Here is a 56995-nt window from a genome sequence, read left to right on the forward strand (position 1 = left end):
GGGGTATGGCCGGGGGTGGGCAGGAGGAGCAGCGTGCCGTCGTCGTGGATGTCGTGGGCGGTGGCGAAGGGGGCGAGCAGCGGATCATCCGTGGGGGTGAACGACACCGGGGTGAACGCGGCGGTGGGCGGGGCCACGTGGTCGGGCAGGATGCCGTGCAGCTGCGGGCGCTTCTCGTCGAGCAGGGCCAGCTCGTCCGCAGCCACCAGAACCGGCGTGGAACCCAGCTGCGGCACACCGCCGGCATGATCCTGGTGCAGGTGCGACAGAGCGGCGTAGGCGAGCGACGAGACCGGATGCCCGATCTCGGCCAGCTGCGTCGTCAAATCGTGCTCGGGGCTCACCTCGAAGCGCGCCTGCCGGCGGTACACCCAGCCGAGCGGGCCCCGCGAGTAGAAGTCGGGGTCGGTCACGGAGGCGAGCGGCTGGCCCGTGTCGAACAGCACCGTGCCGCGCTCGTGCTCGACGACGAAGACGTGCACGGGCAGCCATTCGCTCCACGTGCGGGCGGTGAGCGTCCACCACAGCATGGGAGTTCCCGTGCCGGCGATGTTCTTCGGCCGCACCTGCACGCGGCCGACCGTGAGGGCGTGCACGGCGCCGACCGGGCCGGAGGAGGGTGCGGGGGCGACCGCGCGGGCAGGAGCTGACATGGGGTCAGTATTGCACCGAGGTCACCCGGCTCGGCTCAGAAGGGCGTGAGGTGAGGCAGGACGAGGCGGACAGCTCGCACCGCCTCCTGAGCGACGGTGATCGCATCCGTCGCGTCATCCGCCGTCGCGGACGGGGTGTCAACAGACGGGTACTCGTTGTCGTTGCGTGCACGACGGATGCGGTCCACCTGACGGCCGATCCGATTCGGCGGGTCGAGCTGGGCAGAGACCGCCTCCGTGACGGCGATGTGGCCACCCGAGCGGGTGGGCCGGATGCCCTGCGCGAGCAGGAGCGAGGTGAGCGCCTTGCGTGCCGCGTCGTAGGCAAGTGCCAGCGCGCCGACGGGGTCTTCCTCCACGATCGACCTGGCTGCCGTGACGTGGGTGTCGCACAGCTCCAGGGAGCGCTCAGCGAATTCAGGTTGCGCGGCGACCCTCTCGAGTTCACCGCGGTGCAGAAGCTGCTCGATCGTCGCCCGGCCCTGCTCCCATGTCATGCGCTTACTCCGGTGTCGACGTCAAGGTCGACCCATGGTCGCGCACGCACCGTCGCGACGAAAGGATCATCCACAGTCGCCCATCGCTCCGGGGTGATCGTCGTGGCGTTGACCTCCCGACGCAGCCGACCCTCTGCTCGCCGCAGAGCGTCGTACAGCTCATCGCGATCAGGTCGCCCGACTACGAGCAGATCGATGTCACCGGGCGGCGGGCCGGGCTCTCCACGGCGTCGCGCGGCCCACGAGCCGAAGAGCACCGCCTGCACGATGCCCGGCACCGACGACAATTCGCGGGCGACGACGGGCTGCGGCCCGTGCGCGAACATCGCGATCTCCCGCACCGCCTCGGCAAGAGGGTGGCGCACGTTGAGTCGGTAGACCGCTCGACGCCCCACCGGAGTCGCCTCGATGATGCCCGCGTCGTGCAGGCGGGCAAGCTCGCGCGTCACCGTGGGCAGGCTCGCGTCGACGTGCCGCGCCAAGTCGGCCGCCGTCTCCCCTCGATGGCTGAGCTCGAGGGTGGCCAGGATCTGCCCCTGCGCGTCGGATCGCAGAAGAGGGAAGATCGCCGGTGCCTCTACTTTCATAAACAAGATGCTAGCATTTGTTTATTGAAAGTTTATAGGGATCTGTGGCGAGCCCGTTGCCCAAGCCCGTCAGTCTGGCACCGCCACCGCCGCTGCGGCTGGGGATTCGGCCTCGGCCCGCACGTGACGCGGGCCCACGATCGCCGCGACCACCGCGGTGACGACGAGCACGGCGGCCGCGACGAGCAATGCCGTCGTCGTGCCGTCGAGGAACGCCTGGCGCGCCGCCGCGATGACCGGCTCGGCTGCGGCACCCCATTGCGCGACCATCGGCGACTGCGTGAACGCGATCGAGCCCTCCACCGCCTCCGCCGCCGGCCCGGACAGGCCCACCGCGACGTCGGCGACACCGGTGCGGTAGACGTCCGCGAGCACGCTGCCGAGCACGGCGATGCCGAGCGCGCTGCCGAACTCGCGCGAGAGGTCGTTGACCGCCGAAGCGACGCCCTGCTTCTCGTGCGGCAGCGCTTGCGTGATGACCGTCGTCGACGGCGTGCCCGCGAGTGCCATTCCCGCGGCGAACACGACGAGCCCGAGCGCGAACACCCAGTAGAGGAAGTCCACCTCGAGGAAGGACATGATCGCGAAGCGGCCCGCCATGAGCACGAGCCCGAGCGGCACGACGCGGCGGTAGCCGAACCGCTCGGCGATGCGCGGGGCGTTGCGGGCCAGCGGGATCATCACGAACGGCAGCGGCAGCAGGCACACCGCCGCCATGAGCGGGCTCAGCTCCACCACGAACTGCAGGTACTGCAACGCGGTGAAGAAAAACCCGAACGCGGCGAAGAACTGCACCGTCAGCACGAGACTGCCCGCCCCGAGCCCGCGCACCAGGAACAGACGCGGGTCGAGCAGAGCATCCCGCCGCCGCAGCTCCCACAGCACGAACGCGACCGCCGCCGCGAGACCCACCGCGAGCGCGACCTTCGGGCCCGGCTCCTCGGCGTCCGTCGCCGCGATCTCGATGATGCCGAACACGATGCCGCCCACCGCCACCAACGAGAGCAGGGCGGCCGGGGTGTCGAAGCGCGGAGGGTGAGCATCCCGACTCGGGGGAATCACCGCCGCCGACAGGATGAGCCCCGTCACCGCGAGCGTCACGTTCAGCCAGAAGAAGGAGTGCCAGTCGAAGAACTCCAGCAGCAGGCCCGAGCCGAACAGGCCCAGCACCGCTCCGCTGCCCGCCACGCCGACCCAGACGCCGACGGCCTTGCCGCGCTCGGCGGGCGGGAAGCTCGTCGTGATGACCGAGAGCGTCGTCGGCATGATCGCCGCCGCGCCGATGCCCATGACGGCGCGCAAGACGATGAGGGTGCCCGGGTCGGCTGCGAACGCCGCGCCCACCGCCGCCGCTCCGAACAGGGCGAGGCCCACCATGAGGATGCCCTTGCGGCCCAGCCGGTCGCCGATCGCGCCGGCCGCGAGCAGCAGGCCCGCGAAGACGACCGTGTAGGCGTCGACGATCCAGGTGAGCTCGGTCTGCGTCGCGCCCAGGTCGCGCGCGAGGCTCGGCAGGGCCACGTTGAGGCCGCTCACCGCGGAGACGACCGTCATGAGCGAGAGGGCGACGGTGAGGAGGATGAGGCGGCGGCGGCGCGGGGTGAGGGCAGGTGCCGGGGTGGCTGTCGGTGCCGTGGTGGGCCTCATGAATTCCTCCTGAGGAATTAATTCCTCATGTGATGAAATCACTAGGGATGCGCGGCGCGGGCCGCAAGAAGGGCGCGCGGTTGTGGCTGATAGAGGTGCGGGGGCCGGGCGTCGGGCGGGGCGGCGGCCGGGCGCGTCGAGCGCCGCCGAGAGCCGCGAGACCATCGAGCGGGTCGCGCGCGAGCAGTTCGCCGAGCTCGGGTACGAGAAGGTGAGCGTGCGCGGCATCGCCCGTGCGGCCGACGTCGACCCGAAGCTCGTGCACCACTACTACGGAGGCAAGGAGGCGCTCTTCGCCGCGATCGTGCAGCTGCCGCTCGCCCCCGCCGACATCGTGGCCGAGCTCGGCACGCCGAGCGACGACTCCCCCGGCACGCGCCTCGCCCGCATCATCCTCGACCTGCAGGCGAACCCGATCGCGCGCATGACGATGATGAGCATCGTCCGCGCGGCCGCGAACGAGCGGCACGCGGCCGAGCGCATCCGGTCGATCCTCACGCAGCGGCTCTTCGAACCCCTCGCCCGGCAACTGGGGGTGGATCGGCCGCAGCTGCGAGCATCCCTCGCCGGGTCTCAAGTCGTGGGGCTCATGATGGCGCGCCACGTCGTCCAGCTGCCCGCGCTCGTCGCGGCCTCCGATGCCGAGCTTGCGGAGCTGCTCGGCGCCACGATCGATGCGGCGCTCGGGGTCGGTGGGGCTGGGGTGTACGGGGCTGGGGCGCCGGGGGCTTGGGGGGCGTCTGGGACGTCGGGGGCACAGTAGACCTGCACCGATCCTCCCCACCTTCCCCTCGCGTGACGTATCCCCAGCCCGAGATCGACGCACTCCACCGTCGGTGGTCGAATGTATGTTCGAATCACGAACCAGCACACGGCACCGCGGAGGGAGGCGACCATGACCATCACGACGACGCTCGCGCCGCCGATGCCCGCGGTGCCCGCCGCCGCGTTACCGCGCCACCCCAGCCGGGGCGCGACGGACGACACCATCAGTGAGGTGAGCGGCGTCGTCGAGGTGGCGGGCGCACTCACTGCTGCTCGGGATGCCCTTGCCGCCGTCCCGCGCGAGGTGCAGGCGTTTCGCGCTCTGGACGACGCCGAGCTGCTCGACCTCACCCGCCTCGCGGCCGACGAGGTGCGCCTGGCGCAACTGCACGTGTCGCTTCTCGCCGGGGAGATCGCCCGACGGTCCGCCCCCGAGCTCGGCCACTCCGGTCTCGCGCAACGCACCGGGCACCGCACCCCCGAGGAGATGGTGCGCGTGACGACGGGAACCCGCGTCGCCGACGCCCGCACCGCCGTGCGCGTCGGCACATCGGTGGGCGGCGAGACGCCGACGCCGCTGGGCGACGCCGTGCTGGCCGGGACGGTGAGTGTCGCCGTCGCCGACGCCGTACGCACGGGGCTCGGCCGGCCGACCAGCACGATGAGCGAGACCGACCTCGAGGCCGCCGCCGAACGGCTTCTGCCCCGACTGGACGGGCTCGACGCCGACCGCGCCGCCCGCGAGGCCCGCGCCGTGCGCGACGCACTCGACCTCGCCGGCATCGCCGACCGCGAAGAGGCCCGCAGGCAGCAGCGCTCCTTCCGACTCGGCCGCCGCGCCGACGGCATGGGCTACGCCCACTGGGTCCTCGACCCGGAAACCTTCGCCCTCGTCAGCGACGTCTACGACCGCATCACCTCACCCCGACGCCACGAGCCGCGATTCCAGAGCGACACCGAGCGAGAGCACGATGCCCCAGAAGCCGCGCATCCCGCCCTCGACGACGACCGCACCCCCGAGCAGCGCGCCAGCGACACGATCGCCGAACTCCTGCGCCAGGGCGCCGCCGCCGACACCAGCCAGCTGCTCGGAGACGAGCCGGTCGGCGTGCGCATGATCGTCGCCGCCCGCACCCTCGAGAAGCGCCGCGGCCAAGGCTGGATCGACGGACACCCCGACGCCGTCTCCGTCGCCACCATCGAGCGCCGCGCGTGCACCGCCGGCACCATCACCCTCACCGTCGACGGCGACCCCGACAATGCCGGCCAACCCCTCAACCTCGGCCGCGAACGCCGCCTGTTCACCCGCGCCCAAAGACTCGCCCTCACCGCCCGCGACGGCGGATGCCGCTGGCCCGGCTGCGAACGACCACCCTCCTGGTGCGAAGCCCACCACATCCACCACTGGCACCGCGACCACGGCACCACCGACATCGCCGACGGAATCCTCCTGTGCCGCCACCACCACCTCCTGGCCCACAACAACGGATGGGAAATCCACCGCGCCGGCCCCAGCTACCAACTCATCCCACCACCAAGCCCACCCCCATCACGGCACGGCCCCCAAGCGAATGCCCGGCCCGGCACCCATCGCGGAGACCCGCCTGCCGAGCACGGCAACCCGCCCGCTGAGCCGATCGACATGCCCAGCCGCAGCCCCGCACTACGCGACGCGCTCCGTGCGTGAACGGGAGCGCGCCCGACAGCACCCCAACTACTCTGGGAGCATGAGCGCGCGCAGCAGGAGCATTGGCAGGCGCATCATGTTCATCGCCGGCATCCTCGTCTTCCTGGTCGGCGTCGCCATCACGATCATCACCCCCGACGCCATCGCCCTCGGGCTCGCGCTGCTCATTGTCGGCGTCGTCCTCGTCTCCCTCTCGGGCGCGCGACGGCAGGGCGCAGAACCATACGGTCCTGACCAGCGCCACGCAGACCAGCGCGACGCGGACGGCCCCGCGGCCGACACCCACGAACGGACCAGCTGATGCACCTCCCCACCGTTCTCGTCACCGGCTTCGAGCCCTTCGACGGCGCCGACGTCAACCCCAGCGGCGAGATCGCCCGCCGACTGGGCGAGCTCGGGCACCCCGACTGCCACCTCGTCGCCGAGGTGCTGCCCGTCTCCTTCGCACGCGCCCCGCAGCTGCTCGCCGCCGCACTCGACGCGCACCGGCCCGACATACTCCTCATGCTCGGCCTCGCCGAGAACCGGCACGCCCTCACGCCCGAACGCGTCGCGCTCAACCTCGCCGACGCGGCCATCCCCGACAACGACGGCGACCAGCCCACGGATGCTCCGCTCGAGCCCCACGGACCCCCCGCGCGCTTCACCGACCACCCGGTCAAGCACATCGCCGCCGCCATCGACGCCGCCGGCATCCCCGCGCAGGTGTCGCTCACCGCCGGCAGCTACGTGTGCAACGCCGTGCTGTACACCGCCCTCGGCATCGCCGAGCAGCGCGGCGATGCTCGAAAGCACAGTGCCGAGCAGCGCGGCGAGCACGGCAAGCACAGCGCCGACGCGAGCACCGCCCCGACCGACACCACTGCCGGCACCACCGCCGAGCACGGTGAGCACAGCGAGCACGGTGAGCACGCTCGGCACCCTCGCCTGAGTGCGGGGTTCATCCACGTTCCGGCGACGCCGCAGCTCGGCGGCGACCCGCGCTTCACGCTCGACGAGCTCGAGCGGGGCATCCGCATCGCCATCACGACGATCCTCGACGAGCCCGCGTGACGGACGCGGCAGTCATCCGGGTCTCGGCCGTGCTCGCCGTCGACGACGCCGGCCGACTGCTGCTCGTGCGCAAGCGCGGCACGAGCGTGTGGATGCAGCCCGGCGGCAAGCCCGAACCCGGTGAGACCGCCGCCGAAACCCTCGCGCGCGAACTGCACGAAGAGCTCGGCGCGCGCGTCGACCCCGCCGCCCTCGAACCGCTCGGCACGTTCACGACTGCCGCCGCCAACGAAGCTGGCACGACCCTCATCGCCGACGTCTTCCGCACCGAGCTTCCCGGCCCGCTCGCCGCCGCCGCCGAAATCGACGCCGTCACCTGGATGCACCCCCGCGAGTTCCCGCAGCATCGACTCGCCCCGCTCATCACCGAGCACATGCTCGCGTTCCTGTCCGCGCCCGCCCGGCGCGGAACAGACGGCGACAACCCCGCCAGCGCACCCTGACCCTCGCCGCGGTCTGCATGCACTGCAGGCGCCGCGAAACCCGCCCGCAACGTGCCCTTGCTAGCGTGAGGTCATGGAGCTCGAGCTCGACACCTTCGGCACGACGGCCCTCATCCTCGTGCTCGCCGCCGCGATCGCTGTCCTCGCCCACCGCGCCCGGCAGCCGCTCATCATCGCCTTCATCGTCGTCGGGATCATCGCCGGGCCGAGCGTCTTCGACTGGGTGCACGAAGCCGAAGCCCTGGAGCTGTTCGCCGAAATCGGCATCGCCATCCTGCTGTTCCTCGTCGGCCTGAAGCTCGACGTGAACCTCGTGCGCTCTGTCGGGCCCGTCGCCCTCGCCACCGGGCTCGGCCAGATCGTCGTCACCGCCATCGTCGGCTTCGGCATCGCGACGCTCTTCGGCCTCGACCTGCTCGCCGCGGCCGTCGTCGGTGTCGCCATCACGTTCTCCTCCACGATCATCGTCGTCAAGCTGCTCGCCGACCAGCGCGAACTCGACGAGCTGCACGGGCGCGTCGCCCTCGGTCTGCTCATCGTGCAAGACGTCGTCGTCATCATCGTCATGATCGTGCTGACCAGCCTCGGCGAAGGCACGACCGACGTCGGCGCCGAAGCACTGCGCATCCTGCTCAGTGGCGGCGGTCTGCTGCTCGGCATCGCCATCGCCATGCGCTGGGTGCTGCCATGGCTGCTCGACCGCGTCGCCACCAGCCAAGAGCTGCTCATCGTGTGGAGCGTCGCGTGGGCGATCGGCATCGCCGCCCTCACCGACGTGCTCGGCTTCTCCATCGAGGTCGGTGCATTCCTCGCCGGCTTCGCCCTCGCCTCCACCCGCTATCGCGAGCAGGTGCACGCCTCCCTCAGCGGCCTGCGCGACTTCCTGCTGCTGTTCTTCTTCATCGTGCTCGGCGCCGAACTCGACTTCGCGGCGATCGGCGCGCAGGTGCCGCTCGCGATCGCACTCTCGATCTTCGTCCTCGTCGGCACCCCGTTCATCATGATCGCCATCATGAGCCTCATGGGCTACCCGGCGCGCGTCGGCTTCCTCGCCGGGCTCGCGATCGCGCAGATCAGCGAATTCAGCCTCATCCTCATCGCCCTCACGCGGGACGTCGGCCTCGTCGGGGACGACATCGTGGGGCTCATCACCCTCATCGCGCTCATCACGATCGGCGGCTCGAGCTACCTCATCCCCTACTCCGAACGCATCGCCACCCGCATCGAACCGTTCCTCTCTCGCCTGCAGCGCCGCAACCCGCGCGTACCCGAGCCCGCCACCGGCTCCGGATACGACGCGATCGTGTTCGGGCATGGCCGCTTCGGCACGCAGCTCATCCGCGAGCTCGTCGACGAGGGCTGTCGCGTGCTGCTCGTCGAGTGGGACCCGTTCGCGGAGGTGCGCCTCGAGGACGAGAAGATCGCCGACCGGGTCGACGTCGTCTTCGGGGATGCCCGCAGTCCCGACTTCCCCGAGACACTCCCCCTGCACGACGTGCGGTACATCATCTCCACCGTGCCCGACGTCGACACCAACCTCGTGCTGGCCGGCGCCCTGCGCCACCACGGCGCGACGTGCCCGATCGCCGTCACCGTGCACACCGACAAGCAGGCCAGCGCCTACCGCCCGGCCCTCATCGACGACACGATCTCCGTCGTGCTGCACCCCTTCCGAGACGCGGCCGACGACGCTCTCGACACTCTGCGCCGGCTGGAGAGCGCCAGGTCGGACGACGAGAGCTAGTCAGCCGACCCAGAGCGCCCCGCCCACCGTCGCCAGGTAGAGAGTGGGCAGGGCGATTCCCTCGAAGCCGATGCCCTTGCGGTCGCGCACGACCAGGCCCGCGGCGAGCACCGCGGTGATGAGGATCGTGCCGCCCAGCAGCACGAGGCTCGCCGGCCCCACGTTGGCGTAGATCGTGCCCTCCAGGTAGAACGCGTCGGCGACGGCGATCATGAGCGTGTCGAAGACATTGCCGCCGATGATGCCGCCCACGCCGAGGGTGAGCGCGCCGAGGCGCACGGCCGCGAGCAGCGTGATGAGCTCCGGCAGCGACGAGATCGCCGTCGTCACCGTGAAGCCGGTCACCGCGCTCGGCCAGCCGGTCGCCGCGATGAGCCCCAGACCGGACTGTCCGATCACCCAGCCGGTGACGCCGACGATGACGGCGAGAACGGCGAGCGTCGTCCACAGTCGGCGTGTCGACGACGTGCTGCGGTCTTCGCCGTCGTCGGTGCGGGTGTCGCGCGTCATGCGCGGCGACCACATGGGCGCTTCGCGCATCTGCCGCAGCAGCCGCAGGCCGTAGGCGTAGAAAACGGGGATGAGCAGCGTCACCGGGTGGAACCAGCCGATCGCGAGGTCGGGCGTCGCGTAGGCGACGATCGGCAGGGCGAGCAGTCCGACGAGGATGAGCGCCTGCAGCAGGTTGTCGAGCGATGCCGCCGCATGCTCGAGGTTCGCGCGGCGGTAGACGAGGTCGGCGATGGCGAGCCACACCGTTTGAATGGCGACCCCGCCGATCGGGTTGGCGAGAGCGAATTCGGCGTCGCCGCCGAGGGCTCCCGTGATGGTGGTGAGGATGCCCGGCAGGGAGGTGACCGCGCCGAGGAACAGCGCCCCGGCCACGGCCTCGCCGAGTCCCGTGCGATCGGCGAGCTCGTCGGCCGTCTTCGCCAGGCGCGTGCCGGCGAAGGCGAGCAGCACGACCGAGGCGGCGAGCCCGATGAGGCTCGGCAGCAGCGGCCAGGTGTCCGTCATCGCTCCACTCTGCCAGCGCCCGACACTCGAGGTCGAGGCCCGCCGGGGCGCTTCACGGGCTCAGTGCAGAGTCAGTCGTTCGCGGAGGGCCGGCCAGCTGGCGGCGAATCCGGGGTGCAGGGGCAGAGCATCCACGTCGTCGAGGGGCACCCAGCGCACGGCGACGCTCTCGGCGTCGGCGACGATGGGGGCGAAGAGCCGGTCGACGCGCACCGCGACCGTCGTGTACGACCAGAAGCCGATGTCGTAGACGCTCTCGAACAGGAGGCTGACCTCGTCGGGCGGCACCCCGGCCTCCTCGACGGCTTCGCGCACGGCGGCGTCCTGGGCGGACTCGCCCTGCTTGCGCGCCCCACCGGGCAGGCCCCACGTGTCGCCGTGATGCGACCACGCCGCGCGATGCTGCAGCAGGATGCCCGCCTCGACGTGCCACGCCAGCAGACCGGCCGCGCCGAAGCGACCCCAGTACTTCGTGCCGTCGGGGCCTTCGACCCACGCGTCGCCGGGATCGCGCAGGTGCGGCGGCGGCAGCGGAGGTCGATCGGTCATAGTGCCCTCAGGGTACGCCGCGCCCCTGCAAGACCGCCGCGCAGGGCCCGGCTCCACCGGCATCCACCGGTGCGGGGGCCATGATGGGGGCATGCTCGACGCACCCGCACCCGACCCCACGTCTCCCCCGCTGCCGGGTCACGCGATCATCCGCCAGCGCTGGAGCGACTTCGTGTTCCTCCACTGGCGCGTCGACCCGCTGCTCGTCGCTCCCATGCTGCTGCCCGGCACGCGGCCCGACGTGCACGATGGCAGCGCGTGGGTGGGGCTCATCCCGTTCGTGCTGAGCGACCACGCGTTCCTGCCGCTACCTCCGGTGCCCGGTGCTGGCACGTTCATCGAGATCAACGTGCGCACCTACTCGGTCGACGAGCACGGGCAGCGCGGGGTGGTGTTCCGCTCCCTCGACGCTGAGCGGCTGCCCTCCGTCCTCGCCGCGCAGGCACTGTTCGGCCTGCCGTACCGCTGGACTCAGGCCGGGATGCGCCTCACCGCCGACACTCTCGAGTACCGCGCGCGACGACGCACCGGCGCTCGACCGCGCACCCGCATTCACGCGCGACCCGGCAGCACTCCTGTCGACACGCCGCTCAGCCGCTTCCTCACCGCACGCTGGGGGTTCCACGAGCGCCACCTGGGGCGCACGATCTTCGCGCGCAACACGCACGAGCCATGGCCGCTCGTCGACGCGCAGCTGCTGCACCTCGACGACGAGCTGCTCGCCGCCGCCGGGTTCCCCGACCTCGCGGAGCGCCCGCCCGACTCGGTGCTCGCGACCCCGCTGCGGCACCCCGGCGTCACGACCGAGTTCGCCGCGCCCACGCGCGTCGCGTGACCACCTACTCGGGGCGGAACGCGCCCGCGATGGTCGGCGCCACGTCGGGCACGCTCACGACCGTGATCGGGTCGCCTGCACGCACGACGCCCTTGCGCACCACGCGCGCGTAGGCCCCGAGCCGCCGCGAGTCGGCGAAGCGCTTGACCCAGCCCCGAGCATCCTCGCCACCGACCCAGCGGGCGAACGTCTGGCACGGCGTGCGCGGCATCGTCAGCTCGAGCTCCACCGCGTCGGACCCCTCGCCGATGCGCCACCGCTCCCCCACGCGGGCGGCGTTCACGTCGACGCCCTCGACGCGCAGGTTCTCGCCGAACCAGCCGGGGTGCAGCTCGCGGCCGAGCTCGGCCTGCCAGAAGTCGGCATCGGACTGGCTGTAGAGGTAGACGGCCTTGTCGTGGCCGCCGTGGTGCTTGCGGTCGACCTGCACGTCGCCGCGCAGGCCGAACTCGCCGACCTTGACCGGCTCGGCGGTCGCGCGCTTGTCGATCGCCGTCACACCGTCGGGGCCGCCGTAGTCGGGGATGAGCTGGTGGACGACGCACACGGCGGAGACGACGGGGTGCGAGGGGGGATCAGCAACAGCAGGTGTAGCAGGGGGCATGTCGCCAGCCTACGGGTGGGGCGGGCGCACCCGTAGGCGGGCGCCGGGGAACGAACACGACACCGCGCGCGACCGAACCCGGTTGGCCGCTCGAGCTGTGTGCCTTGCGGGGCATGTGCCGTGAGAGGCACACTCGCCCAGCGGCAATCCAAGGCCCCGCCGCCGAAGCGCTCACCAACTCTCCCTAGCGCTTCCTCTTTTCTCGGACACGCATGTTCACTTGAATCGGGGTGCCCTCGAAACCCCACACCTCGCGCAGGCGCCGGGTGATGAAGCGGCGGTATTGCGGGTCGAGGAACCCGGTCGTGAAGAGCACGAACGTCGGCGGTCGCGTCGACGCCTGCGTCGCGAAGAGGATGCGCGGCTGCTTGCCCCCGCGCACCGGGTGAGGATGCTCCGCCGTGAGCTCGCTGATGAACGCGTTGAGCTTTCCGGTCGGAATACGGGTATCCCACGACTCGAGCGCAAGCTCCAGGCCGGGTACGAGCTTCTCCAGGTGCCGACCGGTGCGCGCCGACATGTTGATGCGCGGCGCCCACGCCACGTGCGCGAGATCCTGCTCGATCTCGCGCTCCAGGTAGCGGCGGCGCTCGTCGTCGAGCAGATCCCACTTGTTGAACGCGAGCACGAGGGCGCGACCCGACTCGAGGACGAGGTCGATGATGCGCACGTCCTGCTCGCTCAGCGGCTCCGTCACGTCGAGCAGCACGACCGCGACCTCCGCCTTCTCGAGCGCGGCCGCCGTGCGCAGTGACGCGTAGAAGTCGGCACCCTGCTGCAGGTGCACGCGGCGGCGGATGCCGGCCGTGTCGACGAAGCGCCAGATGCGCCCGCCGAGCTCCACCTGCTCGTCGATCGGGTCTCGGGTCGTGCCCGCGAGCTCGTTGACGACGACGCGCTCTTCGCGCGCCGCCTTGTTGAGCAGGCTCGACTTGCCCACGTTGGGGCGGCCCAGCAGCGCGACGCGGCGGGGCCCGCCGTACTCCTCCTTCGCGACCGCCGACACGCTCGGCAGCACCGTGAGGATGTGGTCGAGCAGGTCGGCGACACCGCGGCCGTGCAGGGCCGAGACGGGCCACGGCTCGCCGAGACCGAGATTCCACAGCGCGGCGGCCTCCGGCTCCTGGCGCGCATCGTCCACCTTGTTCGCGGCGAGGATGACGGGCTTGTTCGAGCGGCGCAGCATCTTCACGACGAACTCGTCGGTCGCGGTGGCACCCGTGATGGCGTCGACGACGAAGAGCACAGCATCCGCCAGATCGACCGCGACCTCGGCCTGCGCCGCGACCGACGCGTTGATGCCCGACGCGTCGGGCTCCCAACCGCCCGTGTCGACAAGGGTGAAGCGGCGCGTGTTCCACTCCGCCTTGTACGTCACGCGGTCGCGCGTGACACCCGGAGTGTCCTCCACGACAGCCTCGCGACGGCCGAGAATGCGGTTGACGAGCGCGCTCTTGCCCACGTTGGGGCGGCCCACGATCGCGAGCACCGGCAGGGCCGGCATCGTGATGATGCCGTCCTCCCCGACGGTCGCGCCCTCGAGCAGGTCGAGGTCGTCGTCGTCGAGGTCGTAGTCGGCGAGGCCTGCGCGCAGAGCCTCAGCGCGCTTCGCCGCGAGATCCTCATCGAGGTCGGCCAGGCGCGCGGCGACCTCGCCGGCCGCCTCGGGGGCGAGCTCGGGGTAGTCGTCACCCGCGGAGTCGCGGGCGTCGTCGTCACCGGGGGTGACGGGGGTGGTGTCAGTCATGGGGTCCTTGCATGCACGATGTCGAGGAGCGCCAGCACCGTCTGCTCGAAGTCGAGGTCGGTGGAGTCGAGAGTGGTGACGCCCTCAGCGGCATTCATGAAATCCACCACGCGGGAATCCTGGGCATCCCGCGAGGCCAGCTGCTGCGCGGTCGCCTCGGCCGACACGGCGCTCAGCTCCGCCGACCTTCTCGCCATTCTAGCCTCTGCACTGGCAGTCAGCAGTACGCGCACGGCGGCGTCGGGCGCGACGACCGTCGTGATGTCGCGCCCCTCGACGATCACGCCGTCCTTCGGGTTCTCCGCCATGAGCCGACGGAACAGATCGTTGAGCCCCACCCGCACCTCGGGCACGCGCGCGACGTGGCTCACGACGGCGCTCACGCGCGGCTCGCGGATGTCGCGCGTGATCTCCTCGCCGCCGACGCGCACGAAGTAGTGCTGCGGGTCCATACCGATGGAGTAGTCGAAGTCGGCGAGGCGGGCGACCACGGCATCAGCATCCTTGGTGTCGACGCCCTCGTCGAGGCAGTGCCAGGCGAGCGCACGGTAGGCGGCCCCCGTGTCGAGGTAGGCCCAGCCGAGCCGCAGCGCGGCCTCCCTGCTGACGCTGGACTTGCCGCTGCCGGCGGGGCCGTCGACGGCCACGATGATGTCGCTCATGGGGTCTCCTTGCAGGGGTTCGGGTCGGTCGGGCTCAGCTCGCGCCGGCGATGCGCCAGCCTCGAGACTCGAGCTCGGCGATGAGGCGCTCCTCGGCCTCGGGCACGATGGAGATCTCGGCGAAGCCGATCGGCGCCCCCGGCGAGTGCTCGAGCCGCAGGTCCTCCATGTTGACGCCGAGCTCGCCGATCTCGGTGAGCAGGCGCGCCAGCTGACCGGGGGTGTCGTCGACCATGACGACGAGCTGCGCGTACCGGCGGTCCTCGCCGTGCTTGCCGGGGATGCGGGCGACTCCCGCGTTGCCGGCGCCGAGCAGGTCGGCGAGCGCGCGGCGCGCTCCCGGTGCCTCCGGCTGCTGCAGGGCGGCGATCGCGGCATCGAGGTCGTCGCGCAGCTCGCTCAGGATGCCCGCCACGGGCGCTGCATTGGCCCCGAGAATCTGCACCCACAGTCCGGGGTCGCTCGAGGCGATGCGCGTCACGTCGCGCACGCCCTGCCCGGCGAGGTCGACGGCGGCGTTGCTCGCCCCGCGCAGCCGCGCCGCCATGGCGCTCGCGACGAGCTGCGGCACGTGGCTGATGAGGGCGACGGCGCGGTCGTGGTCCTCGACGCTGAGCTCGATCGGCACGGCGCCGACGTCGAGGATGAGGTCTTCGATCGCTCCCGCCGCGCGGTAGCTGATGCCCTCGTGGCCGGCGAGAACCCAGGGCCGCCCCACGAAGAGGTCGGCGCGCGCCGAGATGGGCCCGCCTCGCTCACGCCCCGCCATGGGGTGCGTACCGAGGTAGCGGCTCACGTCGGCGCCGAGGGCGCGCAGCTCGGCGAGCACGCTGGCCTTGACGCTCGCGACGTCCGTGACGAGAGCCTCGGGATGCGCTTCCAGCTCGGCGGCCACCGTCGACGCGGTGACGTCGGGCGGCACGGCGACGACGACGAGCGCGGGGCGGTCGCCGGCCGCCGCGGGGCGCCCGGCGCCGTAGTCGACGGCGAGGCGCACGGCCGTCGGCGAGAGATCGGCGAGGGCGACGTCGACGCCCTTGGCGGTGACCGCGAGCCCGATGCTCGTGCCGAGCAGGCCAGCCCCGACGATGCGCACGTCGCCCTGCAAGCGGCGATCGTGGCCACCAGGCTGGCGCGAGCGCGGCTCGGTCATCGGGGTGCTCCGGGGTTCGTGTCGAGAGTGTCGGGGTGGTCGACGGTCGCGCGAGCTTCGGCGGCGGCGGCGTCCGTCGCATCCGACCCGCCCCGCGCCGCGCGGCTCAGGGTCAGCAGAGCGCCGCGCTCCACCTTAGTGAGGTCGCGCACCTCCCCCGCGGCGAGCGTGCCGAGGTGCAGGGGGCCGAAGGAGCGGCGCACGAGCTCGACGACGGGGTGGTCGACAGCGGCGAGCATGCGGCGCACGATGCGGTTGCGGCCGGAGTGCAGCGTGAGCTCGACCATGCTGTACCCGCCCACGGGGTTGCCGAGCATCCTCGCCGCGTCGGCCGCGATGGGACCGTCGTCGAGCTCGATGCCCTCCTTGAGCTTGCGCAGCACGGGCGCCGTCACGCTGCCGCGCACCTTGGCGATGTACGTCTTCTCAACCCCGAACCGCGGGTGGGCGAGCACGTTGGCCAGCTCGCCGTCGTTCGTGAGCAGCAGCAGCCCGCTCGTCTCGGCGTCGAGACGGCCCACGTTGTAGAGGCGCTCCTCGAAGCGGTCGGTGTACCGGCGCAGGTCGGGGCGCCCGCTCTCGTCCTTCATGGTGCTCACGACGCCCGTCGGCTTGTTGAGCATGACGTAGCGCTTGGTCGTGTCGAGCTGGATCGCGACGCCGTCGAGCGCGACCTCGTCGGTAGCGGGGTCGACGCGACGCCCCGGCTCGACGACGGGCTCGCCGTTGACGGTCACCCGGCCCTGGGCGATGTAGTCCTCGCACACGCGGCGGGAGGCGACACCGGCGGCCGCCATGACCTTCTGGAGGCGCTCCCCCGCAGGCGCATCCGGAGTCGTCGCGTCTGCGCCCGTCGACTCAGCGCCGGTCGACTCAGCGGACATCGTCGAACCCCGCACTCCCGTCGTCGAGCAGCGGTGAGATCTGGGGCAGCTCGTCGAGCGAGTTGATGCCGAGCTGCGTGAGCAGCAGGTCGGTCGTCGCGAAGTGGATGGCACCCGTCTCGCTGTCGGTGAAGGCTTCCGTGATGAGCCCGCGCCCGAGGAGCGTGCGCACGACCGAGTCGACGTTGACGGCGCGGATCGACGCGATCGCTCCGCGGCTGATGGGCTGCTTGTAGGCGATGACGGCGAGCGTCTCGAGGGCGGCCTGCGAGAGCTTCGACGGGTTCTGCGTCTGCACGTAGTCGCGCACGACGTCGTCGTACTCGCCGCGCACGTAGATGCGCCAGCCTCCGCCGACCTCGCGCAGCTCGAAGCCGCGCCGCGTCCCCGGCGTGCCCTCCTCGCTCGCCTCGCCGTCGTAGTCGGCGACGAGCGCCGCGATCGCGGCCCGCACGACGCCGACGGGCCGGCCGAGGGCGCTCGCGAGGCTCACGAGGCTCTGCGGCTCGTCGACGATCATGAGGATCGCCTCGAGGGCGCGCTCCACCTCGATGTGGTCCGGGATGCCCGGGGCCGGGGTCTCCTCGGCGCCGTTCGGCGCGCTCGCGTCGGCCGTCCCGCTCGTCGTGTCGGTCTCACTGGCCATAGTCGGCCCCCAGGTTCACGAGGTTCTCGTCGCTCCAGTTCTCGGCCGTCCACCGCACGGTGAGCTCGCCGAGCGGCTCGAGCTGCTCGAAGCCGACGGCGGCGTGCCGGTACAGCTCGAGCAGGGCGAGGAAGCGCGCGACGATGACGCCCTTGCCCTCGGCGCCCGCGATGAGCTGGCGGAACGACACGGGGTCGCCGCGCCGCAGAAGGGCGACGACGTGCGCCGCCTGCTCGCGCACGGAGATGAGCGGGGCGTGCAGGTGGTCGAGGCCGACGAGGGGGATCTCGCGCGGCGTGAGGGCGAGCAGCGCGAGCGCCGCGAAGTCGTCGAGGCTGAGCGTCCACTGCAGCTCGGGCGTGCGCTGCCGGTACTGGTCCTCGAGCCGCACGGAGCGCACGTGGCGGCGGCTCTCCGCCTCGAACCGCTCGGCGAACCACGCGCTCGCCTCCTTGAAGGCGCGGTACTGCAGCAGTCGCGCGAAGAGCAGGTCGCGCGCTTCGAGCAGGGCGACGTCCTCCGCGTCGACGAGCTCGCCCTGGGGCAGGAGGCTCGCGATCTTGAGGTCGAGCAGCGTCACGGCGATGACGAGGAACTCGCTCGCCTCGTCGAGGTGGTCCTCCGCTTCGAGGGCGCGCAGGTAGGCGAGGAACTCGTCCGTCACGGCGCTGAGGCTCAGCTCGGTGATGTCGCGCTCGCGCTTGGTGATGAGGCTCAGCAGCAGGTCGAACGGACCGTCGAAGTCGTCGAGGGTGACGCGGAACCCGCGCGGAGCATCCTCGACAGAAGCCTCTGCCGCCGCGACAGCGCCCTCCGCGACGGTCGGCTCAGGCGACCTGGCCACGGGCGATCAGCTCTCGAGCCAGCTGGCGGTAGGCGGCGGCGGCCGGGTGGTCGGGGGCGAAGCTCGTGATGGGGGCGCCGGCGACGGTCGCGTCGGGGAACTTCACGGTGCGGCCGATGACCGTCTCGAGCACCTTCTCGCCGAACACTTCGACGACGCGCTCGAGCACCTCGCGGCTGTGGAGCGTGCGCGCGTCGTACATGGTGGCGAGGATGCCGTCGAGCTGCACGGCGGGGTTGAGGCGGTCGCGCACCTTGTCGATCGTCTCCACGAGCAGGGCGACGCCGCGCAGGGCGAAGTACTCGCACTCGAGCGGGATGAGCACGCCGTGCGCCGCCGTGAGCGCGTTGACCGTGAGGAGGCCGAGGCTCGGCTGGCAGTCGATGAGGATGACGTCGTAGTCGTCGACGACGGGGGCGAGCACGCGGGCGAGGATCTGCTCGCGCGCCACCTCGTTGACGAGGTGCACTTCGGCGGCGCTCAGGTCGATGTTGGCCGGGATGAGATCCAGACCCTTGGTCTTGGTCGCCTGGACGGCCTTGCGCGCGTCCTTCTCCTTGCCGAGCAGCAGGTCGTAGATGGTGACGACGTCGTGGCTCGGCATGCCGAGGCCCGCCGAGAGGGCGCCCTGCGGGTCGAAGTCGATGACGAGGGTGCGGCGGCCGTAGTCGGCGAGCGCCGCGCCGAGGCTGATGGTCGTCGTCGTCTTGCCGACGCCGCCCTTCTGGTTGCACAGGGCGATGATGCGCGCGGGGCCGTGGCCGCTGAGCGGCGGCGGCTCGGGCCATTCGCGCAGCGCGCGGCCGGTCGGGCCCTGCACCATGTCGTCGAAGCCCGGCAGTGCCGACTCGTCTGACCTCTCCCCACTCATAGCGCCCCAGTCTAGTGACCGCGGGCTGTGCCGCCGGGCGGCGCTCCGCACGCGCGTGGTTGACTGCTCGACATCGGCCGAGGAGCTCGCACAGCGCGCCGGGCAGGCAACCGGGGATGCTCAGCTCGAGGTCGAACGCACCCACCCGCGCGGCGAGCGCCGCGGCCTGCCGCCCGCGTACGAGAAGTCCTCACGCGCGCCTTCCACAACTTCGGAGTGAGGTGAGTGTCGTTCGCACCCACTCAAGATTGTGGAAGCGTGCCGCGGTCGGGTGGCCGGTGACGCGACGCCTCGGACCGCGGCTCCCCTGCGTGGTTGACTGATGGATATGGACGGGGAGCCTGGGGCAGCTGAGCGACCGCGAGCTCCAGCGGCTCGCCTACGCGCGCACGTCCACCCCTGAGCAGCAGGCACGAGCATCCGCCGCGGGCGAGGAACTCGCTCGACGCGCCGCGAGAGCCACGACCCTCGAACCCGCACCGCCCGGCGTGACCGGGGAGACGGGAACAGACGAGGGCCCTGCAACGCAGGATGGTGGGGCGAAGGACGGTGCGGTGCAGGATGGCGCGGTGCAGGTCGGCTCGGCAGAGCACCCCGACCTGCCGCCGGAGCGGGCCCACAGCCGGCGGATGCGCGCTGTCGGCCTTACGGGGTTCTCCTCGCAGCCCTCGCCCTCCCCACCATCGCGTGGGCGCTCACTCTGCCGAACCCCGACCCTCTCGCGATCTTCGACGGGCAGCAGGACCCGGCCGATATCGCGCTGCTGACCGAGCTCATCGGGCCGGACGCGATCGCGGCGATCACCTCGGGGCCGCAGCTCGTGCGGCTCGACGGCGACATCGTCGCGATCGCCTTCCGCGCCTCGACCGTGCCCGACGGCCGCAGCACCGACTGGGACGCCTACTGCCTCCTCACCACGCGCGACCCCGAATCCGAGGAGGAGAGTAGACGGATGATCGCCGGCAACTGCGTGACGCCGGAGCGTTTCGAGGCACAGGGAGTCATCGCCGCAGGCGGAACCGTCGGCGAGGAGAACCGCTCCACCGTCGACGCCGTGGTCTGGGGCCCTGAGGGCGGTCCGCGCCGCGAGCGGGACCTCGCGATCGAGACGCTGGAATGGGGCGGCAGCGTGACAGACGCCCTCGCCTACGGCGGACTCCAGTCAAGGGCCGGCGCCGCGACACCCGACATCGACGGTGTCGAGCGCCTCGTCATGGGTCCGGCCCAGATCGCGTCGTCGAGCACGCGCGACGGCCGCACTCTCAGCGTCAGCGCCTACCTCATCGACAGCGCCGTCGAGGGCACCCAGGGCCTCGCGCCGGAGTACTGCCTGCTCGTGACCGCGGACGACGAGACGTCGACCGAGTGCGCGGCGCTGCCGATCGTGGAGCGGGAGGGCGTGAGCGTGCAGTCCAGCAGCCCGCGCGAGAACTGGCTCGTCGAGGTCGGCCCCGACGGCTCCATCTGCTTCGACGGTTTCTAGGAGCGAGCCGGGTTCTCAGAGCGAGCCGGGTTCTCAGAGCAGGCCGGGTTCGCGGAGCAGGCCGGGCGCGCTACAGCGCCCGCGGGTGCGCCGTCGCCCACGCCTCGCGCACGGCATCCGCCGTCACGAGCGTGTACAGCTGCGTCGTCGCGACGGAGGCGTGCCCGAGCAGCTCCTGCACGACGCGCACGTCGGCGCCGCCCTCCAGCAGGTGGGTCGCGAAGGAGTGCCGCAGGGTGTGCGGAGACAACTCCGCGGTGAGGGATGCCCGCGCCGCAGCATCCCGGATCACCAACCACACGCTCTGCCGCGACAGCGCCGCCCCGCGCGCGCCCAGGAACAGGGCGGGCGTCGACGAGCCCTGCCGTGCGAGCAGCGGCCGCGCCCGCACGAGGTACGCCTCGAGCGCCTCGCGCGCGTAGCGACCCAGCGGCACGATGCGCTGCTTGCGCCCCTTGCCGAACAGCCGTACGGCCTCCCCCACCGCACCGTCGTCGCCGAGCACGTCGTCCACCGCGAGGTCAACGGCCTCGCTCACGCGCGCCCCCGTCGCGTACAGCAGCTCGAGCAGGGCGCGGTCGCGCAGCCGCAACGGGTCGTCGCCCGCGCACGCCTCCAGCAGACGCTCGACCTCGTCGATGCTGATCGCCTTCGGCAGGCGGCGCGGCTGCTTCGGCGGGCGCTGCTCGGCCGACACGTCACGGTCGGCGAGACCCTCCTCGACGAGGAAGCGATGCCAGCCGCGCGCGCTCGACAGCATGCGCGCCGCCGTCGACGGTGCTACCCCCGGCGACCCGTCGGCGGGCGCCCGCACCGCGGCGACGAACGCCGACACGTCGGCCTCGCCGATGTCGCCCGGCTGCTCGATGCCGCGCCAGCGCAGGTGCTCGGCGTAGCGCGCCAGGTCACGCCGGTACGCCGACACGGTGTGCGGCGAGCGCCCGCGCTCGAGCGCGACGTGCCGCACGTACCGCTCGATCGCCCGCTCGACCGCCGAGGGTGCTCGCTCATTCGGGCTCGCGGCCGTGGAACCCGGCGTTTCGCTGCTCGCGCGCGGCGTGTCGCGCTCCCCGCCCGCACGAGCGACCACCGTCACTCCCGCGTGCGGCGTGCGTGCTCGGCGAGGACCGCCGCGAGGAAGATGCCGTTGTGCACGCGCCCGGCGAGCACCGCGTCGACCGCGGCGGCGAGCGGCACCCAGCGCGGCACGATGTCGGCCTCCTCCGCCTCGCGCGCGAACACCTCGTCCGTCGCGGTCAGATCGGTCGCGCGGAACACGTGGATCACCTCGTCCGACCCGCCCGGCGAGGTGTGCAGAGTGATGAGCGGCTCCCACGAGGCGGCCACGAGATCGGCCTCCTCGGCGAGCTCGCGCTGCGCCGCCTCGAGCGGCGGCTCCCCCTCGACGTCGAGCAGCCCCGCCGGCAGCTCCCAATTGCGCATCTGGATGGGGTGCCGGTACTGCTGGATGGTGAGAACGCGGTCCGACTCGTCGATCACGAGCACGGCGACCGCTCCGGGATGCTCCATGAACTCCCGCGTGAGGGTCACGTCTCCGTACGCGAAATCCTCGCGACGGATGTCCCACACGACGCCGTCGAAGGCGACATCGCTGCGCAGCACCTCGACGCTGTGCGCCTCGTCTCGGAGCTCCCGGGCATCCTCACCCCGAGCATCCACGACCGCCGCATCGTCACCCGCAGCGTCGGCGCTCACGCGGCCGAACCCGCCTCGTCGTCGAACAGGCGCGAGGCCTTCTGGCGCGCGATCGCCGCGTCGATGAGGCCACGGAACAGCGGGTGCGCCGCTGTCGGCCGCGACCGCAGCTCGGGGTGCGCCTGGGTCGCCACGTAGAACGGATGCACCTCGCGCGGCAGCTCCACGTACTCGACGAGGGAGCCGTCGGGGCTCGTGCCCGAGAAGGTCAGACCCGCCGCCGCGATCTGCTCGCGGTAGGCGTTGTTGACCTCGTAGCGGTGGCGGTGGCGCTCGTGCGAGACGTGCGAGCCGTACAGCTCGGCGACGATCGAGCCGGGGGCGAGCGCCGCCTCGTACAGGCCGAGGCGCATCGTGCCTCCCATGTCGCCTGCCGCGATGATGTCGACCTGCTCGGCCATCGTCGCGATCACCGGGTACTCGGTGTCGGGGTCGAACTCGCTGCTGGACGCGCCCGGCAGGCCCGCGACGTTGCGCGCGTACTCGACGACCATGCACTGCAGGCCCAGGCACAGACCGAGCACGGGAATCTCGTTCTCGCGCGCGAACCGCAGGGCGCCGAGCTTGCCCTCGATGCCGCGCACGCCGAAGCCGCCGGGAACGCACATGCCGTCGAGCTCCGACAGGTGGCGGGCGGCGCCCTCGGGCGACTCGCACTCGTCGGAGGGGATCCAGCGGATCGCGACCTTCGCCTGGTGCGCGAAGCCGCCGGCCCGCAGCGCCTCGGTGACGGAGAGGTAGGCGTCGGGCAGGTCGATGTACTTGCCGACGAGGCCGATCGTGACCTCGCGCTTGGGCTCGTGCACCGCCGTGAGCAGATCCTTCCACCCGTCCCACACGACGTCGCCGGCGACGAGGTCGAGCTGGTCCATGATGTAGGCGTCGAGCCCCTGGCTGTGCAGCATCGACGGGATGTCGTAGATGGAGGGCACGTCGACGGCGTTGACGACCGCGGCCTCCTCCACGTCGCACATGAGGGCGATCTTGCGGCGGTTGCCGCTCGACACGGGCCGGTCGCTGCGCAGCACGAGCGCGTCAGGCTGGATGCCGATCGAGCGCAGCATCGCGACGGAGTGCTGCGTGGGCTTCGTCTTCTGCTCGCCGCTCGCGTTCATGAACGGCACGAGCGAGACGTGCACGAAGAAGACGTTCTTGCGGCCGAGCTCGTGGCGCACCTGGCGCGCGGACTCGATGAACGGCTGCGACTCGATGTCGCCGACCGTGCCGCCGATCTCGGTGATGATGACGTCGGGCTTCGGGTCGTCCTGCGCCTGCAGGCGCATGCGGCGCTTGATCTCGTCGGTGATGTGCGGAATGACCTGCACGGTGTCGCCGAGGTACTCGCCACGCCGCTCCTTCGCGATGACCTCCGAGTAGATCTGCCCGGTCGTGACGTTCGCCGCCTGGCTGAGGTTGAGGTCGAGGAACCGCTCGTAGTGGCCGATGTCGAGGTCGGTCTCCGCCCCGTCGTCGGTCACGAAGACCTCGCCGTGCTGGAAGGGGTTCATCGTGCCGGGGTCGACGTTGAGGTACGGGTCGAGCTTCTGCATGACGACGCGCAGGCCGCGCGCGGTGAGCAGGTTGCCGAGACTCGCGGCGGTGAGGCCCTTGCCCAGGGAGGAGACGACACCCCCGGTCACGAAGATGTGCTTGGTGACGTGCTCGAAGTCTCGCCCGTCAGAACCTGTCTCAGAAGTGTCCGCCACGGGGTTTCATCGTATCCGACTTGCGGGCCGACGGCTCCCGACGCGCGCACCGCTCCCGTCGGCACCCTCCCGGGCCCTCCCCCGGAGAGGGGATTCTGCGCTCGGGATCGGTGAGGCATCATCGAGGGTGAGTCTGGTGCTGCGGTCTCGGAGACCTGCCTGCCCTCGTCACTCGACGCACTGGCCTGACCCCAGATTTTCGGTCCGTTCGTTATGAGAGTCGTCTTGTTGCCCCGCTCGTCGGGGAGGAAGACTGGATTCATCATGACCACGAGAAGGCGCCGGCACACGCCGGAACAGATCGTTCGCAAGCTCGGCATCGCTGACCGTGTCCTGGCCGATGGCGGCGACGTTGCAGCTGCCTGCCGGGAGCTCGGCGTGTCGGAGCAGACCTACTACCGGTGGCGCAACCAATACGGCGGCCTGAAAGCAGAAGACGCGAAACGGCTCAAAGAGCTCGAGAAACAGAACGCGACCTTGAAGCGACTGCTGGCTGAGGCGGAGCTGGAGAAGGCGGCGTTGAAGGAGCTGGCAGAGGGAAACTTTTAGGCCCGGGCAGACGCCGCGCCGCGATCCGTCACTTGCTGAGCGTGTTCGACATCAGTGAGCGGATGGCGTGTCGTCTGGTCGGGCTGAGCAGATCGGCCTGGCGCCGACCCTTGGTCTCGGAGACCTGCGCCGACCCAGACGCTGCATTGCGGACGTGGCTGCGAGCGTGGGCGAAGACTCATCCTCGGCGCGGCTACCGCAACGCCCACGCCGACGCCGTCGGTGAGGGCTGGGTGGTGAACGTCAAGAAGATCCAACGGCTCTGGCGTGAGGAAGGCCTGCGGGTGATCGTGCGTCGTCGCCGCAAACGCGTCGGCGCCTCCACCGCTGAACCTATCCCGGCTGACGCGCCTAACACGGTGTGGGCGGTGGATTTCCAGTTCGATGCCACCGAGAACGGTCGCAACCTGAAGATCGCCTCGATCATCGATGAGCACACCCGCGAATGCGTCGGCGGGCTCGTGGAGCGCTCGATCACCGCCGACCGGCTCGTGGACGAACTGGAGCGCATCGTCGCCCACCGTGGCCTGCCGACTGTGTTGCGGTGCGACAACGGGCCCGAGTTCGTCTCCCAAACCCTCGCCGACTGGGCGAACGACTCGGTGGGGATCTCCTACATTCCGCCGGGCCAGCCGTGGCGCAACGGCTACGTGGAATCGTTCAACTCCCGCATTCGCGACGAGTGTTTGAACCTGAACAGTTTCTACAGCCTGCACCATGCCCGGGTCGTGATCGGCGACTGGAAAAGGGACTACAACCATGGCCGTCGCCACTCCGCGCTCGGCTACCGGACCCCGGCGGCCTATGCTCGGGACTGCACGCATCGAAACCCGTGACGACTCCCAAACGGCGTGGACCGAAACACGGGGTCAGGCCAGCACCACCAGGAGGGAGCCACGTGATGCTCGCCCACGCCACCGCGCCGCGCACCGCCCAGCGGTCGCGGCCATCCGTGCCGACCCCCGATGGTGGCTTCACGCTCATCGAGCTCCTCGTCGTCGTGATCATCGTCGGCATCCTCGCCGCCGTCGCCGTGCCGATCTTCATCGGCCAGCAGAATCAGGCGCACAATGCGGTCGCGACGAGCGACCTGGTGAACATTCGCACGGCCCTCGTCGCCTACTCGGTGGAGCACGAGGGCAGCTACACGAGCGACGCCAACGATCTCGCCGACTACGGCTTCGCCACCTCGACGACCGCCGCGCCCGTCATCACGATCGCCGCCGGTCGCTTCTGCATCGACGCGACGTCTGACTCGTCGGCGACGTTCTTCGTCACCGACGACGCCACCGTCCAGTCGGGCACGTGCGCGACGAGCGGAGACCCCGACTTCACGTCGTGATGCAGAGTGAGAGCGGGCGTACGCTGGGCGCATGATGCGCAGGCACTCGCTCACCGCCTCCGCGACACTGCTGGGGGTGCTGCTGATGGCGGGATGCGCGGGCTCGGGCGGCACGCCCACCTCCGTCGCTCTCTCCGACGAGCAGGGCATACCGTCCGACGCCCCGGTGAGCGAGCCGTGGAACGACTCCGACTGGCGCGGCGAACCGCTCGCGTGGGTCTCCGACGGCGGCGACACCCTCACGGTCGTCACCTTCGGCAGCTCGTCCTGCCCCTACATCGCCGTGCGCATCGAGATGCTCACCGCGAGGCAGCTCGCGATCGACTTCGAGAAGGGGCCAGCCGAAGCCTGCACCGACGATCTGGCGCCCCGCACGCACGTGTTCGCCGTACCGGAGGGTGTCGACGCCGCCTCGGCAGGCCTCGAGGTGGAGATCTCGCTCGCCGATACCGCATTCGGGCCGGCCGAGCCCACGGTGGTGAGTGTGCCGGTCCTGCCGCTGGGGAGCGCGGCTCCTGAGGACCAGGCCGAGGAGCCCGTCGACTCGATCGCCCTCGAGGTCATCCGCGGCACTCCCGCCGGCATCGAGCTCGACGAGGCCGACCTCGAGCGCGGTGAGCCGCTCGCGTTCTGGGGCGAGGCCCGCGAGACGATCCACGTCGTGACGTGGGGCAGTTCGGGCTGCCCGCCGATCGCCCGCAGCCTCCAGCCTGCGGAGCCGGGCATCCTCGTGCTCGACTTCGCGCCGAACCCCGCCGAGTTCTGCACGGCCGACTTCGCGCCCACGACGCACGTGCTCGCCACGCCCGAGGGAATCACCACGGACGGCATCGACACTGACGACCTCGCCCTCGCAGTCACGATCGAGGAGCGCGACGGAACGGTGGCCGAGTTCCGCGTACCGGTGCGCGGCTGAGCGCGCGCGGGCGGGGCGGCAGTAGAGCGGCAGCGGTGCCGGGCCGCGGCTAGCTGCCGACGAGCTCGCGCGCCGTCTCGAGCAGCTCGCGCGCGTGCGTGAGACCCGTCTCGCTGTCGGGCAGGCCGCTCAGCAGTCGCGCCATCTCGGCGACGCGCTCCTCGCCGCCGAGCTGCTGCACGCTCGACGCCGTGACGGTGCCCGCGCTGTCTTTGACGACGCGCAGGTGGTTGGTGGCGAAGGCCGCCACTTGCGCAAGGTGGGTGACGACGATGACCTGCGAGCTCTGCGCGAGGCGTGCGAGGCGCCGCCCGATCTCGATCGCGCTCGCGCCGCCGACGCCCGCGTCGACCTCGTCGAAGATGAACGTCGGCACGGGGTCGGTCGCGGCGATGACGACCTCGAGCGCGAGCATGACGCGCGACAGCTCTCCCCCGGAGGCACCGCGCCCGAGGGGTCGCGGTTCGGCTCCGGGATGCGGCTGCAGCAGGATCGCGACCTGGTCGCGCCCGCTCAGCGTGTGCTCCTCGCGCGTGGTGACGTCGACCGTGATGCGGGCTCCGCTCATCGCGAGGGCCGCGAGCTCGCCCGTCACGCGCTCGGAGAGCCGGATGCCGGCCGTGCGGCGCAGGTCGCTGAGTCGATCGGCGAGCTCGCTCACGCGCGCGCGGTCGGCGTCGACCTCGCGCCGCAGGGCGTCGATGCGATCGCTGTCCTGGTCGAGTTCGAGCAGGCGGCTGCTGCCCGAGTCGAGGTAGTCGATGACCTCGTCGAGGCTCGGCCCGTACTTGCGCATGAGGGCGGCGAGCTCGGCGCGGCGCTCCTGCACCGTCTCGAGCTCGCGCCCGCCGTCGGTGTCGAGCGAGGCGAGGTAGCTCGCGAGCTGCGTCGCGAGCTCGCCGACGACGAAGCCCGCGTTGGCGATCGACTCGGCGATGGGCTCGAGTGCCGGGTCATGCCCCGAGACGCGGTCGATCGTGCGGCGAGCCGTCTCGAGCAGGGCGACGGCGTCTCGTGCCTCGTCGAGGCTCTCGGAGGAGATGAGCTCGTGCGCCTGCGCAGCGGCGAGTCGCAGGTCCTCCACGTTGGTGAGGCGCTCGGCGCGAGCGGTGAGCTCGTCGTCCTCGCCGCGGCGCGGCGCAGCCTCCTCGATCTCCGTCATCGCGGCGCGCAGATCCTCCGCCTCACGAGCGCGGCGGTCGCGGTCGGCGACGAGCACGTCGAGCTCGGACTGCGCGTCCATCCAACGGCGGAAGACCTCCTGGTAGTCGCCGAGCACGTGCGCGAGCTCGGGCCCGGCGAAGCGGTCGAGAGCCTCGCGCTGCGCCGTCGACGACTTGAGCCGCACCTGGTCGCTCTGCCCGTGCACGACGACGAGCTGCTGCCCGATCTCGTTGAGCACGCCCACGGGGGTCGAGCGCCCGCCGACCACGGCGCGCGAGCGGCCCTCCTGCGAGATCGAGCGGCTGAGGATGAGCGCACCCTCGTCGAGGTCTCCCCCGGCATCCCGCACGCGGTCGGCGACAGCGCCGCGCTCGTCGATGCTCCAGTGCCCTTCGACGAGGGCCTGACCGCTGCCCGAGCGGATCGCGCCCGTGTCGGCGCGGTCGCCGAGCAGGAGGCCGAGGGCGGTGACGACCATGGTCTTGCCGGCGCCCGTCTCGCCCGTGAGCGCCGTGAAGCCGGGCCCGAGGGGAAGCCGTGCCTCGCCGATGACGCCGAGGTGGCGGATGGAGATCTCTTCGATCACGAGTCGCGGGCCTCCTCATCGATGGGGCCCCGCCAGCCGGTGGTCGGCAGGGCGAACTTGTTGACGAGCCGGTCGGTGAACGGGCCCGTGTGCAGGCGCGCGAGGCGCACCGGCGTGGGTGAGCGGCGCGAGATCACGCGCGCCCCCGTGGGCAGCTCAAAGGCGCGGCGGCCGTCGCACCACAGCACTCCCGTGCCCTGCGTGCGATCGAGCACCTCGACCGCGAGAGAGGAGTCGGGCCCCACGACGATGGGCCGCGCGAACAGCGCGTGCGCGCTGAGCGGCACGAGCAGCATCGCGTCCAGGCTCGGCCACACGATGGGGCCGCCGGCGGAGAACGCGTATGCGGTCGAGCCGGTCGGCGTCGACATGACGACGCCGTCGCAGCCGAAGCTCGAGAGCGGACGACCATCGACCTCGATGACCACCTCGAGCATCCGCTCGCGGCTCGCCTTCTCGACCGTCGCCTCGTTGAGCGCCCACGTCTCGTAGATGACCTCGCCACCGAGCTTGACGCGCACGGCGAGCGTCATGCGCTCCTCGACGAGGTAGTCGCGGTCGAGCGCGCGGTCGAGGGCGGCCGTGAGGTCGTCGCGCTCGCTCTCGGCGAGGAAGCCGACGTGCCCGAGATTGACGCCGAGGAGGGGCGCCGAGCCTCCGCGGGCGAGCTCCGCGGCGCGCAGGATCGTGCCGTCGCCGCCGAGCACGATGACGAGCTCGAGCTCGCCGACGGCGACGTCGCGCCCGAGGACGCGCACGTCGTCGACCTCGGCGGCGACCCGCAGCTCCTCCGCCGAGTCTTCGGCGACGACGGCGACGAAGCCGGCATCGCGAATGTGGTGCACGGCGCGCACGGCGGCCGCGAGCGACTCGGCGCGGCCGGTGTGGGCGACGACGAGAAGGTGGCGGTCGGCGGTCACGAGGACTCCTGGGTGCTGCGGTCTGCGGTGCTGCGGTCAGGGGTGGTGCTGCTGTCGGGGGTGGTGCTGCTCTCAGACCCCGCGGGCGTGCGCGAGAGCATCCACGTGCTCCCTCCATTGTGTCGGACTCCGACCGACAGTCGGCCGGAAGACCGCGAGAAACTCCAGATTGCCGTGCACACCCGCCAGTGGGGAGGGGGCGATCGTGTCGGCGGCGAGTCCGACGTCGTGCGCCGCCCACAGCACGCTCATGATCGCCTCCGCGCGCTCGTCGGCATCACGCACGACCCCTTCGCGGATGCCCTGCCGACCCACCTCGAACTGCGGCTTGATCAGCAGAACGAGCGGCACCGCGGTGCCGACGGTGGCGACGATCGCCGGCAGCACGAGCGTGAGGGAGATGAAGCTCAGGTCGCCCACGACGAGGTCGGGCCGCTCGGCGACCCCGCTCACCGTCGCCAGGCGCTCGGCGGTGAGGGCGCGAGCGTTCTCCCCCTCGACGACGACGACATGCGCGTCGGCACGCAGCAGCGGGTCGAGCTGACCGTGCCCCACGTCGAGCGCGATGACCTGCCGCGCGCCGCGCTCGAGCAGCACCTGCGTGAAGCCCCCGGTCGAGGCGCCGAGGTCGAGTACGAGGGCTCCCTCGATCTCGAGCGGGGCGCCTCCGCGCGCGGTCGCGTCGAGGGCGGCGACGAGCTTGTGCGCGGCGCGGCTGACGTACCCGTCGTCGGCGTCGATCGTGAGCGCAGCATCCTCCGAGACGGGATGCGCGGGCTTGACCACCGCGCGCCCGTCGACCCGCACGCGACCCGCCTCGATCGCTGCGCGGGCGGCGGTGCGGGATCGCGCGAGCCCGCGCGACACGAGTGCGACGTCGAGTCGCGTGCTCACGCCGTGCGCGTCGGCTCGACGCCCGGAGCGTCGGTCGCGTCGAGCTCCGCCCTCAGCTCGTCGTGCAGCTGGCGGAACGCCGCAGCCCGATCCGCGAGGGGTCGCTCCTCGATGAGGGCGAGTCGCGAGAGCAGGCCGTCGTCCGCCTCGGCGACCTGGCTCGACTCATCGGCTCTCGAGCCGCCAGAGGTCGGCGCCTCGACCTGCGCCGACATCATCGCCTCGCCGTCGCCGTCGCCGTCCATGGTCACGAGCGTATCGCGAGCTCGCGCAACTGCTCGTCGACGTCGAGCCCGAAGATCTGCAGGCCTGAGGCGTGGATGACGGCCGCGCCGGCGCGGAGCAGATCGAGCGGATCGCCCGCCCGGGCGACGCGCACCACGTGCTGCTTCATGCGCACGACGGCCTTGCCGACCTCGACCGTGCGCACGCCGTCCTCGACGCTCTCCCGCGCCTCCGGATACGGCTCGAAGAGCTGCCGCAGGTCGGTGAGGATGTAGTCGGGATGCTGGCCGGCGGGCGCCGCGAGCACCTGCTTGGCGCGGTCGATGCCCGTGAGCACGAGCGCGGTCGCCATGCCGGCGCGGTTGCCGCCGAGGATGTCCGTGTCGAGGCGGTCGCCCACGACGAGGGCGTTGCGAGCCCCGAACCGCTCGGCTGCGACGTCGAAGATGGGCTTCTCCGGCTTGCCGGCGAAGACGGGCAGGCGACCCACGGCGAGGTGCACGGCCGAGACGAGAGTGCCGTTTCCGGGCGCGATGCCCCGCGCGACGGGGATGGTCCAGTCGGTGTTGGTCGCCACCCACGGAATGCCGGTGTGCAGGGCGAACGACGCCTCGGCCAGGTGCTCCCAACCGACGTGCGGCGCGAACCCTTGAATGACGGCCGCGGGGTCGTCCTCCGCGGAGCGCGTCACCGTGAACCCCGCGTTCTCGACCTCGCTCACGAGGCCGTCGCCCCCGACGACGAGGATGCGCGAGCCGGGCTCCACGAGATCTGCGAGCACGCGCACCGCGGCCTGCGGGCTCGTCACCACATCGCTCGCGGCGACGGAGAGACCGAGCTCTCTCAAGTGCTCGGCGACGGCCTCGTCGGTGCGAGAGGCGTTGTTGGTGATGTAGCCGACCCGCACGCTCTCCGCAGCGCGCGTGATGCTCTCGACCGCGTGCGGGATCGCCCCCGGCCCCGTGTAGACGACGCCGTCGAGGTCGAGGAGCAGAGCATCCCGCTCGGTGAGCGGCGCGGGCCGACGCTTACCGAGCGGCATCGTCGCCCTCCGCAGCACCAGCTTCTTCCTCGACGATCTCGATGGTGTCCTCGTCGGGCGTCGCGCCGCCGGCCGCAGCAATGGCCGCGGCGGCGACGTCGGCCCGACGTGCCCACTCGTCCGCCTCCTCCTCGCGCCCGAGCTCGGCGAGGACGACAGCGTAGGAGTCGAAGAGGGCGGGACTGTAGCGGTAGGCGGTCGTCGGGTCGAGCTGCGGAATCTCGAGCTCGAGCAGTGCCTGTTCGGTCTGCCCGAGGTCGAGGCGCGCGCCCGACATCGCGATCGCGAGCTCGACCCGCGCGGCTTCCGTCAGTGTTGCGCGGTCGACCGAGCGCGCGAGCTCGAGCGCCTTCTCCGGGCGCCCGAGACCTCGCTCGCAGTCGACCATGAGCGGCAGCTGCTCGTTCGAGCCGGAGATGCGACGGTACGTGCGCAGCTCGCGCAGCGCGAGCGCGAAGTCGCCGTTCGCGTAGGCCGTGATGGCGTACGTCTCGCGTGCCACCGCGATGCGGCCTGCGCGACGCGCAGCGGCCGCCGCGTGCCGATGGGCGAGCGCGGGGTCGTCGTCGATCAGCTCGGCCGCCATGACGAGGTGCTGCGCCACGCGGTCGGCATTCTCCTTCGCGAGCGTGCGCAGCTCGTTGCGCGCGTGGCGGTCGAGCTCCTTGCCGGTGACGTGCTCGGGAACCGGCGGGTCGTCGTGCCGCGGGCGGTCGTTGTCGCCTTCCGGGCGGCCCGGGCGATCCGGTCGGGATGCGCCCGCCGGCCGCGGGCCGCGGTAGCCCGCGCCATCGCGCCGCGGCGCACCGTCGCGCTGAGGTGCCCCGCCACGTCGCGCCGCACCCTCACGGGCGGGCGCGCCGTCTCGGCGAGGGGCAGCACCGTCTCGGCGCGGGGCAGCGCCATCGCGCTTCGGAGCATCGTCGCGACGGGGTGCGCCGTCGCGCTTCGGCCGGTCGTCGCGCCGTGGACGATCGGGGCGTTCAGCCATGGGTGACTCCCTGGGTTCGAGACTCGTCAACCACGCGGTGAGGTCGACGAGCGTGCTGGTGCGTTAACGCAAAATGGCCACCCATCACTGGGTGGCCATCTCACAAAGAAGTCCGGCGGTGTCCTACTCTCCCACGAGGTCCCCCTCGCAGTACCATCGGCGCAGAAGGTCTTAGCTTCCGGGTTCGGAATGTAACCGGGCGTTTCCCCTTCGCTATGGCCGCCGAAACACTATTGATTTATCAATCGTTTACGGACAGACATGCAGAGCACTGTTCTCACAGCGATCCTGTCTGAGCGTAGTTCTCGACCGTAAATCGAGAACCACAAAGTGGACGCGAGCAGCAAACTCATTCCCCTCACAAGGAGGGAGGTTGTTGTCAAGTTATCGGCTTATTAGTACGGGTCAGCTGCGAGGGTCTTTAGTCCCCTCTTCCACATCCCGCCTATCAACCCAGTCGTCTGGCTGGGAGCCTCTCACCATAAATGGTATGGAAGTCTCATCTTGAGGCCGGCTTCCCGCTTAGATGCTTTCAGCGGTTATCCATCCCGAACGTAGCTAATCAGCGGTGCTCCTGGCGGAACAACTGACACACCAGAGGTTCGTCCAACCCGGTCCTCTCGTACTAGGGTCAGATCCTCTCAAACTTCCTGCGCGCGCAGCGGATAGGGACCGAACTGTCTCACGACGTTCTAAACCCAGCTCGCGTACCGCTTTAATGGGCGAACAGCCCAACCCTTGGGACCTACTCCAGCCCCAGGATGCGACGAGCCGACATCGAGGTGCCAAACCATGCCGTCGATATGGACTCTTGGGCAAGATCAGCCTGTTATCCCCGAGGTACCTTTTATCCGTTGAGCGACAGCGCTTCCACAAGCCACTGCCGGATCACTAGTCCCGACTTTCGTCCCTGCTCGACCTGTCAGTCTCACAGTCAAGCTCCCTTGTGCACTTACACTCGACACCTGATTGCCAACCAGGTTGAGGGAACCTTTGGGCGCCTCCGTTACTTTTTGGGAGGCAACCGCCCCAGTTAAACTACCCACCAGGCACTGTCCCTGAACCGGATTACGGTTCGAAGTTAGATATCCAGAGTGACCAGAGTGGTATTTCAACAATGACTCCACGAACACTAGCGTGCCCGCTTCACAGTCTCCCACCTATCCTACACAAGCCACACCGAACACCAATACCAAGCTGTAGTAAAGGTCACGGGGTCTTTCCGTCCTGCTGCGCGTAACGAGCATCTTTACTCGTAGTGCAATTTCGCCGAGTTCGCGGTTGAGACAGCTGGGAAGTCGTTACGCCATTCGTGCAGGTCGGAACTTACCCGACAAGGAATTTCGCTACCTTAGGATGGTTATAGTTACCACCGCCGTTTACTGGGGCTTAAATTCAGAGCTTCGCTTGCGCTAACCCTTCCTCTTAACCTTCCAGCACCGGGCAGGCGTCAGTCCGTATACATCGTCTTGCGACTTAGCACGGACCTGTGTTTTTAGTAAACAGTCGCTTCCCACTGGTCTCTGCGGCCTTCAACGCTCCGGGAGTAAATCCCTTCACGAATCCGGCCCCCCTTCTCCCGAAGTTACGGGGGCATTTTGCCGAGTTCCTTAACCACGATTCTCTCGATCTCCTTGGTATTCTCTACCTGACCACCTGAGTCGGTTTGGGGTACGGGTGACTAGAACCTCGCGTCGATGCTTTTCTCGGCAGCATAGGATCACTGATTTCCCCCGTGAGGGGTACGCATCGGATCTCAGGCTATGTGAACGACGGATTTGCCTATCGTTCGCCCTACATCCTTACACCGGGACAACCATCGCCCGGCTCAGCTACCTTCCTGCGTCACACCTGTTAATACGCTAGCCGCACCAGCGTAGGGTCGAGTGCTAGCCCCGGCGCTCCTCCCCGAAGGGATCGGTCACCGGTATTCGGACTCTTAGCATTACTGGATTAGCTTGGGCGGTTCTTCGTCAGTACGGGAATATCAACCCGTTGTCCATCGACTACGCCTGTCGGCCTCGCCTTAGGTCCCGACTTACCCAGGGCGGATTAACCTGGCCCTGGAACCCTTGGTCTTTCGGAGGACGGGTTTCTCACCCGTCTTTCGCTACTCATGCCTGCATTCTCACTCGTGTGGCCTCCACGGCTGGTTCACACCGCCGCTTCTCTGGCCACACGACGCTCTCCTACCGATCCGCACGGCTGGACCACGAAGGCCTACCTATTATGCGAATCCTACGACTTCGGTGGTGTGCTTGAGCCCCGTTACATTGTCGGCGCGGAATCACTTGACCAGTGAGCTATTACGCACTCTTTCAAGGGTGGCTGCTTCTAAGCCAACCTCCTGGTTGTCTATGCAACTCCACATCCTTTCCCACTTAGCACACGCTTAGGGACCTTAGTCGGTAGTCTGGGTTGTTTCCCTCTCGACAATGAAGCTTATCCCCCACTGTCTCACTGCTGCGCTCTCACTTACCGGCATTCGGAGTTTGGCTGACGTCAGTAACCTTTTGGGGCCCATCGGCCATCCAGTAGCTCTACCTCCGGCAAGAAACACGCAACGCTGCACCTAAATGCATTTCGGAGAGAACCAGCTATCACGAAGTTTGATTGGCCTTTCACCCCTATCCACAGCTCATCCCCTCAGTTTTCAACCTAAGTGGGTTCGGTCCTCCACGACGTCTTACCGTCGCTTCAACCTGGCCATGGATAGATCACTTCGCTTCGGGTCTAGGACATGCGACTGAATCGCCCTATTCAGACTCGCTTTCGCTACGGCTACCCCTCTCGGGTTAACCTCGCCACATATCGCTAACTCGCAGGCTCATTCTTCAAAAGGCACGCCGTCACAGCTACTAGGGCTGCTCCGACGGTTTGTAAGCAAACGGTTTCAGGTACTATTTCACTCCCCTCCCGGGGTACTTTTCACCTTTCCCTCACGGTACTTGTCCGCTATCGGTCATCTGGGAGTATTTAGGCTTATCAGGTGGTCCTGACAGATTCACACGGGATTTCTCGGGCCCCGTGCTACTTGGGATACTCTCCGGGCCATTACGACATTTCGACTACGGGGCTGGCACCCTCTGTGGCTGGCCTTTCAAGACCATTCGTCTATATCGCGCTGTAACCCTTACTGCTCGGCAGAGCAGCGGGAAAGTCCCACAACCCCGACCATGCAACGCCTGCCGGCTATCACACATGATCGGTTTAGCCTGATCCGCGTTCGCTCGCCACTACTGACGGAATCACTGTTGTTTTCTCTTCCTGTGGGTACTGAGATGTTTCACTTCCCCACGTTCCCTCTACCCGCCCTATATATTCAGGCGGGAGTCACTGGGTCGCACAAGTACGCCCAGCGGGGTTTCCCCATTCGGAAATCCTCGGCTCAAAGCTCGCTTATCAGCTCCCCGAGGCTTATCGCAGATTGCTACGTCCTTCTTCGGCTCCAGATGCCAAGGCATCCACCGTTTGCTCTTAGAAACTTGACTACATGAGTTTGAATCGATCGTGCATCTCGCGCCCGAAGGCGTTCGACGCAGACCAATGATCTATATCTCTTTCGAGATGTTTGATCGTAGATCCGAGGTCTTGCGACCTCAGTTCTAAGATGCTCGCGTCCACTGTGTAGTTCTCAACATACGGTCGGTACCGCTCCTGTCGACGACTCCGAAGAGTACTGTCTAGTCGATCAGATCGCGGTCCGAGGAATCGTGTCTCGAGGTCACCCTCGAGGCCCGGTCCCTCAGGACCCAACAGCGTGCATGTGGCCAGCTCCTGCCAGCTGCCGTTCCAGCACCCCGAAGGATGCGTACTGAGCTGCCGGCTCTCGCCGACCACCAAAGTCAAAGTTCCACCCATGAGCTACCGGCTGGGAACGTATGCCCCAGATCCGGCTTCTGGCTGCACTCGCCGAAGCGAGACAGCAGATGCTCCTTAGAAAGGAGGTGATCCAGCCGCACCTTCCGGTACGGCTACCTTGTTACGACTTAGTCCTAATCACCGATCCCACCTTCGACAGCTCCCTCCTTGCGGTTGGGCCACTGGCTTCGGGTGTTACCGACTTTCATGACTTGACGGGCGGTGTGTACAAGGCCCGGGAACGTATTCACCGTGGCGTTGCTGATCCACGATTACTAGCGACTCCAACTTCATGAGGTCGAGTTGCAGACCTCAATCCGAACTGAGACCGGCTTTTTGGGATTCGCTCCACCTTGCGGTATTGCAGCCCTTTGTACCGGCCATTGTAGCATGCGTGAAGCCCAAGACATAAGGGGCATGATGATTTGACGTCATCCCCACCTTCCTCCGAGTTGACCCCGGCAGTCTCCCATGAGTTCCCACCATTACGTGCTGGCAACATAGGACGAGGGTTGCGCTCGTTGCGGGACTTAACCCAACATCTCACGACACGAGCTGACGACAACCATGCACCACCTGTTTACGAGTGTCCAAAGAGTTGACTATTTCTAGCCCGTTCTCGTATATGTCAAGCCTTGGTAAGGTTCTTCGCGTTGCATCGAATTAATCCGCATGCTCCGCCGCTTGTGCGGGCCCCCGTCAATTCCTTTGAGTTTTAGTCTTGCGACCGTACTCCCCAGGCGGGGAACTTAATGCGTTAGCTGCGACACAGAAACCGTGGAATGGTCCCTACATCTAGTTCCCAACGTTTACGGCATGGACTACCAGGGTATCTAATCCTGTTCGCTCCCCATGCTTTCGCTCCTCAGCGTCAGTTACGGCCCAGAGATCTGCCTTCGCCATCGGTGTTCCTCCTGATATCTGCGCATTCCACCGCTACACCAGGAATTCCAATCTCCCCTACCGCACTCTAGTTTGCCCGTACCCACTGCAGGCGCGAGGTTGAGCCTCGCGTTTTCACAGCAGACGCGACAAACCGCCTACGAGCTCTTTACGCCCAATAATTCCGGACAACGCTTGCACCCTACGTATTACCGCGGCTGCTGGCACGTAGTTAGCCGGTGCTTTTTCTGCAGGTACCGTCACTTTCGCTTCTTCCCTGCTAAAAGAGGTTTACAACCCGAAGGCCGTCGTCCCTCACGCGGCGTTGCTGCATCAGGCTTGCGCCCATTGTGCAATATTCCCCACTGCTGCCTCCCGTAGGAGTCTGGGCCGTGTCTCAGTCCCAGTGTGGCCGGTCACCCTCTCAGGCCGGCTACCCGTCGTCGCCTTGGTGGGCCGTTACCTCACCAACTAGCTGATAGGCCGCGAGTCCATCCCAGACCGAAGTTCTTTCCAGCTACTGATCATGCGATCGCAGCTCGTATCCGGTATTAGACGTCGTTTCCAACGCTTATCCCAGAGTCTGGGGCAGGTTACTCACGTGTTACTCACCCGTTCGCCACTAATCCACCAGAGCAAGCTCCGGCTTCATCGTTCGACTTGCATGTGTTAAGCACGCCGCCAGCGTTCGTCCTGAGCCAGGATCAAACTCTCCGTAAATGTTTGATTGCCGAGCAGCTCGAAAGCCGCTGGCACATCTAGTGCTCCGGTCGCCACCGAAGTGGTGAACCGGCGCGAGTTTGTCTGACTGAAGTTCGAATATCTACTGACATTCTTGTTTCAATCCAAAGGAATCTCATTCGACTGACCGAGGTCAGCCGACGAGGTTATTTGGCATTGACTTAGTGCACGCTGTTGAGTTCTCAAGGATCGGACGCTCCAGACCTTCGGCTTCTCAGCCGTCGCAACTGGGCAACTTCCCTAACATATCCGCCCGAGAGATCCGATGCAAATCGGTGATCTCGGTGACCAGGTGTTCTGGCCGACTGAGCCCGATCGATCGAATCGATCTGTGGAGGCGGACTTCCCATCCTACTTGGCGATGAGCGCACCAGCAAGTGGCTGCTCTGTCTTGGAGGATGTGTCCCGCTTGAGGCCGACCTGCTGTTCCGCTGGCCGCACCTTTGGGGTGACAAGAGGAAACATTACGGGCGCATGACGTCCGGGACAAATCTCGGCGCATCCCGGGCGTGTCGCGCTCGTGCGACCGGGCGTTCGCGGCCCCCGCGACCCCTCAGGAGTCGCCGAAAGTCAGGCCTGCGAGGGTCTTCTTGCCCCGTCGCAGCACCGCCGCCCCGCCCGCGAGGGCGGCCCCGGCGAGAGTCTGGTCCTCCCCCGACACCTTCACGTTGTTGAGGGAGACGCCGCCCTGCGCGATCGCCCGCCGGGCCTCCCCCGCGCTCGAGCACAGGCCCGTCGCCACGAGCGCGTGCACCACGGTGTCCGACTCAGCGACACGCGCCGAGGGCAGCTCCGCGACCGCCGCGGCGAGGGTTGCGACGTCGAGCTCGGCGAGGTCACCCTGGCCGAACAAGGCCGCTGAGGCGGCAATGGCCGCGGCCGCGGCATCCTCACCGTGTACGAGCGCCGTCACCTCGAGAGCGAGCCGGCGCTGCGATTCTCGCCGGAACGGCTCGTCCGCGACCTTCGCCGCGTACTCCTCGATCTCCGCGCGCGTCAGGAACGTGAAGACCTTGAGCCGGTCGATGACGTCCGCGTCGTCGGTGTTGAGCCAGAACTGGTACATCGCGTAGGGGCTGCACATGACCGGGTCGAGCCAGATCGCGTTGCCCTCGCTCTTGCCGAACTTCGTGCCATCGCTGTTCGTGATGAGCGGCGTGCCGATCGCGTGCACGCTGCGCCCCTCCGCGCGATGGATGAGGTCGGTGCCGCTCGTCAGGTTGCCCCACTGGTCGCTGCCCCCCGTCTGCAGCACGCAGCCGTACTGGCGGTGCAGCTCGAGGTAGTCGTAGCCCTGCAGGATCTGGTAGCTGAACTCGGTGTAGCTGATGCCGGCGTCGGAATTCAGCCGTGCCGCGACCGCGTCCTTCTTGAGCATCGTGCCGACGCGGTAGTACTTGCCGACGTCGCGCAGGAAGTCGATGGCGCTCAGGCCCGCCGTCCAGTCGAGATTGTTGACCAGACGGACGCCGGTCTCACCCTCGCTCGGCAAGAACCGGCCGACCTGAGTCTGCAGGTAGCCCACCCACTCGGCGACCGTCTCCCGCGTGTTGAGCTGACGCTCGGCCGTCGGGCGCGGGTCGCCGATGAGGCCCGTCGACCCGCCCACGAGAGCCAGCGGACGGTGGCCCGCCAGCTGCAGGCGGCGCATGAGCAGCAGCTGCACGAGATTGCCCAGGTGCAGGCTCGGCGCCGTCGGGTCGAACCCGCAGTAGTAGGTGATCGGCGGGCCGGCGAGCAGCTCGCGCAGGGCATCCGCATCGGTGGAGACGTGCACGAGACCGCGCCACACGATCTCCTCCCACACCGTCTCGAAACTCGAATCGTTCTGCGGGGGCGCGAGGGTCACGGGTGCGGCGGTCACCGCGTCAGAGTATCAGCGGCGAGTCGACCGCCACCCGCGGGCGGGCGGGCATCGACGCCCGATCGCGCTCTGCGCGGCGCAGCCGGCGCCCGGCACGAATCCACCCTCTAAGGTTGATCGCGAGGAGGATCGATGCTCGTTATGATGGCCGCTCCACTCGGGCGGGCCGACCCCGCTGGAGCCACCCGCGCTCTGCTCGACCTGCGCGCCCGCTTCGACGGCGACTACCCGCTCGCACCCGACGCGACCGACAACGGCGAGCTGCGAGCCCTCACCCCGAGCCCGCGTGCGGCACTCGAGACCGTGCTGCACCTCGCCCGCGCGCGGCAGTGGCAGGTGGGCCTCGGTGCCGGCGCCGTGCGCACTCCCCTGCCCGCCAGCATGCGCGACGCCGCAGGGCCCGGTGTCATGGCCGCGCGCGACGCCCTGGATGCGGCGGCTCGGCGGGCCAGCCGCTGCGCGATCCGCGGGGACGGGACCGCGCCCGTCGAGCCGCTCGACGCGCTGCTCGATCTCATCCTGGCCCATCGCGAGCGCTGGAGCGGGCAGGGCTGGCAGCTGCACGACCTCCTCGAGGCCGGCGGCACGCAGGCCGACGCCGCGCACACGCTCGGCATCACACCGCAGGCCGTGAGCAAGCGCGCTCGAGCCGCCGGGCTGCGCGTCGACGCGGAAGCGCGCATCGCCCTCGCCGACCTGCTCAGCGCGGCCCTGCGCCCTTCCGCCTGACCGCCGCACGGTACACCGACACGGTCGACTCGCCGTCGAGCCAGAACCGCCACTGATACTCGGCACCGCCACCCGGGCCGGCCACCCCCACCCGCGGTCCGCGAGCGACGAACGCGGGCGCCGGGGCCGGCTGCAGCTCGAGGCGCGGGCCGTCGGCCGCGACGTCGTCGACGGGAGCGAGCAGTGTTCCCGAATCGGCGAGCGTGACGCCGAGCGCCTGCGCGAGCCGCGCCGGCCCCCGCGCGAGATCGCGATGCGGGATGCTGCGCTCGGGCCTCCCGCTTCGCCGGCGCTCGAGGGCCGCCTCGGCACCCGCGACGACCTCACCAGCGCGCAGCAGGAGCGCCCCCGCCCGGCCGGGGGGGCCGCACACGAGGTTGACGCACGTGTGCATGCCGTACGTGAAGTACGCGTAGACGTGCCCCGCTCCCGCGAACATGGGGCGCGTGCGCGGCGTCTCTCCGCGGAACGCGTGCGAGCCGGGGTCGTCCTCGCCGCGGTACGCCTCGACCTCCGTGAGCCGCACCGTCACCCCGCGGCAGTGCACGAGCGCTCCGAGCACGCGCGGCGCGACGTCGAGCGGGTCGCCCCGCAGGAGCTCGAGCTCGGGGCGCACGCGGGTCAGTCGGGCAGGGCGGCGAGGCGCTCGTCGAGGTGAGCTCGCTGCGCCGCGACCGCGCTCGGGGCCGTGCCGCCCGCGCCCGAGCGCGAGGCGATCGAGCCCTCCACGGTGAGCACCGCCCGCACCTCGGGCGTCAGCCGCGCATCGATCGACGCGTACTCGTCGTCGCTCGGCTCGTGCAACTCGAGGCCGTGCCGCTCGCAGTGCGCGACGAGCGCGCCGGAGACCTCGTGCGCCTCGCGGAACGGCACACCCTGCCGCACGAGCCAGTCGGCGACATCGGTGGCCAGGGAGAACCCCGCCGGGGCGAGCTCGGCCATCCGCTCGGTATCGAAGCGCAGGGTCGCGACCATGCCCGTGAAGGCCGGCAGCAGCACCTCGAGAGTCTCGACGGCGTCGAAGACAGGCTCTTTGTCCTCCTGCAGGTCGCGGTTGTAGGCGAGCGGGAGGCCCTTGAGGGTCGTGAGCAGGCCCGTGAGGTCACCGATGAGGCGCCCCGACTTGCCGCGCGCGAGCTCGGCGATGTCGGGGTTCTTCTTCTGCGGCATGATCGACGACCCCGTCGAGTAGCCGTCGTGCAGCGTCACGAATCCGACCTCGTGGGTGTTCCAGAAGATGATCTCCTCGGACAGCCGCGAGAGGTCCACCCCGAGCTGCGCTGCGATGTACAGGAATTCGGCCACGAGGTCGCGCGCCGCCGTGGCGTCGATCGAGTTCTCGGCCGGGCCGGCGAAGCCGAGGTCCGCGGCGACGAGCCCCGGGTCGAGCCCGAGCGAGGAGCCCGCGAGGGCCCCGGCGCCATAGGGCGAGCGGTTCGCGCGCTCCCACCAGTCGCGCAGCCGCTCGAGGTCGCGCACGAGAGGCCACGCATGGGCGAGCAGGTGGTGCGCGAGCAGGATCGGCTGCGCGTGCTGCAGGTGAGTGCGGCCCGGCATGACCGCATCCGGATGCGCGTCCGCCTGCCCGGCGAGCGCCTCGATGAGCGCGCGCACGTCGCGGGCGATCACGCGGCCGTGATCGCGCAGGAACATGCGGATGAGCGTCGCGATCTGGTCGTTGCGGCTGCGCCCGGCGCGCAGGGAGCCGCCGAGCTCGGGCCCGACCTCCTCGACGAGCGCGGTCTCGAGCGCACCGTGCACGTCCTCATCCTCGGGGCGGGGCTGCAGGGTGCCGTCTGCCCAGCGCTCCTCGAGGCGGTCGAGACCCGCGAGCATGCGGGTGAGCGCGTCCTCGGTCAGATACCCCGCGGCCGCGAGAGCCCGGGCATGTGCTCGTGACCCCGCGAGGTCGTAGGGGGCGAGCTGCCAGTCGAAGTGGGTCGAGCGGCTCAGGCGCACGAGCTCCGGCGAGGGGCCGTCGCTGAAGCGGCCGCCCCACAGCGATCCTTCGTTCGTCGCGCGCACCACGTCAGGCCTCCCGGCCCTGGGCGCGCTCGAGCAGCCACACGAGGAGCGCCTTCTGCGCGTGAAGGCGGTTCTCGCTCTCGTCCCAGATGACGCTCTGCGGCCCGTCGATGACGTCGGCGGTGACCTCGTATCCCCGGTCGGCGGGAAGGCAGTGCAGGAAGATCGCGTCGGGCTGCGCGAGCGCCATGAGCTCGGTGTCGACCTTGTAGGGGCTCAGGGCGGCGACGCGCGCGACCTTCTCCTCCTCCTTGCCCATGGACACCCAGGTGTCGGTGACGACGACGTCGGCGCCTGTGACGGCCTCGACCTGGTCGGTGAGGATCGCGATCGATCCGCCCGTGGCGCGCGCGATCTCGGTCGCATCGGCGACGACCTGCGCGTTCGGCAGGTAGTCGGCGGGGCAGCCGACCCGGACGTGCATGCCGGCCGTCGCTCCCGCGAGCAGGTAGGAGTGCACCATGTTGTCGGCGCCGTCGCCCAGGAAGGCGACCGTGAGCCCGGCGAGGTGGCCCTTGTGCTCGCGGATCGTGAGGAGGTCGGCGAGCAGCTGGCACGGGTGGAAGTCGTCGCTCAGCGCATTGATGACCGGCACGGTCGTGCCCTTCGCCATCTCCTCGAGCCCCGCCTGCCCGTAGGTGCGCCACGCGATCGCCGCGACCATGCGCTCGAGCACGCGCGCGGTGTCGCTCGGGGTCTCCTTGCCGCCGAGCTGGCTGTTCGCGGTCGAGATGATGAGCGGCTGACCGCCGAGGTCGGCGATGCCGACGGCGAAGGAGACGCGCGTGCGGGTCGACGACTTGTCGAAGATGACGGCGACCGTCTGCGGGCCCTCGAGCGGGCGGGTTGCCCAGCGGTGGCGCTTGAGCTCGACCGCGAGGTCGAGAATCTCGGCCTGCTCGGCGGGCGACAGGTCGTCGTCGCGCAGGAAGTGGCGCGTGAGCGGTGCGGGTGCGGTCATGGGCGGGCGGCCTCCAGGCTCGCGGCGAAGACGGTAAGGAACCGGTCGATCTCAGCATCGCCGATGATGAGCGGCGGTGCGAGGCGCACCGTCGTCGGGCCCGTCGCGTTGACGATGAGCCCGCGCTGCAGCGCGTGGCCGACGACCGCGGGCGCGATCGGCTCCGCGAGCTCGATGCCGAGCAGCAGGCCGCGTCCGCGCACCTCCACGATGAGGTCGCTGCCGAGAGCGAGGATGCCCGACCGCAGCTGCTCGCCGCGCCTGGCGGCATTCGCCACGAGGTCGGCGCGCTCGATCTCCGCGAGCACGGCATCGGCCACGCCCGTCGCGAGCGGGTTGCCGCCGAACGTGGAGCCGTGCTGGCCGAGCGTGAAGAGCTCGCTCGCCGCGCCCGTCGTCACGAGAGCGCCGATGGGCACTCCCCCGCCGATGCCCTTGGCGAGCGCGATGGCGTCGGGCAGCACGCCCTCCGGCAGCTCGCCGGCGTGCTGGAAGGCGAACCAGTCGCCTGTGCGCCCCGCGCCGGTCTGGATCTCGTCGAGGATCAGCAGTGCGCCGTGCGCCGTGGTGAGCTCCCGGGCGGCCGCGAGGAAGCCGGGCGGAAGCGGCACGACGCCGGCCTCGCCCTTGATGGGCTCGAGGATGACGGCGGCGACATCCGGCCCCATGGCCGCCTCGAGAGCGTCGAGCTCGGTCGGCAGATGCTCGACTCCGGGCACGAGCGGCTCGAACGGCTCGCGCAGCGCGGCCTTGCCGGTGAGCGCGAGCGAGCCCATCGTGCGGCCGTGGAAGCCCGACTCGAAGGCGAGGATGCGCGACCGACCGGTGCGGCGTGCGAGCTTGATCGCGGCCTCGTTGGCCTCCGCACCCGAGTTGGCGACGTAGACACGGCCCGATTCGCCCATGCCCGTCACTCGCACGAGGCGCTCGGCGAAGGCGATCGCCTGCGGGGTCGTGAAGTAGTTGCTCACGTGGACCGCGCGGGCGGCCTGCGTGCTCACGGCCTCGACGACCGCGGGGTGCGCGTGGCCGAGGGCGTTCACGGCGATGCCGGCGAGGAAGTCGAGGTACTCGGCCCCGTCGACATCCCACACGAGGGCGCCGCGGCCGTGGTCGAGCACGGCGGAGGGCGTCGGAGAGGAGGCCATGGCGACCTGTGCGAAGCGCGCGCGCATCGCCTCGGTCTGTGTGCCCGTGATGGGAAGAGGCGCGCTGTGCGTGTCGGTCGCGCCGTCAGCGGCTCTCATGGAACCACCTCCGTGCCGATCCCCTTCTGGGTGAACATCTCGAGAAGGATCGAGTGCGGGATGCGGCCGTCGATGATCGCGGACTTCGCGACCCCGCCCTCGACCGCTTCGAGGCACGCGGCCATCTTGGGGATCATGCCGGCTTGGAGGCTCGGCAGCAGCTCACGCAGCTCGGGCACGGCGATCGTCGAGACGAGCGAGTCGCGATCAGGCCAGTCGCGGTAGAGGCCCGCGACGTCGGTGAGGATCACGAGCTTCTCGGCCTTCAGGGCCACGGCGAGCGCCGAGGCGGCCGAGTCGGCGTTGACGTTGAGCGACTGCCCGGGAGTGTCGATATCAGGAGCGATCGAGGAGACGACCGGGATGCGGTCGGCGTCGAGCTGCGCGATGACCGGCTCGGGGTTGACGCCCACGACGTCACCGACGAGACCCAGGTCGACCTCCTCGCCGTCGACCATCGCGCCGCGCTTGCGCCCGCGGAAGAGCCCGGCGTCCTCCCCCGAGATCGCGGCCGCGAGAGGCCCGTGCTCGTTGATGTGGTTGACGATGGCCGGGCTGACCTGCCCCGTGAGCACCATGCGCACAACATCCATCGCCTCGGGGCTCGTGTAGCGGTAACCGCCTCGGAAGTCGCTCTCGATCTTGAAGCGGTCGAGCATGGAGGAGATCTGGGGGCCGCCACCGTGCACGATGACGGGGCGCACGCCCGCCGTGCGCATGAAGACGATGTCTTCGGCGAAGGTGCGCTGCAGCTCGGGGGTCACCATGGCGTTGCCGCCGAACTTGATGACCACGATGCGGTCGCGGTAGGTCTGCAGCCACGGGAGCGCGTCGATGAGGGTGGCCGCCTTCTCGGCGGCGAGGGCGAAGTCGTCGGAGTCGTGTGTCGTGGTCATCAGCTGGAGTATGCGCTGTTCTCGTGGACGTAGTCGTGGGTGAGGTCGTTGGTGAGGATCATCGCGGCCGCGTCGCCGACACCGAGCTCGATGAGCACGCTCACGACCCGGTCGCTCAAGTCGACCTCCTCGCGCGGCCTATCCGGCCCGCCCGCGTGGCAGACGCGCACGCCGTTCATGGTCACGTCGACCGCGTAGGGGTCGAACTCGGCGCTCGTCGTGCCGATCGCCGCGAGCACGCGCCCCCAGTTGGGGTCGTTGCCGAAGATGGCCGCCTTGAAGAGGTTGTTGCGCGCGACGGAGCGGCCCACCTCGACGGCGTCGTCCTCGCTCGCGGCGCCGTGCACGTGGATCTGGATGTCGTGGCTCGCGCCCTCCGCATCGGCCTGCAGCTGCAGCACGAGCGAGGAGCACGCGTCGACGAGGAGGAGCGTGAACTCCTCGGTGCTGGGCGTGACGCCGGATGCTCCGCTCGCCATGAGCGTCACCTGATCGTTGGTCGACATGCAGCCGTCCGAGTCGAGGCGGTCGAAGGTCAGGCGGGTGGCCTCACGCAGCGCGCGGTCGAGCTCGGCGACCGGCAGGTCGGCGTCGGTCGTGATGACCGAGAGCATCGTCGCGAGCCCGGGGGCGAGCATCCCTGCCCCTTTCGCCATGCCGCCGATCGTGTAGCCGGGGCCTTCGACGGTGACCGTCTTGGGCACCGAGTCGGTCGTCATGATCGCGCGAGCGGCGTCCTCACCGCCGTCGGTGGTCAGCGCGCCGGCCGCCGTCGCGACGCCGGTGAGCAGCTTCTCGCGGTCGAGCTGCTCGCCGATGAGGCCCGTCGAGCACACGAGCACGTCGCCCGCGTCGACGCCGAGGTGCTCGGCGACCGCCTCGGCCGTCGCGTGGGTGGTCTGGAAGCCCTGGGCCCCGGTGAAGCAGTTGGCGCCGCCGGAGTTGAGCACAATCGCGCGCACATCGCCGTCGGCGATGACCTGCTGCGACCAGATGATGGGGTTCGCCTTCGCGCGGTTGCTCGTGAACACGGCGGCGCCAGCCGAGCTCGGCCCGCGGTTGACGAGCAGGGCGAGGTCGAGGGCCCCCGTCGACTTGAGGCCGGCGGCGACGCTCGCCGCCTCGAATCCGGCTGCGGCGGTGACGGTCATGGTGCGACTCCGTTCCGGGGCAGGCCGAGGTCTTCGGGCAGGCCCAGTGCGAGGTTGAGGGACTGCACGGCAGCGCCGGCAGTGCCCTTGACGAGGTTGTCGAGCGCGACGACGACGACGACGCGACCGGCGTCCTCATCGACGGCGAGACCGATGAGGGCGGTGTTCGCGCCCACGACGTCGGCGGTCTTGGGGAAGTGGCCCTCGGGCAGCACGTGCACGAACGGCTCGGCGGAGTACGCCGACTCCCACGCCGAGCGCACGCTCGAGGCGTCGGCACCCGGTTCGAGGCGCGCCGTGATCGTCGCGAGGATGCCGCGGCTCATCGGCACGAGCACGGGCGTGAAGGAGATGCTCGGGTGCGCGGCGCCGGCGACGCGGAGGTTCTGCAGGATCTCGGGGATGTGCCGGTGCGTGCCGCCGACCGCGTAGGGCGACGCCGAGCCCATGAGCTCGCTGCCGAGAAGCATGGTCTTGAGGGCGCGGCCGGCACCCGAGGGGCCCACGGCGAGCGCGGCGGTGAGGTCGGCGGGCTCGATGACCTCGCTGCGGATGCCCGGGGCCAGGCCGAGCGTCACGGCGGTCACGTTGCACCCCGGTACGGCGATGCGCCGAGCGCCGCTGAGGTGCTCGCGGTGGCGGGTGCCGTCGGCGTGCAGCAGCTCGGGCAGCCCGTAGGTCCACGCTCCGTGGTACTCGCCGCCGTAGAAGCGCTCCCAGTCGGCCTCGCTCGTGAGGCGGTGGTCGGCGCCGCAGTCGAGCACGAGCGTGCTCTCGGGCAGCGTCGCGGCGACGGCGCCCGAGGCGCCGTGCGGCAGGGCGAGCACGACGGCGTCGTGCCCCGCGAGTACCTCGGGCGTCGTCTCGGCGAAGGTCAGGTGGTCGAGGGAGCGCAGGTGCGGCTGCACGTCGATGAGGCGCTGGCCCGCGTTGCTGTGCGCCGTGACGGTCGTCACCTCGACACCGGGGTGGTCGGCGAGCAGGCGCAGCACCTCCCCGCCGGCGTATCCGCTGGCTCCTGCGACGGCGATCGAGACAGTCATGTCCTCCAGCTTTCCAGGTTTTGCGCCCGCCGGGGTGCGGGCGGGCGCCGTGCCGGTCCTTGGCGACGGGCCGCGACGGCGGTCAGGCGCGCAGCTGCGCGCCGAATCGCTCGGTCGCGACGGCGAGCCCGGCGGTCTTCGCCTCGGTCGCCTCCGCCGCCGTGAGCGTGCGGTCGGTCGCGCGGAACCGCAGCGAGAACGTGATCGACTTCGTGCCCGGCTCGAGACCCTCACCGCGGTAGTCGTCGACGAGAACTGCCTCTTCGAGTAGCGCTCCGGCACCCTCGACGATCGCGGAGCGCACGGCACCCGCGGGCGTCTCGAGGGGAACGACGACCGAGAGGTCCTGCGTCGCGGCCGGGTAGCCGGCGATGACGCCTGCCGCCACCTGGCCCCTGCTGAGGGCGAGCAGGCGGTTCAGGTCGAGCTCGAGCACGCCGACCCGCCTCGGCAGGTCGCGCTCGATCGCGACGGCGGGCAGCAGCTCGCCGGCGAGACCGACCTGCTCGCCGTCGACGAGCAGCGCCGCCGTGCGGCCGGGGTGCAGCGCGGGGTGGCTGCCGGTCTCGACCGCGAGGCTCACTCCGACCACGGCGGCGATGCGGTGCGCCGCGTCGAGCACATCCGCGAGCCCTGCGGGCTCCGCGGTCTGGCCGACACCGCGCGGGCGCCGATCGCCGAGCACGAGCGCGCTCACATGCCAGGGCTGGTGCGGGATGCTCTGCTCGAGCTCGGCGAGCGGGCCCGGTGCGGGCCGCTGCGTGCCGATCGGCACCTCGGCGACCCCGTACTCGCGGCCCGACTCTGGCAGGAACACCGTGCCGATCTCGAAGAGAGCGAGGTCGGTGAGACCGCGCGAGACGTTGCGGTGCGCGATGTCGGCGAGGCCCGGCAGCAGGCTCACGCGCAAGCGCGCCGCCTCGGCGTCGAGCGCGTTCGCGAGGCGCACCTGCGCGTGCTCGTCGCCGACCATGAGCGCGTTGTCGGCGGCGCTCACGAAGGGGTAGGCGAGCACCTCGGTGAGTCCGGCCGCCGCGAGAGCGTCGGCGATGGCGCGGCGCGCTCGCTGGCCCCGCGAGAGGCCGCGACCGGGCGGCGCGACGGGCAGCTGCGCGGGGATGCGGTCGTAGCCGACGATGCGGGCGACCTCTTCGGCGAGCGAGGGAGCGTCGATGAGGTCGGGGCGCCAGCTCGGCGGGGTGACGCGCCAGCCGTCGTCGCCCGGTGAGACCGAGCATCCGACAGCGACGAGGGAGTCGGTGATCTCGTCGAGCGAGAAGTCGACGCCGACGAGATCGTCGACGTAGCCCTCGGCGAGGTCGATCGTCGCGGGGCGCGTGGACTCGACCCAGGCGGAGCCGAGGTCGACAGCCGTGCCGCCCGCGAGCTCGACGAGCAGGTCGACGACGCGCTGCGCCGCCGCCTCGGCCACGAGCGGGTCGACGCCGCGGGCGAAGCGCTTGGATGCTTCGCTCGGCAGCTTGTGGCGCCGCGCGGAGCGCGCGATCGTGACCGGCTCGAAGTTCGCCGCCTCGATGAGGACGTCGGTCGTATCGTCGCCCACCTCGGTGCTCGCGCCGCCCATGACGCCGGCGATGCCGATGGGGCCGGAGCCGTCGGTGATGAGCAGGTCTTCGGCGTCGAGCGTGCGCGACTGGTCGTCGAGCGTCACGAGGGTCTCGCCGGGCGTCGCGCGACGCACGATGATGCCGCCCTGCAGGCGCGCGAGATCGTAGGCGTGAATCGGCTGGCCGAGCTCGAGCATGACGTAGTTCGAGATGTCGACCGCGAGGGAGATCGACCGGATGCCCGCGAGCGTCAGGCGCGCGACCATCCACGGCGGGCTCGGCCGCGTCGGGTCGATGCCGCGCACGGCACGCGTGACGAACACGTCGCAGCCGCGTCGGCCGCGCACGGGCGCCTGGTCGTCGATCGTGACGGAGAAGCCCTCGCCGACGCCGATCTCGAGACTCGACGCGGGATCGCGGAAGGCCGCCCCCGTGGAGTTGGCGTACTCGCGCGCGATGCCGCGCAGCGAGAGCGTGTAGCCGCGGTCGGGGGTGACGTTGACCTCGACGGCGACGTCATCGAGCCCGAGGAGCGCGATCGCGTCGGTGCCCACCTCGGGGTCGAGGTCGAGCTCGGCCAGGCGCAGGATGCCGTCGTGCTCCTCCCCCAGGCCGAGCTCGCGGGCCGAGGCGATCATGCCGTCGGAGACGTGGCCGTAGGTCTTGCGGGCCGAGATCGGGAAGGGGCCGGGCAGCACCGAACCGGGCAGCGAGACGACGACCTTGTCGCCGACGTGGAAGTTGGGGGCCCCGCACACGATGCCGTGCACCTCGGGCTCGCCGTCGGGCAGCGTGCCCGTGCGCACCTGGCACCAGCGGATCGTCTTGCCGTTCGACTGCGGCTCCTCGACGAACTCGAGCACCTCGCCCACGACGATCGGCCCCGTGAGGGGAACGCCGTGGACGTCCTCTTCCTCGAGCCCGACGCGCACGAGGGCGGCGTGCACGTGCGCGGCATCCTCGAGCGGGTCGCCGGAGGCGGGAACCTCGACGAACTCGCGCAGCCAGCTGAGCGGTACGCGCATCAGACCACCATCCCGAACTGCTGCGAGAAGCGAATATCGCCCTCGACCATGTCGCGCATGTCTTTCACGTCGTTGCGGAACATGAGCGTGCGCTCGATGCCCATGCCGAAGGCGAAGCCCTGGTACTCGTCGGGGTCGATGCCCGCCGCGCGCAGCACGTTGGGGTTGACCATGCCGCAGCCGCCCCACTCGATCCAGCGCGCGCCGTCCTTGAAGGTGGGGTGCCAGACGTCGAGCTCGGCGCTCGGCTCGGTGAAGGGGAAGTAGCTGGGGCGCAGGCGGATGCGCGCGCCCTCGCCGAAGAGGGCGCGGGCGAGGTGCTCGAGCGTGCCGCGCAAGTGAGCCATCGTGAGCCCCCTGTCGATCGCGATGCCCTCCATCTGGTGGAAGACGGGCGTGTGCGTCGCGTCGAGCTCGTCGGTGCGGAACACCCGACCGGGGGCGACGACGTAGAGCGGCACGCCGCGGTCCAGCAGCGAGCGCACCTGCACGGGGCTCGTGTGCGTGCGCAGCACGAGGTGGCGCTCGACCGGGTCGATGAAGAAGGTGTCCTGCATCGCCCGCGCGGGGTGGTCGGGGTCGAAGTTGAGGGCGTCGAAGTTGAACCACTCGTTCTCGAGCTCGGGCCCCTCCGCGACTTCCCAGCCCATGCCGATGAAGATGTCGCTCATCTGCTCCATGAGCGCGGTGAGCGGATGGCGGGCACCCTGTGCCCGCAAGGCGGGAACCGCCGTGACGTCGAGGGTCTCGGCCGCGAGCCTCGCCTGCTCCTCCGCGACGGCGAGCTCGCCCTCGCGCGCGCTGATCGCCTGGGCGACGCGGCCGCGAGCCTGGCCGACGAGCTTGCCGAGCTCGGCCTTCTGCTCGGCGGGCACCTCGCGCAGTCGGGCGTTGAGCTGGGCGAGCGGCGAGGCCTCCCCCGCGTGGGCCGACTTGGCCGCCTTGAGCGCGGCAGTGTCGTCGGCGCCGGCGACCGCGGCGAGCGCCGCCTCGACAGCCGCCTCGACAGCGGACTCGGAGATGGGGCTCGGTTCTGACACAAGCACCGAGTTTAGTGGCCGTGGGCTACCGCCTCGACGCCTCGCCCGCGTCGACGCCGCCGACGCCCTCCGGGAGTTGCTCGGCGCTCGCATCGGCGGCTACGAGAGCGCCGCCCCGGGACGACGTGCGGTGGGAGATGATGCGCGCGACCCAGGAGAGCAGGAGGTTCATGGCCAGGTACATCGCGAGCACGATGAAGAAGAACGAGAACGCGTAGCGATTGCCGAAGAACTGGGTGAGGTTCTGGCCGGTGCGCAGCAGTTCGCTGTACCCCACGATGTAGGCGAGCGAGGTGTCTTTGAGCAGCACCACGAGCTGGGCCACGATGATCGGCAGCATGGTGCGGAATGCCTGAGGGAACTCGATAAGGAATCGTGTGGCGACGGGAGTCAGCCCGAGGGAGAGCCCAGCCTCGCGCTGACCGGAGGGCAGAGCACTGATACCCGCCCGGAGCGCTTCGCCGATGATCGCGCCGTTGTAGAGCGCGAGAGCGGTGACCCCCGCCCAGTAGGTGCCCGTGGAGAACACGAGGAGGGCGAACAGCATCATGAGCAGCACGGGCATGCCGCGGAAGAATTCGAGCAGGACCGCGACGGGCACGCGTATCCCGGGGCTCGCGGCGGTGCGGCCGAAGGAGAACAGCACCCCGACGACGAGGGCGAGCGCGGCGGCGGCGCCGGCCATGGCGAGCGTGTTGAGCGCGCCTTCGCCGAGGCTGCGCCACACGACGATGTCGTTGAAGATATCCCACCGGCTCGGGTCGAAGAGGCCGGGCAGGGTGGCGCCCGCGACTGTCGTGCGCTCACCGGCGAGCGTCGCGATGAGCCACGCGAGCCCGGCGACGATGGCGATAGTGCCGACGATCGACGTCATGACGGAGCGACGCCGCGCCTTCGGGCCGGGAACGTCGTAGAGCACGGAGACCGTCATCGCAGCACCGCCACCTTCTTCTCGACCCGGCCCGCGATGAGGCCGAGGGGCACGGTGATGAGCAGGTAGAAGGCGGCGACTCCCAGGAGAATGGTGATGACGGCGTCACCGCGCGCGTTCGCGAGCCTGCGCGCCGCGGCGAAGAGCTCGAAGACGAAGAAGGCCCCGGCGACCGAGGTGTTCTTCGTGAGCGCGATGAGAACGTTGATGAGCGGCGGAACGACCATCCGCAACGCCTGCGGCAGGATCACGATGCGGAGCGTCTGCCCGAAGGTGAGCCCGATGCTGCGCGCCGCCTCGGCCTGGCCGACGGCGACGCCGTTGATGCCGGAGCGCAGCGCCTCCGCGACGAACGGCGAGGTGTAGAGGGTGAGCCCGAGAACTGCGAGCGGGTAGTAGCCGGGGAAGAACTGCAGATACGGCAGCAGCGTCGCGCAGAAGAACAGGACGAGAGTGAGCGGGGTGTTGCGCAGCAGCTCAGTGTAGACGGTTGCGAACGCGCGCAACGGAGGCGCGGGCGAGATGCGCATGCCCGCGATCACGATGCCGATCGCGAGCGCACCGAGCCCGGAGAGCACGAGCAGGCTCAGGGTGCCGAGGAAGGCTTCCACCAGCTGGGGGAAGTTCTCGATGATGGCGCTCATGTGCTCCCGTCTCCGGAGGGTCGACCGCGCTCAGCGCGGGTGCTGTGCAGGGTGCCGGTGCTCGGGTGCTCCGAGCACCGACCCCCGCACAGCCGTGTCGATGGGACCTAGTAGCGGTCGACGGCCGGCGGCTCCGGCGTCTCCAGCACGCTGCCCGCGGTCCCCTCCCACGCGGCGGCCCAGCGGCCGTCCTCGTACGCGGCCTCGAGCACGTCGTTGATCCAGTCGCGGAACACGTCATCGTCGAGAGCCAGCCCGATGCCGTAGGGCTCAGAGGTGAAGGGGTTGCCGACGACCTCGAACTCGCCTTCCGACTGATCAGCGAGCCCGGCGAGGATCACGTTGTCGGTCGTGAGCGCCTGAGCTGCGCCGGTGCGCAGGGGCTCGAGGCACGAGGAGTACTGGTCGGTCGTCAGCACGTCGGCGGTCTCGTACTCGCTGATATTGACCTCGGAGGTGGACCCTGTCACGGTGCACACCACCTTGTCGGCGAGGTCCTCAGGCCCCATGATCCCCTCGGGGTTGCCGGCGGGCACCAGCAGATCCTGTCCGGCCTCGTAGTACGGGCCCGCGAAGGAGATTACCTCCTTGCGCGTGTCATTGATCGTGTAAGTCGCCACGACGATGTCGACCTCCCCGTTCTGGATGAACGGCTCGCGGTTGGCCGAGACCGTCTCGATCCACGTGATGCCGCTCGGCTCGATGCCCAGCTCGGCGGCGATGATCTTGCCGATCTCGACGTCGAAGCCGACGGGGTCGCCGTCGGGCCCCGCGAGGCCGAAGAGCGGCTGGTCGAACTTCGTGCCGATCGTGATCGCTCCGGCCTCGTTGAGTGCGGCCATCGTCGTGCCCGCCTCGAACTCGACCTCCTCGGCGACGTCCGGCTCGTCGACCGGTGTGCTCGAGTCGACGCAGCCGGCGAGCGCGAGCGCACCCGTCACGGCCATGGCCGACATCAGCAGTCCCTTGGTGACTCTCATGTTTCCCCCTCGTTGTTGCTGTGCTCGGTGATCGGTCGACCACCGGGTGGTGCCCACCCAGCGCTAGTGGGTGAGGATCTTCGACAGGAATTCCTTCGCGCGTGCCGTCGTCGGTGCCGTGAAGAAGGTCTCGGGCGTCGCCTCCTCGACGATCTCGCCCTCCGCCATGAAGAGAACGCGGTCGGCCGCCTTCCTCGCGAACCCCATCTCGTGAGTGACGACGACCATGGTCATGCCGTCTTTGGCCAGCCCGACCATGACGTCGAGCACCTCGTTGATCATCTCGGGGTCGAGGGCCGACGTCGGTTCGTCGAGCAGGATGAGCTTGGGCTCCATCGCGAGCGCTCGCGCGATCGCCACGCGCTGCTGCTGGCCTCCGGAAAGCTGTGCCGGCATCTTGTTCGCCTGATTGTCGACACCGACGCGCTCGAGGAGCGCCCAGCCGCGCTCGTCCGCCTCACGTCGGGAAAGACCGCGCACTCGACGGGGCCCCAGCGTCACGTTCTCGAGAACGGTCTTGTGGGCGAAGAGGTTGAACGACTGGAAGACCATGCCGACATCGGCGCGCAGCTTCGCGAGCCCCGCGCCTTCGGCGGGCAACTCGACGCCGTCGATGCTGATGGTGCCGCTGTCGATGGTCTCGAGCCGGTTGATCGCGCGGCACAGGGTCGACTTGCCCGAGCCGCTCGGGCCGATGACGACAACGACCTCGCCGCGCGCGACCGTCGTCGAGATGTCCTTGAGAACATGCAGTTCGCCGAAGTGCTTGTTCACATTCTGCAGTTCGACCAGGTCTGCCATGCCTCACCCAAGCACACCCCCTATACGAGGGTCAACTGGTCTGTCTATATGACGCGCAACCGTGACCTGCGCGACACACTCGGCTCACGCGCGCAGGGCGAAGGCGCTCTCGTAGAGGCATACGGCGGCGGCCGTGGCAAGGTTGAGCGACTCGGCGTGCCCGTAGATGGGCACGATGACCGCACGGTCGGCGAGCTCGAGCTGCTCGGAGGTCAGCCCGCGTGCCTCGTTGCCGAACAGCCACGCGGTCGGCCCGTCGAGGTGACCGTCGGAGCGCACGGCGAGCAGGTCGTCACCGGAGACGTCCGCGGCGAGCACGCGCATCCCCCGCTCCCGCAATCGGCTGAGCGTCGACTCGAGCGGCACGCCGACGACGACGGGAAGGTGGAAGAGGGAACCGGTCGTCGCGCGCACAGCCTTCGGGTTGAAGACGTCGACGCTGGTTCCGGTGAGAATGACGGCGTCGGCGCCCGTGGCATCCGCGACCCGGATGATCGTTCCCGCGTTGCCCGGGTCGCGCACCTCGTCGAGCACGGCGACGAGGCGCAGGTCGCGCTCGAGCAGCTCGTCGAGCGCGAGAGGGAACTGCCGGCATACCGCGACGACGCCCTGCGGGGTGACGGTGTCGGCGATCGCATCGAGGACGGCCTCGCTCACGGCCTCGACCTCGACACCCGCGGCGGCGGCGGTGCGCGCGAGGGTGGAGTGGCGGTCGATCGCCGCGGTCGTCATGAAGAGATCGCGGATGAGCTCGGGGTGGAAGCGCAGGGCCTCCGCGACTGCCTGCGGGCCCTCGAGCAGGAACAGCCCGGTCTCGGCGCGCTGGTTCTTCTTGGCCAGCTTGGCCGCGGCGCGCACGCGCGGAGAGCGCGGGTTGTCGATCATGAGCGCCATGCTAGCCACGCGCGAGTGAACGACCGGTGAAGCAGGCCGCGAACACGACGACGGCGCGCCCCCAGTGCTGGGGACGCGCCGTCGGTGCGGTGCGTGCGGGCCTGACTCAGGCCGCGGGGCACACGTGCCTGACGCTCAGGCCGCGGGGCTCTTCGGTGCCGAGGTGTCGGCCGGGAGCGCCTGACGCGCAGTCTCGACGAGCGAGGCGAACGCGGTGGGCTCGTTGACCGCGAGCTCGGCGAGCATGCGACGGTCGACCTCGACCCCGGCGAGGCCGAGACCCTGGATGAGCCGGTTGTAGGTCATGCCGTTCTGGCGGGCAGCGGCGTTGATGCGCTGGATCCAGAGGCGACGGAACTCGCCCTTCTTGGCGCGACGGTCACGGTACGCATAGACGAGGGAGTGGGTGACCTGCTCCTTCGCCTTGCGGTACAGGCGCGACCGCTGACCGCGGTAGCCCTCGGCGCGCTCAAGGATGACCCGACGCTTCTTGTGGGCGTTGACAGCCCGCTTGACTCTTGCCATTTCTTCAGTCCTTCGGTTTCGTCTCGGGTCTTACTTCTTCTTGCCGATGAGCTTCTTGATGACCTTGGCGTCGGCCGGCGCGAGGACGACCTCGCGGTTGAGGCGACGCGTCACCTCGCTCGACTTCTTCTCCAGGTTGTGGCGCATACCGGCGCCCTGCTTCATGACCTTGCCGGAGCCGGTCAGCTTGAAGCGCTTCTTGGCACCGGAGTGCGTCTTCTGCTTGGGCATGGGTGTTTCCTCTTCTTCCGTGTCGCGCAGCGCTCTGCTGCGCTCAGTCTTCCGTGGTTGTCGTGGGGTCGGCGGCGGCGGACTTCTCCTGGGCCGCCGCCTTGGCCGGAGCCTTGGCGGCTGTCGCCTCCGCCTTGCGCGCGGCGCGGGTCGCGTTGGCCTCGGCCTTCGCGTCTGACTTGTTCTTGAGCGGTCCGATGATCATGACCATGTTGCGACCGTCGATCGTGGGGGTGTTCTCCACGACGCCGTACTCGGCGACGTCCTCGGCGAATCGCTGGAGCAGGCGCACACCCTGCTCGGGGCGGGACTGCTCGCGGCCGCGGAACAGGATCATGGCCTTGACCTTGTCGCCGGCCTTGAGGAAGCCCTCGGCGCGCTTGCGCTTCGTCTCGTAGTCGTGCGAGTCGATCTTCAGGCGGAAGCGAACCTCCTTGAGGATCGTGTTCGCCTGGTTGCGACGCGCTTCCTTCGCCTTCTGAGCGGCCTCGTACTTGAACTTGCCGTAGTCCATGATCTTGACGACGGGCGGCT

Annotated in this window: 52 protein-coding genes, 3 rRNA genes and 1 pseudogene (2 of these 56 cut by a window edge); 12 read left to right on the plus strand and 44 right to left on the minus strand. The window is 69.7% G+C overall.

Features of this window, described 5'->3' with window-relative positions; translation table 11 throughout:
- From HUJ41_RS07430 to HUJ41_RS07445, 4 genes are all read right to left on the minus strand, one after another.
- Positions 1-653: the 5' portion of an MBL fold metallo-hydrolase gene (locus HUJ41_RS07430; RefSeq protein WP_179872023.1), read on the minus strand. 232 nt of this gene lie to the left of the window's left edge; 653 of the gene's 885 nt are visible here — the first part of the coding sequence; its start codon is at positions 651-653; its stop codon lies off the left edge, out of view.
- 35 nt (positions 654-688) lie between these two features.
- A complete protein-coding gene (locus HUJ41_RS07435) occupies positions 689-1150 on the minus strand; it encodes a HEPN domain-containing protein (protein WP_179872024.1) in 462 nt (153 codons plus the stop codon).
- Positions 1147-1737, minus strand: a complete 591-nt coding sequence (locus HUJ41_RS07440) for an ArsR family transcriptional regulator (RefSeq protein WP_179872025.1) — start codon at positions 1735-1737, stop codon at positions 1147-1149. Before HUJ41_RS07440 ends, HUJ41_RS07435 begins: the two co-directional genes overlap by 4 nt.
- A 69-nt stretch (positions 1738-1806) precedes the next feature.
- A complete protein-coding gene (locus HUJ41_RS07445) occupies positions 1807-3384 on the minus strand; it encodes an MFS transporter (protein ID WP_179872026.1) in 1578 nt (525 codons plus the stop codon).
- An 82-nt stretch (positions 3385-3466) separates the two neighbouring features.
- Between HUJ41_RS07445 and HUJ41_RS07450 the strand changes: the two genes are divergently transcribed.
- The 6 genes from HUJ41_RS07450 to HUJ41_RS07475 all read left to right on the plus strand — a co-directional run bounded on the left by HUJ41_RS07450 (position 3467) and on the right by HUJ41_RS07475 (position 9076).
- Positions 3467-4147 (plus strand): TetR/AcrR family transcriptional regulator, encoded by a 681-nt coding sequence (locus HUJ41_RS07450; protein ID WP_179872027.1) that lies wholly within the window; start codon positions 3467-3469, stop codon positions 4145-4147.
- Between the two features lie 132 nt (positions 4148-4279).
- Positions 4280-5836: a DUF222 domain-containing protein gene (locus HUJ41_RS07455; protein WP_179872028.1), complete on the plus strand. Its 1557-nt coding sequence runs from the start codon at positions 4280-4282 to the stop codon at positions 5834-5836.
- Between the two features lie 40 nt (positions 5837-5876).
- Positions 5877-6137 carry an SdpI family protein gene (locus tag HUJ41_RS07460; RefSeq protein ID WP_179872029.1) on the plus strand — a complete coding sequence of 87 codons (261 nt, stop codon included), beginning with the start codon at positions 5877-5879 and terminating at the stop codon, positions 6135-6137.
- Positions 6137-6889 carry a pyroglutamyl-peptidase I gene (locus tag HUJ41_RS07465; protein ID WP_179872030.1) on the plus strand — a complete coding sequence of 251 codons (753 nt, stop codon included), beginning with the start codon at positions 6137-6139 and terminating at the stop codon, positions 6887-6889. The genes HUJ41_RS07460 and HUJ41_RS07465 overlap by 1 nt, the downstream gene beginning before the upstream one ends.
- Positions 6886-7332 (plus strand): NUDIX hydrolase, encoded by a 447-nt coding sequence (locus tag HUJ41_RS07470; protein ID WP_179872031.1) that lies wholly within the window; start codon positions 6886-6888, stop codon positions 7330-7332. Before HUJ41_RS07465 ends, HUJ41_RS07470 begins: the two co-directional genes overlap by 4 nt.
- 73 nt (positions 7333-7405) lie before the next feature.
- Positions 7406-9076: a cation:proton antiporter gene (locus tag HUJ41_RS07475; RefSeq protein WP_179872032.1), complete on the plus strand. Its 1671-nt coding sequence runs from the start codon at positions 7406-7408 to the stop codon at positions 9074-9076.
- Here HUJ41_RS07475 and HUJ41_RS07480 read toward each other — a convergent pair whose 3' ends face one another.
- Positions 9077-10093 carry a sodium:calcium antiporter gene (locus HUJ41_RS07480; RefSeq protein ID WP_179872033.1) on the minus strand — a complete coding sequence of 339 codons (1017 nt, stop codon included), beginning with the start codon at positions 10091-10093 and terminating at the stop codon, positions 9077-9079.
- Between the two features lie 60 nt (positions 10094-10153).
- Positions 10154-10642 (minus strand): NUDIX hydrolase, encoded by a 489-nt coding sequence (locus tag HUJ41_RS07485; RefSeq protein WP_179872034.1) that lies wholly within the window; start codon positions 10640-10642, stop codon positions 10154-10156.
- Between the two features lie 91 nt (positions 10643-10733).
- Between HUJ41_RS07485 and HUJ41_RS07490 the strand changes: the two genes are divergently transcribed.
- Entirely contained in the window at positions 10734-11477 is a 744-nt protein-coding gene (locus tag HUJ41_RS07490; protein ID WP_179872035.1) for a YqjF family protein, read from the plus strand.
- 4 nt (positions 11478-11481) lie between these two features.
- On the opposite strand, the gene HUJ41_RS07495 is transcribed toward HUJ41_RS07490, so the two are convergent.
- The 8 genes from HUJ41_RS07495 to HUJ41_RS07530 all read right to left on the minus strand — a co-directional run bounded on the left by HUJ41_RS07495 (position 11482) and on the right by HUJ41_RS07530 (position 18888).
- Positions 11482-12081 carry an MOSC domain-containing protein gene (locus tag HUJ41_RS07495; protein ID WP_179872036.1) on the minus strand — a complete coding sequence of 200 codons (600 nt, stop codon included), beginning with the start codon at positions 12079-12081 and terminating at the stop codon, positions 11482-11484.
- A gap of 184 nt (positions 12082-12265) precedes the next feature.
- Positions 12266-13828 (minus strand): ribosome biogenesis GTPase Der, encoded by a 1563-nt coding sequence (gene der, locus HUJ41_RS07500; RefSeq protein ID WP_179872037.1) that lies wholly within the window; start codon positions 13826-13828, stop codon positions 12266-12268.
- Entirely contained in the window at positions 13825-14490 is a 666-nt protein-coding gene (gene cmk, locus HUJ41_RS07505) for a (d)CMP kinase (RefSeq protein WP_179872038.1), read from the minus strand. Before cmk ends, der begins: the two co-directional genes overlap by 4 nt.
- A 34-nt stretch (positions 14491-14524) precedes the next feature.
- Entirely contained in the window at positions 14525-15643 is a 1119-nt protein-coding gene (locus tag HUJ41_RS07510; RefSeq protein ID WP_179872039.1) for a prephenate dehydrogenase, read from the minus strand.
- A complete protein-coding gene (locus HUJ41_RS07515; protein ID WP_179872040.1) occupies positions 15640-16527 on the minus strand; it encodes a pseudouridine synthase in 888 nt (295 codons plus the stop codon). The genes HUJ41_RS07510 and HUJ41_RS07515 overlap by 4 nt, the downstream gene beginning before the upstream one ends.
- Complete coding sequence (scpB, locus tag HUJ41_RS07520; RefSeq protein WP_179872041.1) at positions 16517-17173, minus strand: SMC-Scp complex subunit ScpB; 657 nt, start codon at positions 17171-17173, stop codon at positions 16517-16519. Before scpB ends, HUJ41_RS07515 begins: the two co-directional genes overlap by 11 nt.
- Positions 17163-18017, minus strand: coding sequence for a segregation and condensation protein A (locus tag HUJ41_RS07525; protein WP_179872042.1), 855 nt, complete (start codon positions 18015-18017; stop codon positions 17163-17165). The genes scpB and HUJ41_RS07525 overlap by 11 nt, the downstream gene beginning before the upstream one ends.
- Complete coding sequence (locus HUJ41_RS07530; protein WP_152583736.1) at positions 18001-18888, minus strand: ParA family protein; 888 nt, start codon at positions 18886-18888, stop codon at positions 18001-18003. The genes HUJ41_RS07525 and HUJ41_RS07530 overlap by 17 nt, the downstream gene beginning before the upstream one ends.
- Before the next feature lie 820 nt (positions 18889-19708).
- On the opposite strand from HUJ41_RS07530, the gene HUJ41_RS07535 reads away from it, so the two are divergent.
- Entirely contained in the window at positions 19709-20371 is a 663-nt protein-coding gene (locus tag HUJ41_RS07535; protein WP_179872043.1) for a hypothetical protein, read from the plus strand.
- A 70-nt stretch (positions 20372-20441) separates the two neighbouring features.
- Here HUJ41_RS07535 and xerD read toward each other — a convergent pair whose 3' ends face one another.
- Genes xerD through pyrG form a run of 3 tightly spaced genes read right to left on the minus strand, consistent with a single transcriptional unit; the run spans position 20442 to position 23793 of the window.
- Positions 20442-21461 (minus strand): site-specific tyrosine recombinase XerD, encoded by a 1020-nt coding sequence (gene xerD / locus HUJ41_RS07540; protein WP_179872044.1) that lies wholly within the window; start codon positions 21459-21461, stop codon positions 20442-20444.
- A 2-nt stretch (positions 21462-21463) separates the two neighbouring features.
- The gene (locus HUJ41_RS07545) at positions 21464-22087 is read right to left on the minus strand and encodes an NUDIX domain-containing protein (RefSeq protein ID WP_246299189.1); all 624 of its coding nucleotides are present in this window, start codon (positions 22085-22087) and stop codon (positions 21464-21466) included.
- The gene (gene pyrG, locus HUJ41_RS07550; protein WP_179872045.1) at positions 22084-23793 is read right to left on the minus strand and encodes a CTP synthase; all 1710 of its coding nucleotides are present in this window, start codon (positions 23791-23793) and stop codon (positions 22084-22086) included. The genes HUJ41_RS07545 and pyrG overlap by 4 nt, the downstream gene beginning before the upstream one ends.
- Positions 23794-24057: 264 nt before the next feature.
- Between pyrG and HUJ41_RS07555 the strand changes: the two are divergent.
- The 3 genes and pseudogenes from HUJ41_RS07555 to HUJ41_RS07565 all read left to right on the plus strand — a co-directional run.
- Positions 24058-25203: pseudogene (locus HUJ41_RS07555) on the plus strand (IS3 family transposase); the annotation flags it as partial.
- 40 nt (positions 25204-25243) lie between these two features.
- A complete protein-coding gene (locus HUJ41_RS07560; RefSeq protein WP_179873929.1) occupies positions 25244-25684 on the plus strand; it encodes a type IV pilin protein in 441 nt (146 codons plus the stop codon).
- 31 nt (positions 25685-25715) lie between these two features.
- Positions 25716-26600, plus strand: a complete 885-nt coding sequence (locus HUJ41_RS07565; protein WP_179872046.1) for a hypothetical protein — start codon at positions 25716-25718, stop codon at positions 26598-26600.
- Positions 26601-26649: 49 nt separating this feature from the next.
- Here the strand turns inward: HUJ41_RS07565 and recN are convergent, their stop codons facing one another.
- From recN to tyrS, 10 genes are all read right to left on the minus strand, one after another.
- Entirely contained in the window at positions 26650-28350 is a 1701-nt protein-coding gene (gene recN / locus HUJ41_RS07570) for a DNA repair protein RecN (protein WP_179872047.1), read from the minus strand.
- Positions 28347-29270 (minus strand): NAD kinase, encoded by a 924-nt coding sequence (locus HUJ41_RS07575; protein WP_179872048.1) that lies wholly within the window; start codon positions 29268-29270, stop codon positions 28347-28349. The genes recN and HUJ41_RS07575 overlap by 4 nt, the downstream gene beginning before the upstream one ends.
- Before the next feature lie 72 nt (positions 29271-29342).
- Positions 29343-30164 (minus strand): TlyA family RNA methyltransferase, encoded by an 822-nt coding sequence (locus HUJ41_RS07580; RefSeq protein ID WP_179872049.1) that lies wholly within the window; start codon positions 30162-30164, stop codon positions 29343-29345.
- Positions 30161-30409, minus strand: coding sequence for a hypothetical protein (locus HUJ41_RS07585; protein WP_179872050.1), 249 nt, complete (start codon positions 30407-30409; stop codon positions 30161-30163). Before HUJ41_RS07585 ends, HUJ41_RS07580 begins: the two co-directional genes overlap by 4 nt.
- A gap of 2 nt (positions 30410-30411) precedes the next feature.
- A complete protein-coding gene (locus HUJ41_RS07590) occupies positions 30412-31431 on the minus strand; it encodes an HAD-IIA family hydrolase (protein WP_179872051.1) in 1020 nt (339 codons plus the stop codon).
- Positions 31418-32422: a hypothetical protein gene (locus HUJ41_RS07595; RefSeq protein ID WP_179872052.1), complete on the minus strand. Its 1005-nt coding sequence runs from the start codon at positions 32420-32422 to the stop codon at positions 31418-31420. The genes HUJ41_RS07590 and HUJ41_RS07595 overlap by 14 nt, the downstream gene beginning before the upstream one ends.
- Before the next feature lie 110 nt (positions 32423-32532).
- A 5S ribosomal RNA gene (gene rrf / locus HUJ41_RS07600) occupies positions 32533-32649 on the minus strand.
- Between the two features lie 148 nt (positions 32650-32797).
- Positions 32798-35913: ribosomal RNA gene (locus HUJ41_RS07605) — 23S ribosomal RNA — on the minus strand.
- 449 nt (positions 35914-36362) lie between these two features.
- Positions 36363-37885 (minus strand): 16S ribosomal RNA (locus tag HUJ41_RS07610).
- The 16S, 23S and 5S rRNA genes sit together here, the layout of an rRNA operon.
- 574 nt (positions 37886-38459) lie before the next feature.
- On the minus strand, positions 38460-39770 hold the full coding sequence (tyrS, locus tag HUJ41_RS07615) for a tyrosine--tRNA ligase (RefSeq protein ID WP_179872053.1): 1311 nt from the start codon (positions 39768-39770) through the stop codon (positions 38460-38462).
- Positions 39771-39914: 144 nt separating this feature from the next.
- Here tyrS and HUJ41_RS07620 point away from each other — a divergent pair, with 144 nt between their 5' ends.
- Positions 39915-40499, plus strand: coding sequence for a DNA-binding protein (locus HUJ41_RS07620; RefSeq protein ID WP_179872054.1), 585 nt, complete (start codon positions 39915-39917; stop codon positions 40497-40499).
- Here HUJ41_RS07620 and HUJ41_RS07625 read toward each other — a convergent pair.
- The 17 genes from HUJ41_RS07625 to infC all read right to left on the minus strand — a co-directional run.
- Entirely contained in the window at positions 40471-41115 is a 645-nt protein-coding gene (locus tag HUJ41_RS07625; protein WP_246299190.1) for a DNA-3-methyladenine glycosylase, read from the minus strand. The two genes, HUJ41_RS07620 and HUJ41_RS07625, sit on opposite strands and share 29 nt — an antisense overlap.
- A gap of 5 nt (positions 41116-41120) precedes the next feature.
- Positions 41121-42527 carry an argininosuccinate lyase gene (gene argH, locus HUJ41_RS07630; RefSeq protein ID WP_179872055.1) on the minus strand — a complete coding sequence of 469 codons (1407 nt, stop codon included), beginning with the start codon at positions 42525-42527 and terminating at the stop codon, positions 41121-41123.
- A 1-nt stretch (position 42528) separates the two neighbouring features.
- On the minus strand, positions 42529-43485 hold the full coding sequence (gene argF / locus HUJ41_RS07635; protein ID WP_179872056.1) for an ornithine carbamoyltransferase: 957 nt from the start codon (positions 43483-43485) through the stop codon (positions 42529-42531).
- Entirely contained in the window at positions 43482-44732 is a 1251-nt protein-coding gene (locus HUJ41_RS07640; RefSeq protein ID WP_281363091.1) for an acetylornithine transaminase, read from the minus strand. Before HUJ41_RS07640 ends, argF begins: the two co-directional genes overlap by 4 nt.
- Complete coding sequence (gene argB, locus HUJ41_RS07645) at positions 44729-45628, minus strand: acetylglutamate kinase (RefSeq protein WP_179872057.1); 900 nt, start codon at positions 45626-45628, stop codon at positions 44729-44731. The genes HUJ41_RS07640 and argB overlap by 4 nt, the downstream gene beginning before the upstream one ends.
- Positions 45628-46779, minus strand: a complete 1152-nt coding sequence (gene argJ, locus HUJ41_RS07650) for a bifunctional glutamate N-acetyltransferase/amino-acid acetyltransferase ArgJ (RefSeq protein ID WP_179872058.1) — start codon at positions 46777-46779, stop codon at positions 45628-45630. The genes argB and argJ overlap by 1 nt, the downstream gene beginning before the upstream one ends.
- Positions 46776-47822 (minus strand): N-acetyl-gamma-glutamyl-phosphate reductase, encoded by a 1047-nt coding sequence (gene argC / locus HUJ41_RS07655; protein ID WP_179872059.1) that lies wholly within the window; start codon positions 47820-47822, stop codon positions 46776-46778. Before argC ends, argJ begins: the two co-directional genes overlap by 4 nt.
- Before the next feature lie 82 nt (positions 47823-47904).
- Positions 47905-50415: a phenylalanine--tRNA ligase subunit beta gene (gene pheT, locus HUJ41_RS07660; RefSeq protein WP_179872060.1), complete on the minus strand. Its 2511-nt coding sequence runs from the start codon at positions 50413-50415 to the stop codon at positions 47905-47907.
- On the minus strand, positions 50415-51455 hold the full coding sequence (pheS, locus tag HUJ41_RS07665) for a phenylalanine--tRNA ligase subunit alpha (RefSeq protein WP_179872061.1): 1041 nt from the start codon (positions 51453-51455) through the stop codon (positions 50415-50417). Before pheS ends, pheT begins: the two co-directional genes overlap by 1 nt.
- Positions 51456-51480: 25 nt before the next feature.
- Complete coding sequence (locus tag HUJ41_RS07670; RefSeq protein WP_179872062.1) at positions 51481-52386, minus strand: amino acid ABC transporter permease; 906 nt, start codon at positions 52384-52386, stop codon at positions 51481-51483.
- Positions 52383-53030 (minus strand): amino acid ABC transporter permease, encoded by a 648-nt coding sequence (locus HUJ41_RS07675; RefSeq protein ID WP_179872063.1) that lies wholly within the window; start codon positions 53028-53030, stop codon positions 52383-52385. The genes HUJ41_RS07670 and HUJ41_RS07675 overlap by 4 nt, the downstream gene beginning before the upstream one ends.
- Positions 53031-53137: 107 nt before the next feature.
- On the minus strand, positions 53138-54010 hold the full coding sequence (locus HUJ41_RS07680; RefSeq protein WP_179872064.1) for a glutamate ABC transporter substrate-binding protein: 873 nt from the start codon (positions 54008-54010) through the stop codon (positions 53138-53140).
- Positions 54011-54073: 63 nt separating this feature from the next.
- Entirely contained in the window at positions 54074-54811 is a 738-nt protein-coding gene (locus tag HUJ41_RS07685) for an amino acid ABC transporter ATP-binding protein (RefSeq protein WP_281363092.1), read from the minus strand.
- Between the two features lie 84 nt (positions 54812-54895).
- Complete coding sequence (locus HUJ41_RS07690; RefSeq protein WP_179872065.1) at positions 54896-55696, minus strand: TrmH family RNA methyltransferase; 801 nt, start codon at positions 55694-55696, stop codon at positions 54896-54898.
- Between the two features lie 144 nt (positions 55697-55840).
- On the minus strand, positions 55841-56230 hold the full coding sequence (gene rplT / locus HUJ41_RS07695; RefSeq protein ID WP_152582746.1) for a 50S ribosomal protein L20: 390 nt from the start codon (positions 56228-56230) through the stop codon (positions 55841-55843).
- Between the two features lie 30 nt (positions 56231-56260).
- Positions 56261-56461 (minus strand): 50S ribosomal protein L35, encoded by a 201-nt coding sequence (gene rpmI / locus HUJ41_RS07700; protein WP_100822555.1) that lies wholly within the window; start codon positions 56459-56461, stop codon positions 56261-56263.
- A 43-nt stretch (positions 56462-56504) separates the two neighbouring features.
- Positions 56505-56995: the 3' portion of a translation initiation factor IF-3 gene (infC, locus tag HUJ41_RS07705; RefSeq protein WP_179873933.1), read on the minus strand. The gene runs 154 nt beyond the window's last position; the window shows 491 of its 645 coding nt (coding positions 155-645); the start codon falls outside the window, past its right edge; it ends in the stop codon at positions 56505-56507.

The organism is Microcella indica, assembly GCF_013414345.1.
Lineage (GTDB): Bacteria > Actinomycetota > Actinomycetes > Actinomycetales > Microbacteriaceae > Microcella > Microcella indica.

What these genes read in the sequence shown, in the direction of transcription:
- HUJ41_RS07435 (WP_179872024.1), bottom strand. Translation starts at nt 1,150, where the DNA reads ATGACATGGGAGCAGGGCCGGGCGACGATCGAGCAGCTTCTGCACCGC.
- HUJ41_RS07440 (WP_179872025.1), bottom strand. Translation starts at nt 1,737, where the DNA reads ATGAAAGTAGAGGCACCGGCGATCTTCCCTCTTCTGCGATCCGACGCG.
- HUJ41_RS07445 (WP_179872026.1), bottom strand. Translation starts at nt 3,384, where the DNA reads ATGAGGCCCACCACGGCACCGACAGCCACCCCGGCACCTGCCCTCACC.
- HUJ41_RS07455 (WP_179872028.1), top strand. Translation starts at nt 4,280, where the DNA reads ATGACCATCACGACGACGCTCGCGCCGCCGATGCCCGCGGTGCCCGCC.
- HUJ41_RS07460 (WP_179872029.1), top strand. Translation starts at nt 5,877, where the DNA reads ATGAGCGCGCGCAGCAGGAGCATTGGCAGGCGCATCATGTTCATCGCC.
- HUJ41_RS07465 (WP_179872030.1), top strand. Translation starts at nt 6,137, where the DNA reads ATGCACCTCCCCACCGTTCTCGTCACCGGCTTCGAGCCCTTCGACGGC.
- HUJ41_RS07475 (WP_179872032.1), top strand. Translation starts at nt 7,406, where the DNA reads ATGGAGCTCGAGCTCGACACCTTCGGCACGACGGCCCTCATCCTCGTG.
- HUJ41_RS07480 (WP_179872033.1), bottom strand. Translation starts at nt 10,093, where the DNA reads ATGACGGACACCTGGCCGCTGCTGCCGAGCCTCATCGGGCTCGCCGCC.
- HUJ41_RS07485 (WP_179872034.1), bottom strand. Translation starts at nt 10,642, where the DNA reads ATGACCGATCGACCTCCGCTGCCGCCGCCGCACCTGCGCGATCCCGGC.
- HUJ41_RS07490 (WP_179872035.1), top strand. Translation starts at nt 10,734, where the DNA reads ATGCTCGACGCACCCGCACCCGACCCCACGTCTCCCCCGCTGCCGGGT.
- HUJ41_RS07495 (WP_179872036.1), bottom strand. Translation starts at nt 12,081, where the DNA reads ATGCCCCCTGCTACACCTGCTGTTGCTGATCCCCCCTCGCACCCCGTC.
- der (WP_179872037.1), bottom strand. Translation starts at nt 13,828, where the DNA reads ATGACTGACACCACCCCCGTCACCCCCGGTGACGACGACGCCCGCGAC.
- cmk (WP_179872038.1), bottom strand. Translation starts at nt 14,490, where the DNA reads ATGAGCGACATCATCGTGGCCGTCGACGGCCCCGCCGGCAGCGGCAAG.
- HUJ41_RS07510 (WP_179872039.1), bottom strand. Translation starts at nt 15,643, where the DNA reads ATGACCGAGCCGCGCTCGCGCCAGCCTGGTGGCCACGATCGCCGCTTG.
- HUJ41_RS07515 (WP_179872040.1), bottom strand. Translation starts at nt 16,527, where the DNA reads ATGTCCGCTGAGTCGACCGGCGCTGAGTCGACGGGCGCAGACGCGACG.
- scpB (WP_179872041.1), bottom strand. Translation starts at nt 17,173, where the DNA reads ATGGCCAGTGAGACCGACACGACGAGCGGGACGGCCGACGCGAGCGCG.
- HUJ41_RS07530 (WP_152583736.1), bottom strand. Translation starts at nt 18,888, where the DNA reads ATGAGTGGGGAGAGGTCAGACGAGTCGGCACTGCCGGGCTTCGACGAC.
- HUJ41_RS07560 (WP_179873929.1), top strand. Translation starts at nt 25,244, where the DNA reads ATGCTCGCCCACGCCACCGCGCCGCGCACCGCCCAGCGGTCGCGGCCA.
- HUJ41_RS07565 (WP_179872046.1), top strand. Translation starts at nt 25,716, where the DNA reads ATGATGCGCAGGCACTCGCTCACCGCCTCCGCGACACTGCTGGGGGTG.
- HUJ41_RS07585 (WP_179872050.1), bottom strand. Translation starts at nt 30,409, where the DNA reads ATGGACGGCGACGGCGACGGCGAGGCGATGATGTCGGCGCAGGTCGAG.
- HUJ41_RS07590 (WP_179872051.1), bottom strand. Translation starts at nt 31,431, where the DNA reads ATGCCGCTCGGTAAGCGTCGGCCCGCGCCGCTCACCGAGCGGGATGCT.
- HUJ41_RS07595 (WP_179872052.1), bottom strand. Translation starts at nt 32,422, where the DNA reads ATGGCTGAACGCCCCGATCGTCCACGGCGCGACGACCGGCCGAAGCGC.
- HUJ41_RS07620 (WP_179872054.1), top strand. Translation starts at nt 39,915, where the DNA reads ATGGCCGCTCCACTCGGGCGGGCCGACCCCGCTGGAGCCACCCGCGCT.
- argF (WP_179872056.1), bottom strand. Translation starts at nt 43,485, where the DNA reads ATGACCGCACCCGCACCGCTCACGCGCCACTTCCTGCGCGACGACGAC.
- HUJ41_RS07640 (WP_281363091.1), bottom strand. Translation starts at nt 44,732, where the DNA reads ATGAGAGCCGCTGACGGCGCGACCGACACGCACAGCGCGCCTCTTCCC.
- argB (WP_179872057.1), bottom strand. Translation starts at nt 45,628, where the DNA reads ATGACCACGACACACGACTCCGACGACTTCGCCCTCGCCGCCGAGAAG.
- argJ (WP_179872058.1), bottom strand. Translation starts at nt 46,779, where the DNA reads ATGACCGTCACCGCCGCAGCCGGATTCGAGGCGGCGAGCGTCGCCGCC.
- argC (WP_179872059.1), bottom strand. Translation starts at nt 47,822, where the DNA reads ATGACTGTCTCGATCGCCGTCGCAGGAGCCAGCGGATACGCCGGCGGG.
- pheT (WP_179872060.1), bottom strand. Translation starts at nt 50,415, where the DNA reads ATGCGCGTACCGCTCAGCTGGCTGCGCGAGTTCGTCGAGGTTCCCGCC.
- HUJ41_RS07670 (WP_179872062.1), bottom strand. Translation starts at nt 52,386, where the DNA reads ATGACGGTCTCCGTGCTCTACGACGTTCCCGGCCCGAAGGCGCGGCGT.
- HUJ41_RS07675 (WP_179872063.1), bottom strand. Translation starts at nt 53,030, where the DNA reads ATGAGCGCCATCATCGAGAACTTCCCCCAGCTGGTGGAAGCCTTCCTC.
- HUJ41_RS07680 (WP_179872064.1), bottom strand. Translation starts at nt 54,010, where the DNA reads ATGAGAGTCACCAAGGGACTGCTGATGTCGGCCATGGCCGTGACGGGT.
- HUJ41_RS07685 (WP_281363092.1), bottom strand. Translation starts at nt 54,811, where the DNA reads ATGGCAGACCTGGTCGAACTGCAGAATGTGAACAAGCACTTCGGCGAA.
- HUJ41_RS07690 (WP_179872065.1), bottom strand. Translation starts at nt 55,696, where the DNA reads ATGATCGACAACCCGCGCTCTCCGCGCGTGCGCGCCGCGGCCAAGCTG.
- rplT (WP_152582746.1), bottom strand. Translation starts at nt 56,230, where the DNA reads ATGGCAAGAGTCAAGCGGGCTGTCAACGCCCACAAGAAGCGTCGGGTC.
- rpmI (WP_100822555.1), bottom strand. Translation starts at nt 56,461, where the DNA reads ATGCCCAAGCAGAAGACGCACTCCGGTGCCAAGAAGCGCTTCAAGCTG.